The organism is Rickettsia sibirica 246, assembly GCF_000166935.1.
GTDB classification, from domain to species: domain Bacteria; phylum Pseudomonadota; class Alphaproteobacteria; order Rickettsiales; family Rickettsiaceae; genus Rickettsia; species Rickettsia rickettsii.
The window spans coordinates 288,357-345,763 of the sequence record NZ_AABW01000001.1; the positions used below are offsets into that span (position 1 = coordinate 288,357).

The window sequence follows — 57,407 nt, forward strand, 5'->3', positions numbered from 1 at the left end:
AACACGGCTTCAGTTATTTTAGTATATTTAGCAGGGATTTCTACTATAATAGGAATATATATAATATATAAATTTACTTATATTATTATAGGCTATGAGACAATTAAAACGGCTATTACAAATTTTATAAAACCTATCGCTTTAGCTACTCTTATTATAGCCCCATATTTTGCTTACCAAACAAAAGATTTCAAGAATATTATAATTTATTCATGTTGTACTCAAATAGGTTACGTATTTTTATTATACGTAACCGAAAACGGTATAATAGTTTTACCAAGTTTATTACTTGCAGATAGTATAAATAAAATAGCTCTTTTCTTGATAGATGCTTATAATGGAAGCTATAAAAGAGAGCCTAACAAAGTTTTAATAATAATTGCTATTATGTGCAGCTGTGGCTTACCTCTCAGTCCATTATTTTTTATCAAAGTAAATATTCTTGAATTATTATTAACACACAATCTACTATTAGATTTTATTATAATTTTACTTAGCTCTGTAGGATCGTTATTTTACCATTATAAAATGGTACTATTGTCATTCCCGCGAAAGCGGGAATCCAGTAATTAAAAAATATAAACACAGTAAGTTTTTAAAACTAAAAGCACGATTTATCTCGCTTTTTCTGGATTCCCCCACTTTTAGCTAGGCATGATATAGAAAGCCATACAGGTAATGCTCTAACCATACTATCAAAAAAAGTATAACAGCTTATCATGATTACACAATTTACTACTCCGAATCTTTTGATTCTATCAACTTTGCTAGTTGGTGCATTAAACTTAACTAGCCCGTATGCCACTCAAAAAGATAGCTTTATACGTAATTTTTTACTTATTACTATTGCTATTTTTTTCTTCGGTAATATTTTAATTATAGACTGGTTGTTTTTAAAAGGTATTAGAGCAGGATTTGAATTTAATATATTCGGTAATTACTCTATAGGATTCCATCTTGAACCTTTAGGGCTTATTTTCTTAAGTTTAATAGGCTTTTTATGGATTTGTGCTTTACTTTACACTCCTAAATATCTTGCTATTAATAATATAGACTATTCTTCTAGATTCTTATTTTTCTTTAACTTCACTATTCTAATCGGTGTTTTAATTGCTTTATCTAGCAACTTATTCACGATGTTTATTTGCTATGAGCTTTTAACTATTTCTACAGCTTTTTTAATAGGACATACCAAAAATAATATAGTACTTAGCGGGTTATATAAATATCTAAAAATTCTGATGATTTCTGCCACAATATTATTTTTACCGGCAGTGATAATTATTTATACTAAAACCGGTAACGGAGATTTTGCAAGTGGAAGTTTAGTAGAAAATTATTTTTCCAAAAACCAGTCAATTATTTTATTGTTAATGTTTATTTGCGGTATTGCTAAAACTGCCATTTTTCCGGTGCATTCATGGCTTCCTGCTGCAATGGTTGCACATTACCCCATTAGCAGTTTGCTGCATGCCGTAATAGTGGTTAAAACCGGATTATTTTGTATTTACAAAATCCTATTATATATATTTGGTTTATCGTATTTACAAATGATATTTGCCGAGTTTAACTGGTTAATTTTTATACCGATAGTAAGCATATTTTATAGCTCAATCAAAGCCCTAGACACGGATAATATCAAAAAAATACTCGCCTACTCCACTATGAACCAATTAAGCCTTGCATTGCTTAGTGCTTTCATGTTAACACCTAAGGCACTTGGAGCCGCAATACTCCATTTAGTTTCACATTCTTTTACAAAAATCTGCTTATTTTATAGTATGGGAAGTATTTACAGTTTAAAGAAAACCAATCAAGTACAGAATTTACATGGTACATCCAAAGAATTTCCTTTAATTTCTTTTATTATATCTATCTCTTCATTATCATTAATCGGTATACCTATCTTTAGCGGATTTATTAGCAAATTCTCAATATTACTTGCCGCAAGCGAACAGAATCAAATCATTGTTATGATTGTCGTAATAGCTAGTAGTATATTCTCAAGCCTTTACCTGCTCAAAATATTAAGCTCTATTTATAAACCTTCTTTAGTAGAATCTAGCGTAACAAAACCACTCCCCTACTCTATGCAAATCAGTATAATAATGTGCTGCTGTGCCGTAACTCTTTTCTATTTTATTCAAATCTTAATCAGAGAATTTTTAGCTTATATTACATAAACATATTTACATAATCTACACATAATCATATAATATTTATACCGTAGATACTTCAAAAGTTGGAAGTCAAATAAGCAGTGCACCTACACAGCGTACAATAGTGAGCACAGGCGAATCCCGAAATTTGACGTACCAAATCTTGAAGTATCTACGGTATAAATATGGTAATTATTTTTGAGGATAAATATGGCACAAATTATTAGAGCAACAGAATTTGTACGATCTTTTTCAGATATTATGAATAGAGTTTACTATAAAGGCGAAAGCTTTGACGTTCAAAAAGGTAATCATATCGTAGCAAGGATTACGCCTGCAGAAATCAAGCCTTCTGTAGCAGTAAGAGACTTAGAGGAAGCTTTTAAAAATGATCCACATCTTGATCCTGAAGATGCTGATCAATTCATGAAAAATCGCAAAGAAATAAGACACAATACTAAACAAGATATTAAAAAATTGGTTGAAAGATGGGATTAATTATTGATACTGCTATAATCATAGCTTTAGAAAGAGAAAAGGTCAGTACTAAGCAATGGTCACATTACGGTCAGACTTATATTAGCCCTATTGTGTTAACTGAACTATTAATAGGAGTAGATAGAGTCAAGAATGAGAATAAACGTATAAAATGTTTAACTTTTATAGAATACGTAAAAAGTCTGTTTACTATATTACCTTTCGATATTGAAGAAGTATATACATATACACGTATTACTCATGATTTATACACACAACGTATAACTATAGGAACTCATGATATGCTTATTGCAGCAACAGCTATTACAAAAGGTTTTCTGATATTAACTCTAAATGTAAAAGACTTTAAAAGCATCCAGGGACTAGAGGTTTTAACAGTTTCTTCTAAGGATTAAAATGTTTATTCAAAATACCAAGTGTACATTTCCGCTTACTAATTTTGAGCTTATGTTTGATTTTCACCCACAAAATCAGCTAATAGCTCTAGCATTTCTAATTGTTACTGCTATCTTAAATCTTTATACAATTTCCCAAAATAGAAAATTAGAATGCTTAATCGGTAGTTTATACTGTTTATCCTCTATTATATGCGTATTTGCAGCTGATTTTATTTCCATGATAATCTCGCTTGAATTCATGACGATTTTTGCCTGCATAATTATTTTTTGTGACCAATTAAAGATAAAACCGGCACGTCAATATTTCCTCACTCATTTATTCAGCAGCGGGCTAATCTTAATCGGTATGACTCTTCTAATCCAAACAACAAGTAATACGACTTTTACTTCTTTAACAGAATCAGTAAATAATTTTGAGTTACCAGCAATATTCATACTTGCAGGTTGTTTAATTAATGCCTCGGCTATTTTTGTAAACGGCTGGGTGGTTCATTGCTATCCTATAGCTTCAAGTAGCGGTATTGTATATTTAATTAGTTTTACTACTAAAGTTATTTTAATTATCATTTTAAAATTATTTAGCGGTCTTGAGATATTAAAGTTTTTTGGGATATCAATGATCATTTACGGATTAGTATTGTCTCTAATTGAAAAAAAACTTAAACGATTAATATGTTATCTTACCGTATCACAGCTTGGTTTTATATTAACGGCTATTAGCATAAACTCTCCAAATATAGCTTATCTTATTACAAGCTTTATATTCATACATATATTATATAACGGATTATTTGCTTTATATTTCGCTTATATAGAAGATGAGTATGATATTAAAAATTACCAAGATCTTCAGAATACTCAAATTAATTTTATTTTATTAAGCGGATTTGTTATTAGTATATTGATCTATACATCTATACTGCCTATTCGTTCTTCTTATATTAAAGATGAAATAGCTAATATTTTAAACGAGAATAGTGTAATGCTATTTTCCAAGATAGCGACTTGTACCGTATTATTTGGGTTGTTGATGGAGAGTTCTACGTCATTCCTGCGAAAGCAGGAATCCAGTAAAAACCTTACAAATAAAAGCTTTATAATATTTCTGGATTCCCGATTTCGCAGGAATGACATAAGAACTATAACCTACCTCTCTTTCTGCATCATAACTTTATGCATATGTTTATTCTACCCTATTCAAATATCACATACTGCTAACTTTAAGCTAGTGATCCTTGCAATCTCACTGTTATTGGCTTTAATATTTAGAAAAATACCACGCATTTCGACAGAAAACATAAACCTTGACCTATACCAATATATTGAAAAATTTATATATTTCAGTATCGATAAATATAAAGAAACGGCAGACAATAACGAAGATGCGGCAGAATATCTTAATTTTAAGGTTATTTGGGATAATATTTTAAGTAAAATATCTGCTTGGCATAATCAGCAAACTGCTATATTGATTGTATTATTCCTATTAATTAGTTTGATTTTAACACTACAATAATTCGATGTTGTATAGATACCAAAATCGTCACTGCGAGAAGAAACTGTAAGTTTCAACGAAGCAATCTAGTAAACAATTCTGATTACAGAATTTTTTTATTATTTTACTAAATTGCCGCGTCGCCTACGGCTCCTCGCAATGACGACTTTAGGCATAACAACACAAAAAAATAAAAAACATGAAACCACCAATAACAGACAAACAAAATTACAGCTTTGAAGTTCACGAAACAACAATAAACGATGATTATCACTGGCTGCGTGATCCTAAGTGGCCAAATGTAGAAGACTCTAAAATTTTAGATTATTTAAAAGCTGAGAATCAATATACCGAAAATTTCTTTGCCGATCTGCAAAATGATAAGGAAAAGATTTTTAAAGAATTAAAAGGACGGGTTAAATTAGACGATGAATCGGTTTATGTTAAGAACAAAGATTATTACTATTACCATAGAGTAGAGGAGAATAAAAATTATCCGATATATTGCAGAAAGCATCATAATATGGAGTCAGCAGAAGAAGTAATATTAGATGTCAACCTTCTTGCTCCAAATAGCAGTTTTACTGATGTTGCTACAGTTGCAATGTCACCTGATCACAATTTAATGGCTTATAGTGTTAATTTTACAGGTAATGAACAATACAATATCAAAATATACAACCTTAAAGAACAAAAATACTTACCTGATGAATTAGGCAATGTACAGCTAAATCTCGATCGCTTCAGACAAGATGAATTTCAGGATAAGCCTGCGGAACGTACAAATGTACGTGAGCATAGGCGAATGCCGCAAAATTCGCTTGTATCAAGCGATCGAGATTTAGCTGTAGCTCCTACTATAATTTGGCATGAACACTTAAACGGCTTTTTCTATATTACTATTAATGAGAATCAACGCTGGGATAAGGTAATGTTTCACCTTCTAGGTGAAGAGGTCACTCAGGATAAATTAATATTCGAGGTAAAAAACCCTCTTCATTTTATCAGCTGCAAGAAATCAGCAAGTCATAAATATATTTTTATAAATTCAGGCGATCATAATGAAAATGAAATTTACGTAATTTCTATGCAGGATGATAGTTTTACGCCTAAATTAGTACGAGCTGCAGAAAACAAAATATTCTATGAAATAGAATATAATGGCGATTATTTTTATATTAAAACTAATTATAAAGCTAAAAATTTCCATGTTATAAAACTGCCGGTAAATAATTTTGAAAATACTAGCTGGGATGATTGGGATGATATTTATATTAAGGAAGAACAAGACAAATATTTAAAAAGCTTTAATGTTACAAATAATTATTTAATCTTAAACTATCGTGACCAAGGTTTACCGCTAATTAAAATAAAGCGATTTAAAGATTTACAAGAAAATACAATTTATTTTCCCGACGAAAGTTTCCAAGCAAGTAGTTTTTCTACAAACTTTGAGGAAGACGATATCAGAATAGATTACTCTTCTCTAGCAAGACCCAATACCACTTATAGTTACGATTTTAATAGCGATAAATTAACGATATTAAAGAGCCACGAAATACCTTCAGGCTTTAACCCGGAGGAGTATAAAGTAGAGAGAATATTTGCAGATAATGAAGATGTAAAAGTACCTATAACCTTGTTTTATAAAAAATCTTTATTTAAAAAAGACGGTTCAAATCCTTTATATCTAATGGGTTACGGTGCTTATGGCATCGCTATGCCCGTCAATTTTAGAAATACAGCAGTGACACTTGCCGATCGCGGTTTTATTTACGCAGTTGCTCATATTAGAGGTGGCGATGATCTAGGTCATGATTGGTATGAAGCTGCTAAGTTTTTAACCAAAAAAAGAACATTTGAAGACTTCATAGCCTGTAGTAGAGCTTTAATTAACGAGCAATATACAAGTAACAACAATATAGTAATAATGGGCGGTAGTGCCGGCGGTATGTTAATCGGTTACATACTCAACGAAAAACCGGAAATCTATAGAGCAGCAATCGCGCATGTACCGTTTGTTGATGTTTTGAATACCATGCTTGACGAAAGCTTACCGTTAACTCTCTTGGAATATAATGAGTGGGGTAATCCGAAAGAGAAAGAATATTTTGAATATATTAAATCATATTCCCCTTATGATAACGTAAAAGCACAAAACTACCCTGCTCTATTCGTTACTTGCGGTATATCCGACCCACGTGTAGGTTACTGGGAACCTGCTAAATGGGTAGCAAAATTACGAGCACTAAAAATGGACAATAATCCCTTATTATTAAAAACAAATATGGATACGGGACATAAAGGTTCTGCCGGTCGTTTTGATTATCTGAAAGAGATAGCTGACGAATTAGTATTTATTTTTAAGGTGTTTGATGTTGAGGTTTAGTTAGCAGATTTGTGGCTGGAATCCTGTTATGTCATTCCTGCGCAAGCAGGAATCCAGTACTTTAAAGCTTTTTAAAAGCTCAATTTATTGCGCTTGTTCCTGGCTTCCTGCTTGCGCAGGAATGACATACAATACCTCTACTGAATACAAAAATAATGCATAAAAATTATCTAGAACAATTACAAAAATTACCGATTACTTTAATTTTACTAATTAGCTTAATTTGCTGTATTGGTTTCATTGTGCTTTATTCTGCAGCAAATAGTAATTTGCAGCCCTGGGCTTATAAACAAATTATAAATTTTTGTATATTCTTGCCTTTAGCTATTATTATTGCATTAATTGATTTACGCATAATATTTAGGTTATCGTATATCTTTTATTTGTGCGTACTCGCTTTACTAGTAGCCGTGGAGCTTTTCGGCTCAACTGCCATGGGCGGTAAAAGATGGATTGATATCGGTATAGTTAAGCTTCAACCTTCCGAACCGATAAAAATCGCCGTTGTACTAATGCTTGCTAGATATTTCCATTCACTAACAATTGATGATCTTACAAAATTTCATAAAGTTATTATACCGATTATAGGAGTTTTAATACCGGCTTTTCTAATAATTAGAGAACCAGATTTAGGTACGGGAATGATTGTTTTAATTGTTTCGGCAATTATATTTTTTGCGGCAGGTCTTAGAATAAAATATTTTATAATACTAGGTCTTGCTGCTCTTATTAGCCTACCTATTGCTTGGAATATGATGTATGATTATCAAAAAAAACGGGTAATGGTTTTTTTAGATCCCGAACATGATCCGCTCGGTGCTAGTTATAATATTATTCAGTCTAAAATCGCTATAGGTTCAGGTAGCCTATTTGGACGCGGTTTAAATCAAGGTAGCCAAAGCCATTTGGATTTTCTTCCCGAACATCAAACTGACTTTATCTTTGCTACCTTCGCTGAAGAGTTCGGCTTTATAGGAGGAATGTTTTTACTAATATTATATTTTGCACTGATAACTATTTCTTTATTAATTGCCGCAAATTGCCGAGAGATTTTTAGTAAATTAATGGTAATAGGTATTACTTCAATCTTATTTATTCACGTATTTATTAATATAGCTATGGTTATGGGCTTGCTTCCCGTAGTAGGCGTACCACTACCGTTTATTTCTTACGGCGGAACAATGATCGCATCCATGTTAATCGGCTTTGGGCTTGTGATGAATGCTCAGGTACACAGACATACCACTTTACACTAGTGCAATTATATTGACAAAATGGATAACATAAATTAATAATAAGTTGCACTTCACTTTCTGATTTTCGTATAAATCGAAATTTCCTATTGACTTTTATATAAAACAGTATAGATTTCTTTACAATTTAATTTTTTATAAAGAATTTATGCTCGGCTATGAGAAAGCACAAACAAGTTTAAATAGAGAACCAAAACAAGCATGAGGTATTTTGTCTATTGGCACTTTTCTTGAATATTTTGATTTATATTTATATGTACATATGGCAGCAGTGCTTCTCAACGAGCTTTTCCTCAAGCTGATCCTCAAACTGCTCTAATCTATGAAGCAGCTGCATTATGTTCAACATATGTATTTAGACCTATAGGAGCATTAATCTTTGGTTGGCTTGGTGATAATATAGGAAGAAAATCAACTATAATAATAACTACTTTGCTTATGACTATAGCTTGTTTTATTATGGCAAATCTTCAGCTTATGATGAAATAGGAATTGTAGCTACATGGGTTATGATAGCATGCCGTATGGCACAAGGCATATCCTCAATGGGGCAAGTAATAGGAGCAGATGTATATTTAACTGAATTTATTAAACCACCTGTACAATATCCAACTGTAGCAACTTTAGATAGTTTTTGTATATTAGGTGGTTTTGGAGCATTATGCTTAGCTTCTTTAGTTACTTCATTTGGTTTTAGTTGGCGTATAGCTTTTTTAATCGGTGCTGGAATCACTATAGTAGGAGTCATCGGGAGAACTTCGCTTAGAGAGACACCGGAGTTTGTGGATGCTAAACGATATTTAAGAAAAACTTTAGAACAAGCTAATATTGATCCTAAGAAGATAAAAGTAATATTAAAACTATTATAGCGTTTTTTTATTAGATTATACAGGTCCTGTAGCATTTTATGTATCATATATTTATTGTGCTAATATATTAAAAATACTGTGAATTATAGCCCTGCAGAAATTATTCATCAAAATTTATTTGTAGCACAGTTTAATTAATTGTTGTTTTATTTCATGTGCCTCTATATACACAACAATTTTTACAACACTAATTAAACTTTCCTCATTTTTTCAGGTGATTTAGCACCTAAAGTTTGTAAATTATACATTCTGTCAAAGAACTTTATTAATACTGTATCATATCTTTTTTGTCTAACTAGCAAATTCAGACCTTTCTCACTACTTATTTTTCCGTAAGGTTTTATTCTAGTTAAACCCTCTATGTGCTTTGCTACTTCCGGTCCAATAGTTATTACTTCTTCAGTCAGTGCTATATCTTCAATAGTATCATGCAGTAAAACAGCTTGCAGCATAATAGCATTATAAAGCTTAGGAGCTTCTTCGGCTACAAACTCTGCGAGCATAATCGCTACTTCAATCGGGTGAGAATAATAAGGATCGCCTAATTGACGTATTTGTAAGTCGTGATACTTGCGAGCGTAGTAGATACCTTTTTTAACTTCTTCTATATCAACAGGATTTTTTACTTTAGCATTTAAATATTCGATGTTGTCTAATAGTTTTTGAGCGTAAACGCAAGTTTCAAACTTTTCTTTCCAAGAGCTTAAATCTTCCATAAAAGTCATTTCTTATTTTTATTAATAATAGTTGATTACAATTAAAACAAAAATTAAAATTGTAATAATAAATGGCTTTTTAATCCTAAAGAAGCATAGTAATTTTAACCTTTTGGTATTTAAGCAACTTCATTATGTTTTATTAGTGCTGTTATTACTTATCCCGTATAAAGCTTATCTGCCAAAAACTTTCTTCTTTATATTATCTTCTTCTAAAAAATATATCACTTTTTTCATTCAATATATCATCACGGTTTGTATATAAAGATTCAATAAATAAAATAGAATCCTTTAAAGCTAGTTGCACAGCTATATTATCCTGATCATGTCTTTCTATAGTTTTAGAAAGCCTAAATTCTTTAACTACATTACCTAATTCTTTTATATTAGCTTGAAATCTAGTAGAATCAGAATTTGATATAGGTGTTTTTGAGAGATTTATTATTTCGTTTCTACGTTCTTGTGTTTTAATAATAACTATTTTCTTTAAGTTATAGTCTAAATCTTCCATTCCAATTTTATTGCGAATAATATCGTTTATACTAATTACTTTATTTCCATGCTTTCTCTCATGCCTTGCTGCTACTATACTGCAAGCCACATCTGTTAATATATCTATTAAGAAACTTTGCGTTATTAAATCTATACCTTTTACTAATATTTTTATTATACCCTCTTGCTCATTAATATTATTTTAAAATATTTTAGTTTCAGCAATACAGCAAACATTTATGATATTTTTATATTCCAATAAAATGCATTACAGTAATCGTATAATAATGGGCTTTCTTGTACTAAACTTTCAATTTCTCTAAAAATTTCTGCTTTTTGCATTGTTCCACTATAGTGTTTTATTGTGGCTATCTATCTTAATTTCATAGGCATCTAATCTTTTATTTGCCCCGGCATCTAGTAATTTAAAATTACTGGTTTTCAACCTTATTTTTGCATCTTGAATTATTTCACTTGCAAACTTCATCTTACTACTATATTTAAATATCTGTTTTTCTTCTTCAGGCTTAAGCTTTTCATTCTTAATAAAGCAATCACATTGTTCTTGGGCTGCTAATTCGTTAAATAGTTGCCCTCTTAGTTCTGTGTTAATTTCTGCTGGATAAATAGTGGCTATTTTCTTTAAATTATCCTCACCAAATTTATATATTAGATGATCACTGAAAATACTTCACTTATCTTTATTATCACCTGCATAAGATAAAATATATTTTCAGTTGTAATACTACTTATGTAATTAATATCACTTGCTGCTATTTTAAGAGCTAATCCTTTGTTTAGGAATAGAGGTTTTTATATTGTTCTGCTAACGGATCGTCTGTTTCTGCAAGTAATTTAGTTATAAACTCCTCTAAACTTACTATTTTGCTTGCTGAATTATCGGTTGTAAATATTTCATAGTTTCTATCTTCAAATATTATCTTGCCTTCTATTCCTGGTGCTTTACTAACCGATACCGTAAAAGTAAAATTATATTTCTTTATACCATTTAAAATAAACTTACGCTCAACTCATTTATCACACCGCTTTTTAATATGCTGTTATATATTTCTTTTAAAAAGATTTGCGTTTCGCTTATATTCGGTAATTCGTTAAAACTCGCAATAAACCATTCTATTACTTCAGGATTTTTACTTTTTTCATATTCTTGAGTGATGTAATCGGTTATTGTGTGTAGAGTAGTTTTGGCGTCTATTTCTAAATATAAATCCTTATCAAAATTTTGAGTTCTATGTAGATCAATTATTTTTATTAACCTATTAACTTGTTTATAACTAGCTTTATCAAATGATCTTACATTTATTATATTAATTAAACTTACAGCAACTGCATACTTAGCATATCTGTCAACATAAGGGTCACTGAGTATATCTTTGAACACTTTAAATGCTTCTTCTACCGGTTTTACCTTTCCTAATTTAACTAAACTTAAAGAGCAGACTCGGATTTGTCAGAATTACTAAATAAATTTTTCAGTATTTTAGATGCGTCATGTGATATATTGGGGTTTATTTGTATTATCCAACCTAGGATTTTGACGATTGTGAATTCAATATAATTACTAGGGTTATTAAGTAGTGTATTCAATATTTTTAATGTCTCTTGGGCTAAACTAGGATTTATACGTACTGTTTCAGTTAAGCTCCAAATAACTACAATTTTGACTTCGTTTCCGGAATCGTTTAATACTTCTTTCAATATACTTATTGCTAATGTTAAACTTGGTACAATATATATTAACTATAAGCTTACAACAGCCGTAGCCTTAATATAAATATTAGAATCATTTAGTAGATCTTGCAGTATATTTAAAGCTTATTGTTCATACATTACACTTAGCATTTCAGTTAAGCTTCTCGAGTAGCTTGATATAAAATTTCATTATTAGGGTTACCAAATAGTTATTCTGATTTTAAACATTGCACAGTATCAAATTTGACATAATTAGGCATTACGGATTAGTGTTTTCAATATGTTCAATGCTTCTTTTACTAAACTAGGCTTTGCCTTTACTATTTCAACTAAAACTGAAACTGCCTCGAACTTGAAATTTTCTATAGGATCATTAAATAATTCTTGCAGTGCATTAAATGCCTTGGGTGCTATATTAGGTGTTGTATTTACTATCTTAACTAAGCTTTTAGTAACTAAGTATTTGTTGTATAATTTTTTTTACCTGATTTAATATTTTTATATCTAAATTAGGCATAATATTAATTATTTCAATCAATATTATATTTACATATTCATTTAATACCTTTTTATTTAATAACGGTATTATTTTTTTTTAACTTTCCTGTAATACTGTCTTATCTATCGTCTCATCTAATATTTGGGCTAATTTTTGTAATTGTTCATATTTAATTTCTAATAGGCTTGTTAACTTCTTATAAATTTTTGTTTTACTGCCCCATTCATTTCTTATTTGCTAATCCTGTGATGATTCCTATAACTTTTTTAAATTCTTGAGGGTCAGTTTTTTTATTTTGTAATTTTTCATTTACTGTTTTAACAATCGCTTCCGATAAATAACCACTGTCTATTATATGTTGTTCCCAACCTGTAATATCTTTTAGCACAACTTCATCTATTAAATTTTGTATTTGTTTTAAATTCGGTATTCTACTATCAAATTTCCCGTTAATGTTGCTTTGAGCTAATAAATGCATTAAGAGTATAATCTTTCTTTCAATCCCTAACTCTAATATCCTATCCACATTACATGTTACAGCTTTCCAAAATATTTCTATTAACTCTTGATTATTTTCATTACTTACCATCCCTGCTAGAAACTTCAGAGTCATTAGATATTTCGGATCGTTTCGATGCGCACCTATAAAATTTGCTGCTTTATATTTTGTGTTGTTATCTGCTAACTGATTTTTTAAATAACATGCAGCTAGATATTCTTGAAATGTTAAATGAATAAATTGAAAATTTTGCCCTTCTATTCTTAATATCCCTTGTTCTATAACTTCGTCTATATCTAATATATCTTTCTTGCTTTCTACTACTTTGTTCTCTACTCACTTCCCTGTTGCAACAAACGACTCATAAGCTATTTGCTCTAAAAAACTCATTTTGTTTTTTAAGTGATTATTAGCTTCAGTTTTATTTTTATATTTAAGTCGTTTATATAGTGAAATAATAAACTGGCTTAATAATAGGCATCTAGAAAAAAAACAAATTATTATTTCACTATATAAACGACTTATATTAAAATCTTGATTACTGTTTTTTTTGAAATTTATCCCTTATTTCTTGATCGCTCTAAATCAAACATATTAATGCAGTATTGATAGGAACTGCACATATTTCTTTTATTTGGCCATGAGTATCCAAAAAGATTTTTAATGGTGTTCCAAGCTCTTTATCATACTCAAAATTTTTATGTACATATTGCTCTATTCCCTCACTATCCCAGCCTGTATTGTCTACTTTCTGCTCAAATCTGTTGCTCATTTCTTCTATAACCGCATTAGGCCTAGAACTCATTACGATATTTTTATACTGAAATACCGAATCCATAATATCTCGGTCATCACGATTACTCTGTGATAAAAACGCTACCTCATCATAACCATCCAGTAGTAATAATATCCTATCTTTATCTTGTATGCTTTTTATATCTTCAAGTTTTATATCGTTAGAATCTAAACAATAATGGACAAAACAACTTAGTATATCGTCATCTATATTAGTACCATAACGTACTGTCCAGCTTAACAATTCCTTTAACCTGATTCTAAATACATAATCAAATTTGTTGTTCCATAGTTTTTCTTTTCCCCATTTATAAGATAGATAATGCATTAACGTGGTTTTACCTATTCCTGCACTACCGAGTAACAATACTTTACCTATATCAACTTGCATTCTGTTTATTTTCTCAACTATATTTTTTACTGCTGAGGTACTTTTATTAGTTAGATTTCTGCGAAGTATCGCAAACTTATTTTCTTCATTTAGTGACTTAGCTATATTATCAATTTTTTTCTTGAACTTGATAATTTTTATCAAACAACTCCCTTATCTTTTCTTCCGTATCTATGGCTTTAAAAATATTCTCTATTTCTGCCGGTGATGAGACAGAAGTAGATTTCGGTACGTGGGCTAGTCCTTTTGTCGGCAATAGTCCTCAAAAGGCACAAAATAATCTAAGCGGTTATAAATATAACTCAACCAGCAGTACTGTCGGTTTTGATAGTTGAATAGGCGATGATTTCTTACTTGGCGTTGCTAGTGTATGGCAAACGAACTCTTACGACTGATATGGCACTGAGATTAGGTAAATATTTTCACACTTCAGCCCAGTTATGGATTAATTTACAAGCAAGATATGATTTAAAATTAGCCTAGCGTAATGAATGGCCTCATATTAAAATCGTATTCGTACTATGGAAGCAGCAAGAAAAGCTAGTTGATCATTTCCTAGCAACGGCAAAAGATTCAGGATGTCTTATGGCAATATCGATATCCTGCATAAATCTTATTCTTATACTGTCGCTTGTACCAAGTGCATAAGGGTTAACTAACACATCTAATACTCCCCATTGCCCGACATAAAATATTAAATAATACTTTTTATCACGGAGTAATACATTATAAAAAAGACAACAAATACTACCCTCATATTTACAAGCCTATTGTTACTAAAGAATTATAGAACAAATAGAAAAAGTTTTTGCATCAATGTATATTGAGCCTGATTTATTGAGCAAAATAATTAAAAGTGTTAAAGAATCGGCAAAATATGAAAAAGATTATTATAACACAAGAATAACAGAATGAAATAAAGAGCTTATCAGTGTAAAAAATAGCCTTGATAAGCTTAGAAGTAAACTTTTAGAAGGTATATTTACAAATGAAGAATACGCAGAAGATAAATATAAATTAACAACACGTCGTGATAAAGTAATGTTAGAGATAGTAGAGCATAATAAAGGTGATGATTGTTTTACGGACAAAATGATAGATGTACTAAATTTAGTTGCCAATGCACATCAATATTTTGTTTTGTCGAATGCTGAGGGAAAAAGACACCTAATAAAAACTGTGTTTTCAATATAAATTAACAGGCAAAAAGCTTGACTTTATGCTGCATTCGCCGTTTGATTCATTCGTAAAGTTGTCAAAAATTGAGGAATGGCTCCTCGGGCCGGACTCGAACCAGCGACCGAACGGTTAACAGCCGTTTGCTCTACCACTAAGCTACCGAGGAACATTAGAAGCATCTGGAAGATTCAGATACTTCCTTATAACAAATCTTTATTATAACGTCTAGCGTTTTCTTTATATAAAATAAAAAAGTTTTATTCATCACCTATTTTTAAAGCTGCAATAAACGCAGATTGCGGAATTTCGATATTACCGTACTGTCTCATTCTCTTTTTACCTGCTTTTTGTTTCTCAAGTAATTTACGTTTACGACTTATATCACCGCCGTAACATTTAGATAAAACATCTTTACGTAGGGCTTTAATAGTCTCACGAGCGATAATACGACTACCTATACTTGCTTGAATTGCTATATCAATCTGCTGTCTCGGTATTAAATCCTTTAACCTTACACATAATGCCCTCCCCCTTTGCTCTGCACGTGAGCGGTGTACGATTGTGGATAGTGCATCAACCACCTCTGCGTTAACCAAAATCCCAAGCTTAACAAGTTCGGAAGGTTCATAAACATCCATTTGCCATTCAAAACTTGCATAACCTTTAGAACAGCTTTTTAAACGATCGTAGAAATCGTAAACTATCTCATTTAGCGGTAATTTATAAATTATTTTAGCCCTATTTGCTATATAGCTATGATCAAGCTGCATCCCTCTCTTTTCCGTACAAAGCGATAGTACCGCACCTAAAAACTCATCAGGTACCATTATAGTTGCCTTAATCCAAGGCTCTTCCATTGATTCGATTTTTTGTAAATCAGGCAAATCTGCTGGGCTATGTATCTCTAAGTTCTCACCGTCCCGCATATGAATTTTATACACCACGCTTGGAGCGGTAGTGATTAAATCTAAATCGAATTCCCTACTTAAACGTTCTTGGATTATCTCTAAATGTAACAGCCCTAAAAAGCCGCATCTAAAACCTACTCCGAGTGCCGAAGAGCTTTCCATTTCATACTCAAAACTAGCATCATTAAGGCGTAATTTAGCCAGTGAATCCTTTAGATGCTCAAATTCCGAGCTATCCGTTGGATAAAGACCACAAAACACTACGGGTAAGTTTGGTTTAAAACCCGGTAGAGCTTGCTCACAAGGCTTTTTTTCATCAGTGATAGTATCCCCAACTTTACAATCCGCTACTTGCTTTATAGCCGCAGTAAAGAAGCCGATTTCGCCTGCATGCAGAACATCCGCAATATGTTTTTTCGGAGTAAAATAGCCAACATTCTCAACGGTATAAACTGAGTTAGTAGCCATCATTTTAATACGCATATTCTTACGTAAGTAGCCATCAATAACACGTACTAAAATAACCACGCCAAGATATGGGTCATACCAACTATCAACAAGCAAAGCTTTCAAAATATCAGAACTACTTTCTTTTGGCGGAGGTAATTTATTTACTATAGCCTCTAAAACTAAATCAATCCCTATACCGCTTTTAGCAGAGATTAGCACAGCCTCACTTGTATCGATTCCGATTATATCCTCTATTTGCTGCTTAACCTGTTCAGGTTCTGACGCCGGTAGGTCAAGCTTGTTAAGCACCAGTACAATCTCATGATCATTCTCGATTGCTTGGTAAACATTGGCAAGCGTTTGTGCTTCTACTCCTTGCGTACTATCAACTACCAATAACGAGCCTTCACAAGCAGCAAGTGACCTACTAACTTCATAAGCAAAATCGACATGCCCGGGAGTGTCCATTAGATTCAAATAGTAGGTGTTACCGTCTTTAGCTTTATATACAAGCCGCACGGTTTGTGCCTTAATAGTTATACCTCTCTCTTTTTCAATATCCATCGAATCTAGCACTTGCTGGCTCATTTCCCTAGCCTGCAAGCCGCCGCAATGTTCAATTAACCTATCGGCTAACGTAGATTTACCGTGATCAATATGGGCGATTATTGAGAAGTTCCTTATATATTTTTGATGATTCATAATTATTGTGATATAATTTGCATTTGTTTATTGTCTGTTATCCCGCGATCAAGTCGCAGAATGACACTAAACCACGATAATATATAACAAAATCGAAATTTATAACAGGAAAAAATAATGCGAGCTGAAATAGAAAATTATGTAAAAAAAATTGAGCAGTCTTTAGAACTACTTTGGAGGTCACTTTGACGTTGAAGCATCAACTGAAAGACTGAACGCGTTAGAAGAGTTAACAGCCGATCCTAGTTTATGGAATGATCAGGCTAATGCTCAAAAATTACTGCGAGAAAAAAGTAATCTAGAAGAAAAACTAAACGCTTTTAATAAACTCAAATCCAATTTAAAAGATGCTTTAGAACTTGAAGAAATGGCTGAAGCCGAAAACGATTTAGAAACACTTTCACAAATTGAACAGGACTTAAAAAATTTAAGCATCATTGCTGCCAAATTTGAAACGGAATGTTTGTTTTCAGGTGAAGCAGACGGTAATAATTGCTTTTTAGAGATTAATGCTGGAGCCGGGGGAACTGAAAGCCATGACTGGGCGTCTATTATGATGCGTATGTATTTGCGTTTTGCCGAAAGACTCGGCTTTAAAACCGAAATAATCAATATGATTAACGGCGAAGAGGCAGGCATTAAATCATGCACGATTAGGATAATAGGAAAGCGTGCTTACGGCTGGTTTAAGACCGAAACTGGCGTTCACAGATTAGTGCGTATTTCTCCGTTTAATGCAGCCGGTAAAAGAATGACTAGCTTTGCAAGTAGCTGGGTATATCCCGAAATTGATGATAATATAGCAATTACTATTGAGGATAAAGATTTAAGAATCGATACTTTTAGAGCATCGGGAGCCGGCGGGCAGCACGTTAATACTACCGATTCAGCTGTACGTATCACTCATATACCGACCGGTACGGTAACACAATGCCAAAGCGATAGATCGCAGCATAAAAATAAAGCTCAAGCTATGAAAATGCTTCAAGCCAAACTCTATGAGCTTGAAATGCAAAAACGTACCGATAGCGTTAACGAGCAGAATGCCGCTAAAACCGATAATAGCTGGGGACATCAAATTAGATCATATGTTTTGCAACCTTATCACATGGTAAAAGATTTACGTACTGATTATGAAACTTCCGATACTAAAGGAGTGCTTGACGGTGACCTTGAAGAATTTGTTTCCGCAAACCTTGCTATGAATGTGGGTGGTAAGAAGTAGTGAAAATCAATGAGCAATACTTTAAGTAATGAATCATATACTAATTTAATTAGAAATTTAAAACAAGAAATTAGCAAAGCTCGTATTAGAGCCCATTTAGCAGCAAATAAAGAATTGATAGTTCTTTATTAGCATATAGGAAAATTAATTTTAGAACGTCAGAATAAAGAAAAATGGGGATCAAAAGTGATTCAAAATATTTCTGATGATTTGCGTAAAGAATTTCCTAAAATGAAAGGATTATCATATAAAAACCTTTCTTATATGCGTCAGTTTTTTGCAGAATATAATAATGACCAAATTCTCCAACAGGCGGTTGGAGAAATCCCATGGAGTCATAATATTATTATTTTTTCAAAACTAAAAAATATAAATCAAAGAATTTGGTATGCACAACAAACCATCGAAAATGGTTGGTCAAGAAATGTATTATCTTTGCAAATTAAAAGTAATTTACATGAAAGGTCAGCGAAAAAGGTATAAATAACTTTTCCAATACTTTTACCTGAGCTACAGTCCGATTTAGCCAGGTCGATTATAAAAGAACCGTATAACTTAGAATTTTTAGATATTCAAGGTAAAATAATAGAACGAGATTTAGAAAATAAATTGATAGATAATATTAAAAACTTTTTATTAGAGTTAGGACAAGGTTGTGCATTTGTTGGCAATCAGTATCATATAGAACTTGAGGGAGAAGATTATTATTTGGATTTAGTTTTTTATCACATAAAACTCAAATGCTATGTATGTTGTTATTGAATTAAAAACCGGCAAGTTTAAGCCGGAATATGCCGGTAAACTAAATTTTTATCTTAATTTAATGGAGCGCACAATTAAAGATAATTCGGACAATCCTACAATTGGATTAATTTTGTGCGAAGAAAAACAAGGTATTACTGTAGAATACGCTATAGAAGGCATCCAAAAACCAATAGGAGTATCACAATTTAAGCTTACAGCAACATTACCTAAAAAGCTTGAAAAATTCCTGCCTACCCCTCAAGATCTAGCAAAGCTAAAAAGCGAATAAATTACTAAAAGTTACTTTTCTTGATACTATGGTCAATCCTTGGTATAACCTCTTCATATTTCAACCTTATTATTTTTATCGCAACATGAAAAACTAGAAAAACTTTACTACTGCTATTTCTATATTTATTATAGCTATAGCCTCGGTTCTAGGATTTCAGAGTTATCAAAAATTTACTCAAGATAAACATTTTGAACAGGTAATAACCGTAAATAATCTAGAGTTTGATCCTGCTAATGAAAAAATCCGCAAGACATGCTTATATCAAAATACCTATCAATTCCGATACTCAAAATATAGAGACTGCAGATAAAGAGGACGGATATAATAGGATGAGGCTTGGCATAGATAGAGATTGCAAGAGAAGTAGCAAATAAAAAACTTGATAAGCAAATATCTAGCCTAACATATGAAGAATTGCAAAAATACGGACCGATGATTTTGTTTAACGGCGGAGCGTATGATAATAAATTACTACAAGAAGCGCTTGATAAAAATATTATTACCGATTATCCAAAAGAAAATTTTTATATTTTTACGCTGCCGGAATACCAAACCAATACCGGCGCGGACAATTTAACACTCTATATAAAGAGCATGAAAACGGTAATATTGCCTTAAGTAATGCCGAAATTGCTATTGTTACTCATGCTTATCATTTTCCGCGTGTTAATCGATATTTTGATAACAAACCGAATTTTGACTTCTTCTTTATTCATAACACTAAACCTATAATTTTCTTAGTCGATCGAAAATTTGAAACCATAGGAGTAGATAATGAACTAAAGCATGAGCTAATAAAACTACCTAACTATATATAGAGAAAGGTTTTGTTTCAGAAAAATTAGCAATGCTTGATTAATCAATGACTATCTCTCTTGCTTCTTGTTCTTTAATCTCAATACGAGGTAGAATAATAGTAAGTATTCCATTCTTAAGGCTTGAAGAGATATTTGCCTGATCTACATCTTCATATAATGATATTACATAATTAAAATTTTTATTCATATAATTATCTGAATAATCAGCTTTATTTTTTTCTTCTATATTCCCTGTAATAAATAATTTATTACCGTTTACTTTAACCTTAATTTGACTTTTATCAAAGCCAGGTACTTCCATAACAATAATATACTGCTTATCTTTAGTAATAAAATTGCTTTTTATGCTATTAGATTCATAAAGCGGCAATCTATTTTTAAATAAATTATCAATATTTGTAATTTGATTATCTATTAAATCTGCTACCTGACGCAGTGGCGTTGCATTACCGGCATCATAATTCTTATTAGCTATTGCAATATTACTAGATAAAATCATAGCTGCTATAGACGGAATATATAATCTTACGCTCTTTAACATAAAACCACCATTATTTTGTTAGTTATATACTTAAATATATAAAATTATCTATTTAAAATTCAAGTCTTATATTTCCATAATTTGCTGAAAGTACGCTGCCCAAAATAAAAACTAATAATCTCCGCAAAAATAGTTTGATCTTCTATGCTCCATAATATATCTAGATATTCAACTAGCAGAGCAGAACTTTTTAATGATTTATATTGAACATATTTAACTCCTCCATACATTGCAAAAAAGCTATAGGCAAGCACGGGTCTTACCGAGCCATTTAAAGCATCAACCCAACTAACACCTGATTTATAAGTGGAGTAAAGAGAGACTATTACTCCGCCATTTCTTGTGATATGGTAAGCTCTGTAAAAGTTTTAGACTGATTAAGTTGTTGTTATTAGCAATTTGACGGTCTAAAATATTTATCTCGTGTTTTTTGTCGTTAATATCTTTATATATTTTCAAAATTTCAGGAATTATTGAACTCATAAATCCTGTTATCGCCACAAGTAAAGTAATCATAAATACCTATCTATATAAATTTTAGGATAAGTATAGCAAAGATAAGTCATTATACTAAGAAAGAGGCAAAAAGGGGCAGCATGGACTGATTATTTATGTCATTTCTGCGAGAGCAGGAATCCGTACTGGATTCCTGCTTTCGCAGAAATGACATTGAACATGTTTAATGATCCATGCAACAACGCCAATAATAGGAAAACTGCTCCACTCAACAATTACTTTAAATTAGACCAAATGCGGTTTTTTGCAATATAGAAAAAGATAGTAAATACCGCTAAAAACATCATAACTTTAAGACCCATAGATTTACGATGTTCCATTTCCGGCTCAGCTGCCCATTGTAGAAATACCACAATGTCTTGCGACATCTGCTCTACACTTGCGTTAGTACCGTCCATATAGGTTACCTGCCCGTCTGTAAGCGGCGGCGGCATTGCTATTTGCTCGCCAGGGAAATAGGGATTATAATGAGTTCCCTGCATCAACTTAAAATCTGCCGGCGGTTCGGTATAGCCGGTAAGTAGAGAATATATATAATTAGCTCCGTCATGACGTGCTTTTATTATCAACGATAAATCAGGAGGATGGGCACCGTTATTAGCTGCTCTTGCTGCTTGCTCATTAGGGTAAGGAGGTATAAAACGATCAGAGGGAAGAGCGGGGCGGTCAAACATCTCACCATCATCATTAGGTCCGTCTTGTATCGTATAGCCTTTGGCAATCTCTTTTATCTCGTCATCCGAAAAGCCGATATCTTTAAGATTACGGTAATATAAATTGTTTAAACCGTGGCAGACACTACAAACTTCTTTATAGACCTGAAAACCTCTTTGTGCTGCTTCACGATTAACTGTACCAAATACGCCGTCAAACGACCATTTCATCTTTTTTGGATGTAATACTTCTTCGTTGGCTAAACTTAAGCACGAAGTTAGTAGTATGATGATAGAGATAAGTAGTTTAGTTTTCATAAATTTTTTTGAGTCGTCATTGCAAGGAAAAATTGAAAATGTTGACGAAGCAATCTCAGGAGTTTATATATTATTTTATAAGATTGTTGTGTTGAGATTTTGTCTTTCCTTCCAATTTATTCTATTAATTTAATTTTTTTGTTTCTTAAACCGGCTTTAATTTGTTTTTCTCTATTTATTGCTGAATTCATAGTTGATGAATCTCATAAAATAGCAATTTTTACTAAACTCCTTAATTGTATCATTTTTGTGTTGATATATTCTTTTTATTAAATTAAAAGTAACACCAGTATAGAGTACACCATGTTTCTTATTAGTTACTATAATATACTATTGGTTACTTCATAAATTTGTATAATACAAAAAACGTCATTGCAAGCAGCCATAGGCTGCACGGCAATCTCATGAAATAATAACAAACTCCTGAGATTGCTTCGTCAATTGCTATGCAATTTCCTCGCAATGACATCTCTTCGCAATGACTTAACTCTTACAACTCCTCCGGCAATGGCAGCGGTTTTTCATATTTACCTATCAGCGGCAGAGCTACTAAGACATGCAAAAAGTAATAACAAGCAGCAAAACGGCTAATGGTAATATACGGCTCTTCTGCCGGCTGCCCACCTAAATAACCAAGCAATAAACAATCTGCCATAAATATCCAAAAAGCCATTCGGTATATCGGTCTATAATTGCTACTTCTAACTTTTGAAGTATCAAGCCAAGGTAGTAAAAATAACACAAATATACTTCCGAACATTAATAGCACCCCACCGAGCTTAGACGGCATGGCTCTAAGTATTGCATAAAACGGCAGAAAATACCATTCAGGGACAATGTGGGCAGGCGTAACTAACGGATTTGCTGGAATGTAATTATCAGGATGTCCTAAATAATTAGGTTCGTAAAAAATAAAATAGGCAAATATTATGAAATAAACTCCGAAACCGACAAAATCCTTTACGGTATAATAAGGGTGGAACGGAATAGTATCTTTAGGGCTTTTAACATCTATACCTTTTGGGTTATTTGAACCATGCTGATGCAAGGCCACTAAATGCAGCATCACTAAAGCAACAATAATAAACGGCAATAAATAATGCAGTGAGAAGAACCTATTTAATGTCGGGTTATCAACAGAAAAACCACCCCATAACCACGTAACTATGAATTCCCCTATTAACGGAATAGCGGAAAATAAATTAGTAATAACCGTTGCTCCCCAGTAGCTCATCTGCCCCCAAGGAAGCACGTAACCCATGAACGCAGTAGCCATCATGGTTAGAAAAATGATTATACCGATATGCCAAAGCAGTTCTCTAGGTGCTTTATAAGAGCCGTAATACAAACCTCTTGCTATGTGTAAGTATACGGCGGCAAAAAACATCGATGCACCTACCGCATGAGTATAACGCAGTAACCAACCGTAATTCACATTACGCATGATTCGCTCAACACTATCGAAAGCATGATCAACATGCGGAGTATAGTGCATAGCAAGTATGACGCCGGTGATTATCTGAATCACTAACGCAATACCGGCAATAGAGCCTAAATTCCACAAATAGCTAAGATTTTTCGGAGTTTGATAATGACTAAAATGCTTTAGGAATGCAAAAATAGGAAGACGATAATCTATCCATTCTATAATAACATTAGGCTTTTTAGGGATAATATCTTCATTCATAAATAATTACCCGATTCTAATTTTTTTGTCGCTAATAAAAGTGTAAGGCGGCACAGCTAAATTTAAAGGAGCAGGACCTCTTCTAACTCTACCTGAAGAATCATATTGTGAACCATGGCACGGACAGAACCATCCATCATATTCACCTTGATTAGCAAGCGGTACACAACCTAAATGCGTGCAGATCCCGATCGTCACCAGCCAATTATCATGCCCTGCTTTCACACGTGCTTCATCTGCTTCAGGATCAATCAGCTCTGACATTTTAACGGCTCTTGCTTCAGCTATTTTGTCAGGCGTACGGTTAGTGATAAAAACCGGTTTACCTTGCCATTTAACCGTAACTGTTTGACCTACCGCAATATTTGATAAATCAACCTCAATTGATGATAAAGCTAGCACGTCCGCAGAAGGGTTCAAAGAATCAACGAGAGGCCAAAGAGTACATGCTGCCCCAATTGCTGCAACACTACTAGCCGTTAGAACCATAAAATCACGACGTGTTGTTTGTTTGTTTTTATTATCTTCAGTATCCGACATATAATATTAAAGTGACATAAATTAACGATTATTATTACTACCGCTTGGGGTATTATTAAGATTATTTGGATTTTCTAGTGCTTCATAAGGATTTATTATAGGACGTTCAGCGTCTGCAGCACTATCTGCTTGTTTTGGCGTAAGTTTATTGATTTCATCTTCTAACACTTTTGCTCCTGTCCCTTCTTCATGCTTATATTCGCCAGGATCACTTAAGCAATTCCAAAAACTAACTAAATGATTCCAATTAGGACCGAGTTTTGTAGTACAATTTTGAGCAACTGCTTTAGTTGTATCTAATATCTCGACTGTAGTTTCAGTAAAATAATCTATAAACCCAATTTTTTTTAAGCCCAATACTGTATAATATAAAGTAATTAAGGAAGCAACTGCTATAATTAAATACCATTTAGTGATAATAGACCACAGAAAAAATCCCATAGGATTTGCTGCCATTAACCTTCGTAAAGCCTGCCACATATATTTTGCTCAAAAAATTTATTAATAATATTCATCTTATTTTATATCACTACATTAGTAAAAATAAAGCAAAATCACGTAATATTATAAATATTTTTAATTAAACAGGAACTCAAGAAGAATGAAATCGGTAAAAATACTAAATTAATTCCTATCATAATAAAAATTAATTGTAAGTTATTATCTTGTAATATTAAACCTGTCATTATAATATTCGGAATTAATAACGGCATGATAAACGTACCGACAAAGTTAGCATTCTTCTTAAAATAACATTGCACGCTACCGGATAACACTACTAAACTACTTGATAACACTAATATCATCCATACACTAATAAAGAAAAATATTATCTCAAGCAAAGTTTTATCAAACAAGACATAAATAATGGGTAAAACAAAAACCAGCCCTATCGTACTACTGACAAATATAGCAAAAAATTTAGCCAATATAATTTTTTCATGACTAACAATTGATAATAATAACTCTAAGCTTCCGTCTTCCAAATCAGATTTAAATATAACCGAAGAAAAACCGATTAATGAAATTAATAAACAAATGACCGAAAAAATTAAACCGAATTTGTTAATATCCCTTTCACTGTTAATTAAAACAGTACTAATTATGCAAAATAAAAAAAATATAACTAGATATTTAATTATATTATTAATGCGATTCTGCACTATCAATTCACGCTTAATTAGTACAAATAGACTATTCATAATTATTAAATACGTTGTAAATTAAGTACATAATAGCTGCAACAGTTAAACCTATACCAATTTCAACAATAACTATCGCAATATGCTGAGCAAGTAGCTTATCATTGATAAAATTTGTTAGTGCATAATAATTTAAATAATTATCGTTAAAAAAGAGTGATATTGTTCCTACAATTGCATATATTGCTACACCTAAAACCGCAATACAAACTAGCACGTTAGGAGGAAAATATCGGCTTAATTTTCGATTACCGTAAACTAAATCATAAGCAATAAGGCTAGATGCAAATATAACACCTGCTTGAAACCCACCACCCGGCGAAGACTCACCGTTAAGCTGAATATATATACTATATAAAATTATATAAGGTATTATAAAACTAGTAATATATTTTATTATTGGATTTGTCATCCCGTGGCTTGACCACGGGATCTTGTATCGCCTGCTGTGTCCTGAGATACCGAGATCAAGTCGCGGTATGGCATCATCAGACTTTCTTGAAAATATCAACAGCACGGCAATTCCTGCAATTAAAATTACGCTAGTTTCACCTAAAGTATCATATCCACGATAACTTGCAAGAATAGCTGCAACAAAAGAAGGTATACCTATATCTCTAGAGGTATTTTCGATATAATATTTACTTGAATGCATATGAATAGGAGCATTATCATCACCGTAATTCGGTAATTCTAGCCCCATATAAGCAAGCGTTACTACAAACAATAAACATATTAAACTTGCTGGAATAATATTAGTTCTCTCAATATTCTTTAAATCCAAAGGTAATTTACGCAACAAATTCAAATATACGCATGTTGATAAGCAAGCTCCAAGTGCTGCCTCGGTCATTGCAACATCAGGAGCATCCATAATAAGATAGGATACACCAATTAATAAGCTAAATACAGAAGCAGCAATCACTGCATTTAGTAAATCTTTAGCAAAAATTATTTTTATCGAGATTAAGATCAATAAAAAAGCAATTAAGTTAAGTAGGTAATTGCCGAGATCAAAATTTAAAGCTGTCTTTACTGTCATATGGTTATTAAAATTTAACGTCATTGCGAGGAGAAACGTAATTTCGACGTGGCAATCTTATCAAGCATCCTGAGATTGCTTCGTCAATTACTTCGTAATTTTCCTCGCAATGACGGTACTATCAGCTCTAATTTTCATAAATAAAGATGCTTTACCAAGTGCATGAGTTGCTACCGGATTTAGTATAAAAATCAATAAAGCCGCTAAAATTAATTTAACAGAGTTCACAATATCTGCTTCAATGCACGCAAAACCTATTAAGCAAATAGGCACGCCGAAACTCTCAATAACACTTGCTGCATGTAATTTAGTATAAAAATCAGGAAATCTAAAAAAACCGATTATTCCTGAAAATATAGCAAATAATCCAATAATTACTAATAAAATTCCTATATAGTATAGTGTCATTGTGTTTATCCTTTTTTCATCATTGCGAGGAAATTATGAAATAATTGACGAAGCAATCTCATGCACAAGTCCTGAGATTGCCTCACGAACTAAAGTGCACTTGCAATGACGTTTTTACTCACCTTGAGCCAAGCTATAACCTGCAACCCCGTCAAATTCAAACAGATTCTCTACTTTGATAAAATCGATATTTGCTGTGCTTAAAGCTTCAAGCAATCTTGTTATATCTAAATGCTTTATTTCTGTGCCGTCTTTATTCATAAAACGACAACACCAATGATCGGAAACAGTTTCAAACCTTGTATCACGAGGCCACAGCTTTAATCCTTTTGACGAGATTGTTTTTAACTCAAAATTACCAAGATCAAGTTTATTAATTTTATCTGCTATATCATGAGCGGCAGATACATTCATATTCACAAATATATCCGTACCAACCAATTTCTTAACTTCTTTAGTATCAATTTTATAATCTATATTGCTTTCTTGCTTCTCAGCAATTAAGGGATAATCTGCTTTAGGTAGCTTTGTCGGTAACTGTCCTAATCTTTTCGTTACTTCTGCGGCAAATTCTTTTGTACCGACTTTTTTACTAGAACTCTGCTCGTTATATATATCGGCTGTATGAACGCCATCCTCTATAGTTTTTTTCCAAGCATTTTCGATTAATGTAGCGATATCACCCTGCCCTATATGTACTAGCATCATTATTGCAGCATTTAAAAGCCCTGAAGGATTTGCGATATCTTTACCGGCAATATCGGGAGCACTTCCATGTACCGCTTCAAACATCGCATAATGCTGCCCAATATTTGCAGAACCTGCAAGACCTACCGAGCCTGAAATTTCAGCAGCTAGGTCAGATATGATATCACCGTATAAATTAGAAGTTACGATAACGTCAAATATTTCCGGTTTGGTAGCAAGCCTTGCCGTCCCAATATCGATAATATAATGCGCATTATTAATTTGCGGGTATTCTTTTGCAATCTCATTAAATACTTTATGCAAAATCCCATCGGAAAATTTCATAATATTATCTTTGCTTAAACACATGACTTTTTTACGGTTATTTTTTACTGCATATTCAAAAGCATATCTAATAATCTTCTCACATCCTGTATGACTTATCAACTTCATTGACTCATACATATTATGCGTTTGACGGTATTCTATACCTGCGTATAAATCTTCCTCATTCTCACGTATAATAGTTAGGTTCAAATTTGGATGTAATGTTCTAGTAAAAGGATGAAACGAAACGGCAGGACGAATATTAGCAAAAAGCTGTAATGTTTTACGAATCGTGACATTTAAACTTTTATATCCTCCACCTTGCGGAGTAGTAATCGGGGCTTTAAGTATAATACCGGTGCGTTGTATTGATTCCCAGCTTTCCTCGCTTATGCCTGAAGTATAATGCTTCTTGTAAAGCTTTTCACCTACTTCAATGGTTTCTAAACGAATACGAGCCTCGGCTTTACGTAATATATAAAGCACTGCCTCCATTATTTCAGGACCTATACCGTCCCCGTATGCAATTGTAATCGGTGTAAATTCTGCCATATTAAATACTCTCTTGTTTATATCATTCCCGCGTAGGCGGGAATCCAGTAAAATCTATAAAAACTAGTTTTTATAGATTTATTTTATCAAATATGTAACTTCTGTATCAATATTGAAGTTATTTTTCTGGATTACCACCTACGCGGGAATGACACACAAAAATCCATAAAACACTATCAATAGTTTATCGTTACTTCTTTTAATCTCTCATTCAACATAAAAGTCACTTCGGAAGTTATATTCAAATTATTTTTGGCATATAAGACTTGAGCACTTGGAATTACCAAATTAAGGTTATATTTCTCGGCAAGTTCACTAATTATTGTAATAGTTGTTTCATGGACTCTACTCATAGCCTCAGCGTGGGCTTGTTCAAGCTTTGTTTTCTTAATCTGAATTTCTTTTCTAACGTGGCTAACTTTTGCATTAAATTCGTTTACTTTATGCTCAAATTCAGTTTCACTTAAATGAGAACGCTCATTTAGCAGCTTCTCTTCCAGCGGTTTAAATTCTGCTTCTTTTGCAGCAATATTCTCTTGAATTTTATGATTAAGCTTTTCGATTTTATTACGCAAATCTTTTATAGCGATCGAACCTTCCAATATAGATTGCACATCAGCAACAGCTACTCTAACTTTAAAATTATCTTCTTTAATTGGCACATTTTGTGCCTCCGTAATCGTTGAGAAATTTATTATGAATATGCATAAACATAATATTCGGTATATCATCCTTTGATCCTTTTAGGTTAAACGGTATCGGCTAGAATTGTCATCCCGTGGCTTGTCCACGGGATCTTGTATCACAGGCAGTATCCTGAAATTCCGCGATCAAGTCGCGGGATGACATTCAAGATGACTGGATTCCCGCCTACGTGGGAATGACACTGGAGCAACACCCTTATTAATCTAAGAATAAATAATATCAAGCAATTTGTCTATAATTAAAAACTTAACCTTTACCTAACATTGGCACATTCCCACCTCCCCATGGTATATATTCGCCATCCGAATAATAATCACTAGAAATAGGTTCAAACGAAATAGCTTTTATTGCTTCAGGACTTAAATAGGTACTCTCTCCATCACTAAGCAAAGGTTCAGTAGCCGGTTCTTCTAGCTCAACATAAATTTCATGCTGTTCATTTCATTAAATTCATATAAAAAAAAGCTTCATGAATATGCTCTGTTCCTTTGTTCTTAACCAAAACTACTGTAATACCATAATCTTTTGCAGCATTGACAGTTATTTCGGTATTATTAATTATTTCTCTTATATATTCTTTTTTAGTACAATTTTGTATTTCTTCAAAATTATTAGAAGGTAAAGCTGATTTTATATAAATTTTTGCTGCATCTTCCTTTCCTAGTAACCTTGCTAATGCATATTTTACAGCATGAGGATAGTCATTAAATGATGCTATAACTATTGATAATATAATATTCTTAAAAAGGCGTGCTATTTGCTCTTCATTTTCCAACCTAAATTTTCATTATCTAGGAATTTCTCCATCACCTCTATAGAAAATTTTTGCTCAAGCCTAACTTTTTCTTGCTCTCGTTCTTCATAGGAGCTAAAAAAGCGATGTTGTATATTACGTGCTATTAAACCTCCTAACCTCTCTCCGATATAATTATGCGAATGTCCAACTAAAGTATTGTCACAATCAAATATAAATAAAACTGTATTATCGTTCATTAATTTCTCTTATTTTAAAGTTTAAAAATTCTTAGTAATTTTTATTCTACAGTTAAATCAATTTCTTTTTCAAGAACTTATATTCCAATTTTTGGTATTTTAGTGTATAATACGAAAAACTATTGTAAACTTGTGAGAATTTTTAAAGATGACATCTATTCGTAATATAGCAATTATTGCCCACGTTGATCATGGAAAAACTACGCTTGTTGATCACATGCTTAAACAAAGCGGAACATTTAGAGCTAACCAAGCAGTTGCTGAGCGTGCTATGGACTCTAACGATCTTGAGCGTGAGCGTGGAATCACGATACTTGCCAAATGCACTGCTCTTATGTGGAACGATATCCGTATCAATATAGTTGATACGCCAGGACACGCCGATTTTGGCGGTGAAGTAGAACGCATCCTTAGCATGGTTGACGGTGTAGTGCTACTTGTCGATGCATCGGAAGGACCAATGCCGCAAACAAAATTCGTGCTTTCTAAAGCGTTAAATCTCGGCTTAAAACCTATTGTCGTTATTAATAAAATCGATAGAGATGACCAAAGAATTAAAGAAGTTATCGATGAAGTATTTGAGCTATTTGTGGCACTTGAAGCAAACAACGATCAGCTTGACTTCCCTATAGTTTATGCATCAGGTAGAGCAGGTAGAGCATCTTTAACCTTTGATGATAAAATTAATCCTTTAGACAATTTAGCAGATGATTTAGCACCGCTTTTCGACCTTATAGTACAGCATGTACCAAAACCCTTAGCCGATGACAAAGCACCGTTTTCTATGCTTGTTACTACTAGAGAATATAACTCTTTCTTCGGTAGGGTTTTAACAGGTCGTGTACAAAGCGGCACTGTCAAAATTAACCAAAACGTAAAAGTATTAAATCGTGAGAATAAAGTACTTGAAACCGGACGTATCACTAAAATATTAGCCTTTAGAGGCTTAGAGCGAATCGCTATAAATGATGCTACAGCCGGCGATATTATTGCCGTAGCAGGCGTTGAAAACGCCAACGTTGCCGATACTATCTGCTCCCCTGAAGTAACCGAGGCCGTACCGTCTCTACCTATCGATCCGCCGACTTTATCCATGACTTTTAGCGTCAATGACTCACCGCTTGCAGGAAGCGAAGGGACAAAAGTTACGTCGAGCTTAATTGGAGCTAGGTTAATGCGTGAGCTTGAAAGTAACGTTGCCTTAAAAGTTACTGAAGCTGCCGAGAAAAATGCTTTCCAAGTTGCAGGGCGTGGTGAGTTACAACTTGGTATCTTAATTGAAACTATGCGTCGTGAAGGATTTGAGCTATCTATTAGCAGACCCGAAGTATTATTCCAAACTGATGAGAAAGGTAATAAGCAAGAACCGATGGAAGAAATCCAAGTTGACGTTGATGATGATTATGTTGGAGTAGTCGTAAAATCTTTAGCACTGAGAAAAGCCGAAATGACTGATATGAGGCCGTCAGGCGGCGGTAAAAGCCGTGTTACGTTTATCGGACCGTCTAGAGGGTTAATCGGCTATCACAGCCAGTTTTTAACCGAAACACGAGGCACAGGGATTATGAATCGTATTTTCCATGGATATGCTGATTATAAAGGAAATATCGAGGGAAGACGTAACGGTGTGCTTATCTCTAACGGTGACGGGGCAGCAGTCGCATATGCTCTATGGAATCTAGAAGAAAGGGGAAAAATGTTTATAAACCCTAGTGACAAAGTATATAGAGGCATGATTATCGGCGAACATAATCGTGATAATGATTTAGAGGTAAACCCACTAAAAGCGAAACAACTGAGCAACGTTAGAGCAACAGGTAAAGACGAAGCCATAAGGCTAACCCCGCCAATGCTTTTAACGTTAGAGCAGGCAATCAGCTATATACAAGATGATGAGCGAGTTGAAGTCACACCGAAATCTATTCGTTTACGTAAAGCTCTACTTGACCCTAACGACCGCAAAAGAGCTGCAAAGTAGATATGCCTAAAAAAGTTGACATCGTCATTGCGAGGAAGTTACGAAGTAATTGACGAAGCAATCTCTGGAATCTTGCTTTATGAGGTTGCCACGCTCCTTTCAGTTGCTCGCAATGACGAAAAAACTAAGCTAATACATTAAATACTATAATAACAAACCTTTTTAACGGCTTCTATTACATCGCTCTCACTCGGCAGAGCTAGTGTTTCTAAATTAACAGCATAAGGAAGGGGAAGATCTTTGCCGCTTACAATCTCTATCGGAGCATCTAAATAATCAAATGCTTCTTTCATAACAATAGAAGCTATACTTGCACCAACACCTGCAAAAAACCACCCTTCTTCCACTACAACTAAACGATTAGTTTTTTTCACTGATTCTATTATTGTCTCAGTATCAAGCGGTTTAATAGTGCGAAGATCAATAACCTCACAATCAATATTATCATTCTGCACAACATTTACAGCATCTAAGGCAAGTTTTACTTGAATCGAGAAAGTTACTATAGTGACACTACTACCCTCTCTTAAAATTTTTGCCTGACCAAAGGGTATAGGCTCGATTGTTTTCGGCACGTCAAAACTATGACCGTATAAAATTTCATTTTCTAAAAAAACAACGGGATTATCGTCCCTAATAGCTGTAAGCATAAGTCCTTTATGATCTTCTGCACTATAAGGAGCTACTACTTTTAATCCCGGAATGTGGGAATAGCAAGCTGTATAATTTTGGCTATGTTGTGCAGCTACTCTACTTGCTGCTCCGTTTGGTCCTCTAAATACTATCGGACATTTGACCTGCCCGCCTGACATGTAATGCGTTTTTGCAGCTGAATTAACTATGTGATCGAATGCTTGCATAGCAAAGTTAAAGGTCATAAACTCTACGATCGGTCGAAGTCCTGCAAAAGCTGCTCCGACTGCAAGCCCTGCAAAACCATATTCCGTTATCGGTGTATCAATTACCCTCTTAGGACCAAATTGCTCTAGTAATCCTTGAGTTACCTTATAAGCTCCTTGATATTCTGCCACTTCCTCGCCTATGACGAAAACCTTGTCGTCTCTTATCATCTCTTCTTGCATGGCATCACGCAATGCTTCACGTACCGTTATTTGCATTTTTCTTTTTTATTTGATTAAATTAAACGTTATTGCAAGGAGGCTTGCCTATGTGAACGTCATTGCGAGCAGCCGTAGGCTGCGTGACAATCTCATGAAATAATAACAAATTCCTGAGATTGCTTCGTCAAAACTTACAGTTTTTCCTCGCAATAACGCCTTAACAGTACACCTGTGTATACAACTCCCCTTCATCAGGTAGCGGTGAATTTTCTGAGAATTCTACTGCTTCTTTCACAATTTCTTTTACCGACTGTTCTATTGCTTTTAAATCCGCTTCGGTTACATATTTATTGTCGAGTATCGTTTTTCTTATTATTACCAACGGATCACGCTCTTTATATTGCTCAACTTCTTCTTTACTACGATATTTTGCCGGGTCGGACATCGAATGCCCACGATAACGATAAGTTTTTACCTCTAATATCAGAGGAAAGCTATTTTCTCTAACATACTCGGCTGCTTGCTTAGAGCCGTCATACATTTCTTCAAAATCCATACCGTCTAGCTGAAATCCTTTAATCCCAAACGATGCCCCTTTCTTATATAAATCACGCATAAAGGTAGAACGTGCTACAGACGTCCCCATCGAATATTCGTTATTTTCAATAATATAAACTACCGGCAAACCCCATAAAGCAGCCATATTAAAAGCTTCATATACCTGACCTTGATTAACGGCACCGTCACCTAAAAAAGTAAAACAGATATTATGCGTATCGTTATATTTTTCAGCAAACGCAAGCCCTGTGCCTATCGGTACTTGAGCCCCTACTATACCGTGTCCACCGTAAAATTTGTTTGGTACATTAAATAAATGCATCGAGCCACCCTTACCTTTCGAGCAACCTGTAGCACGCCCCATAAGCTCGGCAAGAACATACTTAGGCTCAGTGCCTGCTAAAATAATATGAGCATGGTCACGATAACTAGTAATAGTGCTATCACCTTTTTGTTTAACCATATCTACCGCAGAAATTACTGCTTCTTGCCCTATATATAAATGACAAAAACCACCGATTTCTCCCATTCCGTATAACTGACCGCATTTTTCTTCAAAACGACGCAGTAGGAGCATATCTTTAAAGCTTTTTATATATTCTTCCTTTGTCGGCTTATATTTTCCTAACTTAATATCCACTAATTACTCCTTAAGACTATTGTCATCCCGTGGCTTGACCACGGGATGACATCTGTAAATTAAAAGTCACAAAATATGGTACATGATCCGAAGGTGAAGACCAATCACGTGCTTCTGATAGTAAATGCATAGAAACTAATGCACCTTTTAAATTATCGCTAACCCAAATATGATCAAGTCTTCTACCTCTGTTAGATTTTTTCCAATCTATATTTCTATAACTCCACCAAGTATAAAATTTTTCGTCAAGCGATACGAAATGTCTGCTACTATCAATAAAACCTAACGCATTTTGTAGCTCTACCAATAACGAGCGTTCAATATCGGTATGGCTGATAACATTTCGCAACTGCTTACTAGACCATACATCATGTTCATGCGGAGCAATGTTCAAGTCCCCAACAATAATCATTTTATCGTTTTTAGTACGGTTAGTCGTTAACCATTCCTGCATTAACCTTACATATTCGAGCTTATGCTTAAATTTTGTATTTACCTCGATATCAGGTATATCACCGCCGGCAGGAACATAAAAATTATGTATTTCTATATCATTAACTATAGCTGCTATATGCCTTTTATCACTATTATACAACTCCAATGAAAAAACATCATTCAAAGGAAATTTTGAAATAATAGCAACACCATTATATGATTTCTGCCCTGAATATATTACATGTTCATAGCCTATATTTTTAATAACTTCAAGAGGAAATAATGAATCAGCTACCTTTGTTTCTTGAAGTAAAATAATATCCGGCTGATGTTCATATGCTAATTTTCTTAATAAATCGATCCGTAGACGCAATGAATTAATATTCCAAGTAACTATCTTCATTAGACTTGTTGTATAACCTCCTTCTAAAGGTAATTTGTATGTCAATCCGGTACTCGCATCCTCACGTACTAAGTGTACGCTGCGGTGCTGTGTTCCTTGTTTCTTTCAAATTCCTCTTTATAAGATAGGGTACACAACAAGTCTATTTAATTTTTTATAGCTGCCCCTATTATTGCATCTCTAAAATAAATTATTCCAAGTTGATTTAAAGGATTTTTCATGTCAATTTTATCTTTGTCTTCTTCAGGAATTTTTATCATAGTATTACTGAGTATAGCAAAATAAAGATTATCAGGCAAAACATATCCTGCTTCACTTTGTATTCCAAGGGCCTTTCCCGTATAATGAATCATTAAACGCTTAGAATCAAGATCAGTAAGAAAAATACCGTAACCCATATAAGACTTACGCCCTTCTATATCTTGTGCTAAAAAATATTTAGTAGTCATAAGTTTATACGACTTCTTAGAAAGAATTTTCTCCTCATTTAATGCCCTATACCATCTAATAAGATCAACCGGTGTTGATATTATACCACCGTCAGCACAAGGAACTGCTAAAAAATCAGCAGTTACAGGAGTAAATATAGGTTTATTACTATTATTAGGCGTTAAAAAATATCTTACCGGATAATTAGAACTAATAACGTTTTTTTGGATTCTAGCGGCCTCACTATATGAAACAAAACTAGTAGATTTCATATTAAGCGGTTTAAAAAATTCATCATAAAAAAAGTTAGCTAAATCTTTTTTAGCCACCTTTTCTATAATCATACCGAGTATAACAAAATTAGTATTACTATATTTAAATTTTTTCCCTATAGATATTTCTAAAGGCTTAGAAGAAACAAATTGTAATATTTTCTTGTGAATCTCTTTCTTAGGCATATTTAAATCAAGTTTAACAAAACTAAAATATTCAGCAATACCGCTACTATGCGTTAATAAATTATGGATAGATATTTTATATGCCCAATCCGGCACTTTTCCACCCCACATTTCCGGATCAAGATATTTATAAATTTTATCGTTAATATTTAATAATGCCTGTTCTTGTAATTTTAAGATTCCCGCTGCTGTAAAAGGCTTTGTAGCAGAAGCAATAGGCATCATTTCATTTGCTTTTAATTGCTCACCATTTAAAGCAAAAATTCCTTTAGCACCGGTTAATAAAGGTTTATAATCATCGGCAAACATAAAAACGGCATTTAAAAATCTATTACTGATATATTCTTTTTCTGCTTCATTGATCCTTTGCTGTATATCTGCAAAACAATCAATACAATTAGTAATAAAAAAAAGCAACAATAAAAAATATCTACGCATCATAACTGCAACACTCCACAAACTTATCAATAGACGTCTAACGCAGCTAATAAAAAGAAATTTGAAGGAGACACGGAACGCAGAACCACAGCGTACACTTGACATGAGGATTCGAGTACCGGATCGACGTACAAATTACCTTTAGAAGCAAGTTATGTAAGAAGTCTTATACTAACAGACGAAGATCAACTTCAAAAAGAGCAAGGAATCCACAAGGTGAGGAGCGGCGTGTATACTTAATACGTGAGTATCGCAACTCTTGTAGGATGACACAGCCAATTTTTGAAGTTCATCGAGTATATGTGTAATATTCTGTAACATACTATAACTTGTATAATTTGGCATTAAATATTAATATCTAAATATATTTTTACAATGCCTAAAATGCAGCAAAGTACATTATTAAAACCGGTTAGTTGTTACGGAATCGGGGTCCACTCAGGAAAACGTACCCAGTTAACTATAGAGCCCGCTAAAGAAAATACCGGAATTATATTCATTAGAACCGATATATCTTCTGACAATAACTATATTGAAGCTAGCTATTTCAATGTTTCCGATACCTTGTTATCTACCACTATCAGTAATGATCATAAAGTTCAAATTTCAACAATTGAACATTTAATGGCAGCACTTTGGGGATGCAGCATTGATAATGCAATTATTAAAATTGACGGTCCTGAAGTACCAATTATGGACGGCAGTAGTAAACCTTTTGTGTTTATGATTGAGTGTGCAGGAAAAAAATTACAAAATGCTCCTAAAAAATATCTAAAAATTTTAAAAGATATAAAAGTAGTTCATAAAGATTGTGAATTATATTGTACTCCTTCCGATCACATGACTGTAGATTTAACCATTGATTTTAGTAGTAAAGCTATAGGCAGACAAAATCTAAGTTTTAGGGATCAAGAATCTTTTACTAAAAATATTGCGGATGCTAGAACTTTTGGCTTTATAAGAGATGTTGATTATTTGAAAAGCAAAGGGCTTGCCCAAGGTGCCTCATTTGAGAATGCTATAGGAATAGATGAGCAGGATAAAATCTTAAACCCAAACGGCTTACGTTATGAAGATGAATTTGTTCGCCATAAACTATTAGATTTATTCGGTGATTTATATACCAACGGCACTAGCATTGTAAGTGCAATTAAAGGCTACAAAACTAGCCATGCTCTTAATAATGAACTATTGCATAGAATATTTAGCGATACTACCTCTTACAAATTTGTAACTAGCAGTGAGTTATAATAATCATTTCATATTGTTAAATTTCGCTTTCTTTTTTGCATCCTTTTTAAATTTTCACTTTTTGTCCTTTTTATTTCAGCATTATTAACTTTATCTTTATCCATAGCTTCAGTTAAAGGATTATATCCTTCGGCTTTACTAGGATTTTCATAAAATGGATTCATTACATTTTTAATATCTTTAACATAGCTCTCTTTGCTATTATCCATTGTTATTTTATTTTCTCTAAAAAATTCTTCTAAACTGTTTCTTTTTATTTCAGAATTAAAACTGCCTATTATTTCTCGAAATTTTTGTATTGTTTGGTCTTTATTCATACTCCAATAATTCTTATCCGTTATTAATTTTTTTAAAGCTAATGTTTGCAATACTTGATTCTTAGTATAATTCTCTAATTGTTCTAAATTTTTATATATAGGAGTATCTTGTTTTTTATATTCTTCATTTATATTTAATTTAAATATTGCTTTTATTTCTATTTTTTCCTTTTCAGTAAGACCGTCGATAATTAATGATGCGGTCGTAACTACACCGTAACCCGTAGCTTTTAATATATCAAGCACATTACCGCTCGCACCTTTAATAATAGAAGCGGCCCAATTTGCGGCTCCACCTAAATTATTGCCAAATATTCGTCCTGTACTTTTCAATTTATTTACATTTAACTCATACTTATCTTGAGTAGCATCCTTACCTGCCGTTTGCGGCGTATATAATTCATTTTTCAAAATATCTTTTAAGCTCGGTTCTAATGATAATATATAATCTTGCTGACTTTTAGCATTTCTGTTATGTACTAATAAATTATTCTCTTTATGAAGTTTACGCAAATCATGCACTTTCAAAGTCTCATTTACAGCTTGAATTCCTACGCTAACTCCTGAAACAACAGCTACAGCTATAATTATCGGTGATATAGGAGTAAAAAGTCCAGAAACTGTAATTGCTATAGAAGCTATGGAAACTGCATAACTTAAACTATTGCTAAATAATATTTTACCGATTTTACTTTGTCTAAAACTAGTCCAATAAGATTTTAACTTATTAAATATTTTTCTAACCCTTGATTTTTTTGACATTTATTTTTCTCTCCAAAGAACAAATATTTTTATAAATTTTTCTTTTATTTATTTAATTAACTTCTCTTACAACTGAAATTATAGTATAAATTCTAATAAAAAAAACAAAATAAATGTCTGGAAAAGAATTAAATAAAATTGTTGCAGCCATCTTATTTGCTAGTTTAATTACTATGATGGTTGGATTTGTTGCAAATATATTATACAAGCCCACTCTAGAGTTACAACATCGCGGCTACAGCGTTGCGGTTCAAGAATCATCAGAAAATCAAAATACTACCGCACTAGAGCAAGCACCGGTAAATATACCGGAATTAATGAAGACTGCTAACGCCGATAACGGTCGTGCAATAGCCAAGAAATGTTTAATGTGTCATTCTCTTGATAAAGACGGTCCAAATAAACTAGGACCGCATCTTTGGGATGTCGCAGGCAGACCAAAAGCAAGCATAGCAGACTATAAATATTCCCCTGCTCTATCAAAACTTGGCGGCGTATGGGATGATGATAGTTTATTTGCTTTCTTACATAAACCAAGTAGCTATGCACCAGGAACTAAAATGTCCTTTGCCGGTATCTCAAAACCACAAGACATAACTGACGTAATATTATTTTTAAAAACTTATGTTCATGATAAATAATTATCTCACCGAAATATGGTTAATAATAGGTATAATTTGCATAGTTGTTGAATTCTTTACAGTTCCAAGTATTGGATTCTTATTCTTTGGGCTTGGAGCGTTATCAAACACTCTTGTGGTATATAACTACCCTCTAGTTAGCTTAACAAATCAAATAACATTTTTTGGTATATTATCACTTATTTGGTTTTGCATATTATATTATCCTCTTAAAAAATATGTTTATAATAAAACTGATAAAACAAAAAATTACTCGGATATGATAGGCAAAACGGTAGAGGTTTATAGTGCTACAGTTTCTTCTGATACTATAGGACAAGTAAGATGGTCCGGTGCTATTATGAATGCTTACCTTGTTCCAAATGAAATCGATGCAAAAACAGGCGACCGACTTTTTATTATCGAAGTTAAAGGGAATGTACTAATTTGTTCTAGAGAAAAACCTAATAATAATTCTTAGCAAAATATTTCTAAATGACATTGCCCGCGTAAATACAATTCCTCATTGCAAGTAGGTATTGTTGCGTGGATCATTTTATGTCATTCCCACGGAAGCGGGAATGACACTAAATGCATTTTCCAGTCCAACACGGACAGCCTCTCTAAATATTCTCTTTAAACCAATCAAAAGCTTTTTTAAAGAAGCTACTATTTGCATCAAGTCTAATATGAGCAAATTCTTTTTGCTGTTTTAGAGCATGAATTTTTAGCATTCCTATAGTTGCTGAATACATAGCCGGATTATAGTCTTCTATAAAACCGGCAATAATCTCCGGTTTACCGATTCTACTCTGTTTTTCAAAAATTTTATTTGACAGCTCTTTAAGCCCTCTAAGCTGAGACCCGCCGCCGGTAATTACAACTCTAAAAACTTCAACCTGCCCTTTTGTTGCTTTATCATATTCGGCTTTTACCATTGATAATATTTCTTCGGCTCTTGCTCTTATTACCTCAGCCAATTTATAAATTGTTACGGAAGTATTTAAAGTATGATGAGTATCAACCTGAAAATCCTCCATATTTACAATACTATCTTTCTCAAATAAAGGTATCATTGCATTACCGTATAAAATTTTTAATTTCTCTGCCGTAACAAGATCAATACCAAAGACTTTAGCAATATCCGAGCTAATATGAAAACTACCTATATTTACATGCCCCGTATATATTAATTTACCGGCAAAAAAAATGCCGAAAGAGGTAGTTTTATCCCCCATGTCGATGATAAGCGAACCTAGATTTTTTTCATCATTCGTAAGACAGCTAATAGCAGAAGCATAAATTGCTAGAGTAATATTTGTGACTTCAACATGACATTTAGCGAAGCATTGTACAATATTTGATAACATATTTGAACTAGCAGCAATAATATGTAATTCACAACTAAGTTCTCTACCGTACATACCTATAGGATTCTCGACTGAATTATTATCAAGGATAAATTCAAGAGGAAAATAATGAATAATTTCCTGGTTTTTAACTTTAAATTCAAGTAATGCTTTTTGTAGTAACTTTTTAATATCCTGCTGCGTTACGGTTTGCCCGTTAACTTTAATGGTATAATTAATATAATAAGATTTAGTGTCGGCACCTGATAACGATAATATAACTTTTTTTATATTTTTACCGCAATCTTTTTCAAGTGCGTAAATTGCTGAAACAATGCTAGTTTCAGCATTTTTTAAATCTGATATAACTCCTGATTTAATACCTTTAGAATGATGCAAATTTTGGCTAGCTACTTTAATTTCACCTTTTTTACTAATATAGGCAGCAATTACAGCAATCTTACTACTACCGCAATCAAGTGTAACAAAATTTGATATTTTCTCTTTCATTTTTTTATGCTTGTTATTCCAAAAACGTCATTGCGCGAAGAATTACAAAATAATGAGACGAAGCAAGCTCAGGATGCTTGACCAGAGTACCACATCGAAACTACGTTTCTCTTCGCAATGACAATTCTCAGTACTTCTCTATATAATACTTATTCTTATCCCTTAAATCCAAAACCTTATAATTTTGGTTAAATAGCTTATTAGCTTTATTTAGTGCAGCGACATATTTTAATGCTTCTTCAAACTCTTTTTCAGGTAACTTAATACTTATATTACCTTTAAGATTTAAATCCCACCTTCTATCTCCGAGTCTTACAGCAGCTGAAGTTTTATTCATTAATGCCGGATATTTCTGCAGCTCTAATACTAATGTACCTGCATAGATATTCGCCCCTTCCCCTACAACATGTAATAAATGAGGAAAAGGTTGAATATTTTTACTAATTTCGTAACCTTCTTCATCGACTAAGAAAAGCTGATTATTAATTTGCCAAATAGCAATAGGTTCTCTTTCAAATAATTTTATATATACCGTATTTGGTAATCTTCTACTGACATATACTTCCTTGATCCATTTATTTTTCTTTAAATTATTTCTAATTTCGTCTAATTTAAGAGCAAAAATAGGACTGCCCTTATTCGCATTTAAAACCTTTAATATTGTAGGCTCATCGACATTTTGCTGTCCTTCAATGATAACATTCTCAAGTTTAAACCCAAGTTTTGTTGTTGTTTGGTATATATTTGTTGTTAAGTAGGTTTTTATGCCGGCAAAATATTTTGTAAAAACAAATAGACATACAAAGATAATTAAAGCAATCTTAAGCCCTAATATTGCTTTTTTGTAAATTAGTCCTAATTTTCGGCGTAATGAGATATTATTAGTTTTTTTTGTTTGTTTTTTTTTATTGGAGCTTGTTTTTTTTCTCATGATTCAAAGCTTGCCGTCTTTATAATTTCTGCAATTAAGTTAGTAAAATTTATCCCTGCATAAGCTGCAATTTCCGGCACTATTGATAAAGGCATCATACCTGGGTGAGTATTTATCTCCAAAGCATATAACTTGTTTGTCTGCTCTTCTAAAATAAACTCTGCTCTAGCAGGACCTTTACAATTCATTGTTTTATAAAGTTTTTCTGACTCTATAAGTAATTTCTCATATAAATTAGCAGGTAGCGGAGCAGGACAAAGATGATCAGCAAATCCTTCGGTATATTTAGTTTCATAATCATAGAAACGATTCTTTAGTAATTTAATCTCTAAAGCTCCAAGAGCTTTGCCGTTTAATACCGCTACTTGCAATTCTCGCCCTTTTATATATTGTTCTATTATTACCTGATCACCGTAAGGAAAATCATAATCGGCAAAGTTAAAATCGTCTTCTGCAAATATCACCTCAACACCAATACTTGAACCTTGCGTAAGAGGCTTAATAACGTACGGTCGTTTCATAGGATCATTTTTTATATTATCGCTTTTATTTACAACAATGCTTTCTGCCATATTAATATTATTCGTTAAAAACCAGATCCTAGAATGTATTTTATCGAATGCTAAAGCTGAAGATAACACGCCGCTATGAGTATAAGGAATCCGCATTATATTAAGTAATCCTGGTAAACAACCGTCTTCACCATATGTACCGTGCAGGCAATTAAAAACGATATCAGGTTTTATTTCTTGTAATCTAACTGCAATATCCGCTCCCATATCAATAAAGGTAACTCTATATCCTAATTCAATTAAAGCTTTACTAACTCCTTCACTTGACACTAACGATACTTCACGCTCAGCAGACATACCGCCTGCCATTAATGCTATATGCTTTTTACCGGTACTACTTAATATTTTGACTATAGAGTGTTCTACCCAATGTGTTTGATATTTATGCACGTTTTTTCCTTTCTTATTAAATCCATTGTAATTCCTAACTAAAAGCGGCCTTGTTGCATAGCTCGAAAAACCTACTCGATGTCATCCCCGCGTAGGCGGGGATCCAGAAAAATAACTTCAATATTGATATAGAAGTTACATATTATAAAATAAACATATAAAAAACTTGTTTTTTATATGTTTTACTGGATTCCCGCCTTCGCGGGAATGACATAAAACTAGCTGCAACAACGCCATTTTTAATTAGGGATGACGTCCGATTCTCTTAATCTCCCACTCTAACTTAACCCCGCTATCTTCACATACTTTCTGCCGGACAAAATCACCTAAATCTTCTAAATCCTTAGCGGTAGCATCACCATTATTTATCATAAAATTACAATGAAGTTCTGACATCGAAGCACCGCCTATTCTATAGCCTCTAAGCCCCGCTTTGTCAATAAGTTCCCAAGATTTACGCCCTTCAGGATTTGCAAAAGTACTACCGCCTGTACGCTCTTTAATAGGCTGTGTAGATGATCTTGCGTTATTTATTTCATTCATCCGTAATAATATATTTTCACTATCGCCTTTATTTATTTTAAAAACAACTTTGAGAATAATTAAATTCTTTGGTAAATCATTACTGCGATATTTAAAACCGATTTCTTCATTTGTGAATGTTAAAAAGTTTCCTGCAAAGTCAATCGCTTCAATCTGCACTACAATATCTTTAAATTCAGAGCCGTAAGCACCGGCATTCATAGCAACACCGCCACCGATAGTCCCTGGAATACCTACTAAAAACTCAAAACCGGAAATAGCATTTGCTTGACAAAATTTTGCTAAATTATAATTAAGGCAGCTGCTACCTACTATTAAATGATTATCTATAAACTCAATATTGCTAAAATTCTGACCAAGTTTTATAACGACCCCTTCTATGCCGCCGTCTCTTATAATAACATTTGAGCCTGCTCCAAAAGTCTTTATAGGTAATTTTTGCTTATTTTGTATTAAGAAACTTTTTAAATCTTCGCTATCTAAAGGTTTAAAGAAAATTTCAGCATTACCGCCTACTTTAAACCATGTTAAGTGTTTTAAATTATAATCTTTTTTATACTCGCCTTTTACTATCGGTAAAATTAACATATTTAGTCCTGCTATTCGCTTTACTGTTATCTTCACTCTTTTGTCCCTTAGTTCGCTTGACCCTATGTTATACGAACAGATGTCACTCCCGCGAAAGCGGGAATCCAGAAAAAAATGATAAAAACAAAGAAAATTATATACTAAATTTTTATATAATTTATTTAAAAAACTGGATTCCCGCTTTCGCGGGAATGACATAAGAGCTATGCAACAATACCAGTCAAACCACGGTATGACAGCTAAAGCCACGGGATGACAATCTCCCCTCTAATTCATTAGCAAAACTTGAAATATTACCTGCTCCCATCATAATTATCATATCACCAGAAGCTGCATTATCTATAATAACTCCAACCGCATCATCTAGCTCTGCTAGAAAATTTGCTTTATCGTGATGTTTACGCTTAGTAATCTTATCAACTAAACTTCGTCCTGTAATTCCTTCTATAGGGTTTTCACCTGCAGCATATATATCAGTAATATAGAGTATATCGGCATCAGCAAAGCAAAACATAAAATCATCAAATAAATACTGCATTCTTGAATATCTGTGAGGCTGAAAAATAGCAATAACTTTACCGTTTTGTTTATTTGCTATATTTTTAGCCGTCGCAAGCGTTGCTTTGATTTCCTCAGGGTGATGAGCGTAATCATCGATAATTGAAGCGTTATTATATTCAGCTACTTTAGTAAATCTCCTCTTCACTCCTTTAAAATTATTAAAACCGTTTTTAATAGCTTTAATACCGAAATCTAATTCTATCCCAACGGCAATTGCAGCAAGACTATTTAAAATATTATGTCTTCCGGGCGTTGGAATAGTAATTTTTTCAATAATCGTTGTACCTAGTACATTTGGTAGACTAATTTTTACGTCAAAAGTAGAGGAGGCAATATCAGTGTTAATATTAAACGCTATAATATGAGCATCTTCCGAATCGATGCCATAAGTAACAATCTTCCTTTCAGTAATATCGTCTACTAACTTACGAACTATTTTATGATCGATACAACAAACGGCAAAACCGTAAAACGGCAAATTAGTAATAAAGCTTCTAAAAGCACCAATTAATGTTTCAAAATCTCTATAATAATCTAAATGTTCAGGATCAATGTTAGTTATTATCGCAATAGTTGATGGAATATGAATAAACGTTGCATCCGATTCATCGGCCTCCGCAATTAAATAATTACTTGAACCAAGATATGCATTAGTCGATTTATTATTGATAATCCCACCGTTAATAACCGTAGGACATAAACCAGCTGCCTCAAATAAACAAGCAACTAAAGAAGTAGTAGTGGTTTTACCGTGCGATCCTGAAACTGCTACTGAACATTTTAATCTCATAAGTTCAGCAAGCATGTCCGCACGTCTAATAATTGGAATTTTACGCTCCAAAGCTTCTTTTATTTCAGGATTCTTTGGATTAATTGCCGATGAAATAACAACATACGACACATTGGTAATATTCTGCTCGGCGTGTCCTAAAAATATTTTAATACCGTATGACTCAAGCCTTTTAGTATTATAATTTTCTACTAAATCGGAACCTTGTACTTTATAACCTAGATTATATAATATCTCGGCAATACCGCTCATGCCAACGCCGCCGATACCTATAAAATGTATAGTTTCTAAGGTTTGATTAGTTTTTTTTAATTCAAGTAACAGCATTTAAGTTTAATCATTTAAAATTGAGTTCTGCATATAGGTTTTAAGTAACATTGTCAAGCACTAACTGTGTCATACCGCGACTTGATCGCGGTATCCAGTTTAAAATATTAAAATCATTGATATTATAAAGTTATTTTTATGGATACCGTGGTCAAATCACGGCATGACATCGGAGTCTTTTTCAAGAGCCATACAACAAAACCGGTTCAGTATGACAATCATTAAACCTCATCCACCCTATCAAATTTTGCTTCGGAATAGAAGTTTCCTTGTAGCCCACCGACTTTTAGATCAATTAAAAATTTAGCTATTTCTCCGTTTTCTACGAATTCAGCTACCGTTTTAATACCTAAATCTTCTGAAATTTTAATTAATCTTTCTACGAAATACCTACTTTGTACATCACTTGTAATACTACGCACATATTTACCGTCAATTTTGATAATATCAATTGGTAAGCTTTGAAGTTGTTTAAAAGAAGTAAAACCCGCACCAAAATCGTCTAATGCAAATTTACATCCATACTTATGTAGTTTATTAATAAATAAAGTTATTTTATCGTAATGCTGATTGAAAGAAGTTTCCGTAATTTCAATAATTAAACGATCCCCAACATTATGAGCTTTTAATAAGTTTTCTGCTATTTCCCATAAAGCTTCATCGCCTGCTCCTATATTTGAAATATTAACGGCTAACATTAAGTTTGGGTTGCGGGCAAGTTCATTAACAGTCATTTCTAAAACAATTTGATCAATTATAAAAATTAATCCTTTATTTTCAGCAATAGGGATTATAGGACCTACGGAAATATAAACACCGTTCTCGTCAGGTATACGAAGCAGACATTCATAATAATGAATCTTCATAGTATTACGATCTATTATAGGCTGATAAGCAAATCGCATAGTCTTTTTTGCTAAGGCTTGTCGTAGTAAGTTAAGCTGAAGATTAGATTTTCTTATATTTTCCAAATCATGTTCTGTACTGCTATATTCACGGTAATAATAATAATTATTATTATCTTGTGAAAGTAACATATTTAATGTTTTTTCAATTTCTTTAGCATTATTACTTACTTTTTTTGGAAATTTAATACTAGCAATATAACAATTCATATAAATTGCCGGCTTCTGTTCATTAATATAAAGCTGCGAAAATAAATATAATTTTCTAGCAAAATTTTTAATTAAGTCAGAATCAGTAGTATTTAGGATAAATAATATTCTATCTTTCTTTATTTTCTTAAACTTTGAAAAAATATTAAGTTCTTTGCTTACATCTTCAATGATTTGATCTAAATCTTCAATTATAAAATGCTTACCCTGCTCTATAAATTCTATTTCATCATAATTAACTAATCTACAAGCAAAACATACGCCTTTTTCCAATTTATCTATCGCATCTTGTAAATCTTTATAATTCGTTCTTAATTCCGACATTGCCATGTGTATCATAAAATTATATACTTAAGAATATTAGGGCATTTTTACTGTAAATGAAATAAAAATATGAACCGCATAGAAATGATACAAGAAAAATTAAGTGTGTTAAAACCACATTTTCAAGAAATAATAGATGAAAGCTATAAACATGCTAGTCATTATAACGGAATTCACAGCCATATAAAAATAAGAATTTCTGCAGAAACATTACAGGGGAAAAGCCTAATTGCCAATCATCGCACTATTAATAACTTACTTGCCGATGAATTTAATAGCGGCTTGCATGCTTTATCGATAGAGGTACTATGAAAACAAATAATATTTTAAAAGTAGCCGTTGGAGCTAGCAGCGTAGCACAAAAAGCCTTAAATAGTATAACGGATAAAAGCTGTGGCATAATTGAGGATAAAATACTTAAAGGTAATTACGTCACTCGCGAAGAATTTGAAAAATTACAAACTTTAGTAATAAAACTCAAGAAAGAATTAGCAGAGTTAAAGAGCAAATAATTAATCAACTAGTTTCAGAATTTTCTATTTTTGCTTTTAACTCTTCTATTTCTTCTATAGTTAGCCCTGTTGAATCTGCTATTATATTGTGACATCTATATCTTTAAGTCACAAGTTCTTTGCTACTTCTATGCTTCTTTCTTTCCCTTTTTCACACTGTTCTTCCTAAAGCTATTTCCTCGGCATCTTCCATTAATTGCGCTCTTATATAGGCATCATATTCTTCGGCGGTAAGGTTATGCATTTCTATTATATTGTATGCATCTAATACCTTCTCGCTCTTTATATTTGCAGGTGGGCTGTTTTCTGTTTCTGCACACTTAAATAAATGTAGCCACTCATCTATAGTAGTTTCAAGCTTATCTTTATCAAAATTTTAAGCTCTATAAATACATAGGAAAAATCAAATAAATATTGCTTATTTGTTTCGGTAATAACTCTTTATGCTTTATTCCTTGTGTAAGTTGTAAGCTCGATTATATACCAGCTACCGGCTTCATCTTTAACCTTTAAATCAAATATGCTTTTTGTTCCCTTTATCGAGCATAGGTACTTGCTCTACAGGTATAAATTCTATTGCTTTAATTCTAAGCCCCTCAGGTAGTTCAAGAACTGCATTGATAAATTCCTTGAACCTCTCTAAATCACGAAAGATTTTTTTAAATACACTATCAATTAGTGGGATCTAAATATCTTTGCATATTAATTATTACTTTTGGTATTACTCATATTATATAGCTTTTTAAGTAATCAGTAAATAATACTAGAATATGTACTTTTAATAGAATAATTATTGCTATTTTTTAACAAAAATTACGTACTTTGATCCGTTCTAATGGATACGATTGCTGACATGCCGGGAACTAGATTAGCATTTGGGGATTCAAAATCTATTAAAACAGGTACACGTTGTACGCTTTTAGTAAAATTACCGGTAGCATGATCTGGTGGGATTAAGCTAAATTTAGAGCCGGTCGCAGGAGCAATATTACGAATCTTCCCGTAAATTACCTTTTTAGGCAAAGCATCAAATTCAATTTTGACTTTCATGCCGGACTTAAATTTCTGAATTTGTGTTTCTTTAAAATTAGCCTGAATATACATAGTATTATCTTGAACTATAGAAAACAACACCCTACCCGGTACTATGTAATTTCCGACTTCTAAACTACTATTACCGAATATACCGGGTACCATAGCAATAAGTTTAGTATTTTGTAAGCTCCTTAAGGTTACTTTTTTATTTTCTGTTAGCTCTTTAAGTTTTTCCTGTTCTGCTGCTTTTTCAAGCTCAAGAAGTTGTAAATGTTGCTTAGATATATCTAAATCTAACTGTGCTTGTTTATAATCCGTTTTGGCTTTTTGATATGCGTTTTTAGAATCATCTAACGTTTTAGAGCTAGCAAATTTTGCCTTATTTAACTCCTGCACTCTCATAAAATCTGTTGCAACAATATCAAAGCTTATTTTATTAAGCTTTAATTTTTCAGCTGCTTGCTCTAGGCTAATCTGCCCTATTGAGATTTTTTGCTCTATAATTTCTATATTTTTTATGCAAGCTTCAATAGATGCTTCAAGTGCTGCAAGCTTTGCCTTATAATCTCTATCGTCAATTTCACCTATCAGATCGCCTTTATTAACTTTAGTATTATCGGTAACAAATAACTTTGTTAAAACACCGCTAACTTCAGCACTAACATTTGAAATATCTGCATCTATGTAAGCATTATCCGTAGATTGTGTATTTGCCCAAACATAAATTCTATATCCCAAATAAATAAATATGATTAAGGCTATAATAATTACATATTTAGTAAATGGATGATGTTTATATTTGTCGATAGCTTGTTGTAATACACTCGGCATAATTAACTTTACCAATACCCTCTATGTTTAAAAAAATAACAAATTGGTATAGAAAGAATATATATAACTGCAATTAACGGCAGTGCATACCATGGATATATGATAAGATTTATAATAACAATAGCAACTAAAATCATTGCAAGCGATAAATATTCAGGTTTAATACTCAAATTTTTTGTTGAGATTGTAGGAAGCCTACTAGCAAGTAGAAAAGCTATAATAGCCAAATATATATTAATTGTTATAGTATGAGTACGGGTATTGATATTTAATAACGTACCGATTTCAAAATCTATCATTACAGGCATTAAAGCAAGTAAAGCACCGCATGGGGCAGGTACACCGGTAAAAAAATATTCAGTTTTATCTTGTTTCGGTTGATAAATACCAACGTTAAAGCGAGCTAAACGTAGTGCCATACACACTATAAATAATAACATTACCGCTGATGAAAATACCTTATACTCATATTGTTGAAAAGACCATAAATATATCAGATAGGCAGGAGCTATACCGAAATTAGCAAAATCGCATAATGAATCAAGCTCTGCACCAAATGGACTAACTGAATTTAGCATCCTTGCTATTCTACCGTCGATACTGTCAATAATTGCCGCTACTATAATGCAATATACCGCAAGTTCCCATCTGCTATCCAAAGCAAATTTTATAGAACTCATACCGGTTACTAAACCAAGCAACGTAATAAAGTTGGGAATTAATTTTATTAGAGGTACAGGCTTAGTTATTATAGATTTACGAATTTTTAACAATTTTTATACTCAAAATGTATTTATCACGTCATTGCAAGGAAAAAACAGTGTGGTTGCATGGCTGTCAATGTCTCATTCCTGCAAAAGCAGGAATCCAGAAAAAAATAATCTTAATTGGTACAAAATTATATATTTGATAAAATAAACAGATAAAAAACTTGTTTTTTATACGTTTCACTGGATTCCCTCCCGCCTACGCGGGAATGACATAAACAAACCATGCATACAGCTGCTCGCAATGACGGTTTTAAAGTGATGAGGCTATTTCCTCTCAAACTTAAATTCTGTTGTCTTTTTACGTCCAAAATCAGCAATGATAGTTTCACCGCCTATAGCAGTCTGCCCTTTACTCACTAATAAAGCTGTTTTCAACGGTAAATAAACATCTACTCTGCTACCGAAACGAATTATACCGTATCGCTCGCCCGTTTTAACTTCATTACCCTCTTCTAAATCACAAACTATACGCCTTGCTATAAGTCCGGCTATTTGAACAAAAACAATTTTCTGACCTTGAGCAGTTTCCATTAATACTGATTGACGCTCATTATAAATACTAGCTTTATCGAGTGAAGCATTAAAAAATTTTCCTGGATTATAATGAAGTGCTAAAATTTTTCCGTTTGCCGGGATTCTATTAACATGGACATTAAAAATATTTAGAAAAATACTAACTCTAATCATTTCCACATCACCAAGTCCTAATTCCGGAGGCGGCAATGCTTCCTTAATTTCTTGAATTATTCCATCTGCAGGACTTATTACCAGATCATCACTTATAGGCACAAAGCGATCAGGATTACGGAAAAAATAAATACACCAAGCAGTAGCAATACATCCAATACAGCCAAGTTTTTCATTAAATGATGCTAATAAAAAACTTACTAATGCAAAGCTAGCAATAAATATATATCCTTCGCGGTGAATAATTTTAAATAAATCATTATATTGTTTCATTTTAATCTCTATGAATCTCCTTATTATTTTTAACTATGCCTGCTCTGCTTTATCCTCTTGGTTCTCACTCTCGTTTTTATCTTCGTCTTGAGGGGTAGCTTGGACTTCTTGCGCAGCACCAAGAGCATATACGCATAAATCCGGGAGTGGAACACCGTTTTTTTTGGCAAGATCATTTAGCTGTGATATTGCTTTCATAACATCATCAGGAATAGTACCGCCTCTTTCGTCAGATAACCATTTTGCTTGAAATTGTAGCGGATGATGCCCTTCTTGAGGCGTACCTATATAAAACTTAAACTTGGCTCTTTGTCCACTAAAATCGCAGTCAAATTCAAACTCTTTATAATGTGCCATAACTTTATGAATTAATAATTATATTAATATTATTATAACAATAAAAATGCAAATCTAAAATAATTTCTTGTCTAATATTTTTTAAGTTTTTTAGCAATATAACGATTTGAATATAGAAATTTATCGCTAGAATCTATAATTATCCCGCCTGCTTCCTTAATAAAAAGCTCAAATGCATAATATAATGTAAAATTTAATAATGATAAACATATTAAATCCGCTTTACCTGACGCTACAAGCATAGCCCCATAGCAAAGAGAACCAAAAGATCTAATATTATCTACCTCTATCTCCTCCAAATCATTATGATTTACACCTTCAATAATTGCTAAACAGTTTTTTAAATCGGCATTATCGGAAACTCTCAGTCTTAATCCTTGATAATTAGAGTTTAAATTATTTTTTTCTATCCAAGCTCCCTTACCTTTTTCAGCATAATAAATTTCATTAAGAGCAGGAAAATATATTACTGTAGAAGTAGGAATTAAAACTTCTTGATTCTTTTTTAAATAAGTTACGGATATCGCAAAAAAAGGTATGCTTCTGGCGAAATTATTTGGGCTATCTATAGGATTAATTAAAAAAACACTCTCATAATTATTATTTAAATCGAATTTATCCTCCGGAAAAAATAAATATTGTGTATATTTTTGTAATTCTTCACATAATAAAGTTTTTAATTTTAAATAAGATCGCTTACAAAATGCTTCATTTCTTACAGAGTTTTTTTGTAGCATTTCGAGTTCTAAAAAATCTCTATGCAAAAACTTAACAGCTTTACGCAGGGCATTAATTAATAAATTAGTTATAGGTTGCATTTGATATTTTTAATTATTAGTTTTAGAAATTATGTCGTATGGCTTAAAAAAATTGATACCATTCCTAGCTAAAAGCATTGCCTGAGTAGATGCTGAAAGTCGTCATTGCGAGGAAAAACTGTAAGTTTTGACTAAGCAATCTCAGGATATTTGACGAGATTGCCACGCAGCCTACGGCTGCTCGCAATGACGGGGTGGTATCCATAGTTCAATAAAACAGCTTACTTCGCTCGCTCGACATATGTCATATCATCAGTTTTAACCACAATTTTTTCTCCTATTTCTAAATATTGCGGGACCTTAACTTTAATACCGTTTTCTAAAATTGCTGGTTTATAAGAAGCGGTAGCGGTTGCTCCTTTTATTACCGGATCAGTTTCACTAATTTCAAGTATAACATTTGGAGGAAGCTCAATATTTAAAGGCTTGTCATTATAAAATTCGACTTTAACAATCATATTTTCAGTTAAGAAAGATAATTTTTCTTCTAACATTTCCTTGGAAATATTTATTTGATCAAAATGTTTGGTATCCATTAATACCAAATCATCACCTTCAAAATATAAAAATTGATAATCTTTTTGTTCAAGTTCAGCTTTTTCTAAATAATTGGCAGAACTGAATCTTTCGTTACGCTTTGTCCCTGTTTTTAAATTTTTCATCTCAACTTGTACATAAGCTCCACCTTTCCCGGGTTGAGTATGTTCCGGTGTTTTGCTGACAACCCATAAATCATTATTATACACTAATATGTTACCTGTTCTAATTGAATTTGCTGAAATTTTCATATATCTTACATTTAAGACTTAAAATTAAAGTATAAATATACAAATTATTTCCTTTAAAAACAAGAATTTAATCTTATGACCACAATACTAGTAGTAGATGATATAGAACTCAATATTAAGTTACTAACAGCCAAACTTTTAAAAGAGTATTATACGGTTCTTACTGCAAATAGCGGTAAAGAAGCACTAGCAATTCTTAAAAAAGAAAAAATTGATATTATACTACTTGATGTTATGATGCCGGAAATGGATGGATGTGAGGTATGTAAAACGATAAAAACCGATCCGGAAACTACTCATATACCGGTTGTCATGGTAACTGCACTTTCCGATATTGATGATCGAGTTAAAGGTCTTGAGGCAGGAGCTGATGAGTTTTTAACAAAACCGATTAACGATACTGCTCTATTTGTAAGACTTAAATCGCTATCTAGAATGAAAAGCTTAATTGATGAGTTAAAGCTTCGTAATAGCACTAATGCATTATTAGGCGTAACAAATATCGAAATGCATGACACTTTTGCAGATAAAAAAATATTACTAATTAATGATGATGTGGTACAAGCTAAAAATATAAAAAAAATGTTACTTAAGCTTACCCAAAACGTAAAGGTAATAAGTAATTCCGATGAATTAGATATTATAAATGAATATACCCCCGATTTAGTAATTATCAGTAGTACGCTCGAAAATGACGATCCTTTGAGGATCAGTGTTATTTTAAGAGGTAAAGCAGAAATAAGCGGCGTAGTAATAATTTTACAAATTGATGAAGACGGTATGCCTTTGGTTGTGAAAGGTATTGAACTCGGTATTAATGATTATTTCGTTTATCCTATAGAGGAAAGCGAATTGCTTGCTAGAATTAGAACACAATTAAGACGTAAGCAATATCAAGATAATTTACGTAATGATCTTGAACAAAGTGTCAATTTAGCAGTTAAAGACGGTCTAACCGGCTTATTTAATCGTCGCTATTTCGATATACATCTCAAACAAATTATTGAGAAAACTAATAAAGAAAGTATTAAATTATATTTACTTATGTGCGATATCGACAATTTTAAACATGTAAACGATACTTACGGTCATCAAGCAGGCGATAAGGTTTTAACAATTGTATCCCGTATTTTGAAGAATACTCTCAGAGTAACAGACTTAATAGCAAGATTCGGCGGTGAAGAATTTACTATACTCTTAACGGATATAGATATTTCTAAAGCAATTGAAACTGCGGAGAGAGTTAGAGTTAAAATAGAATATATGAATTTTCACATTGAAGATCAAATTGAACCTTTAAAAACAACTATTTCAATCGGAGTTACGAAATATAAAAAAGCAGAATCAATAGAATCTTTCATTGAACGTGCTGACAAAGCTATGTATGAAGCTAAAACAACGGGTAAAAATAAAGTAGTAAAATTATAATTGATTTTTTAAAGTAAAAAAATAATGAGCAATTCTTCCAAAAAACATCTTGATTTACCATATAGACCAGGGGTCGGCATGATGATATTAAATGCCGATAACCATATATTCGTCGGTAAAAGAATAGATACAAAAATATCTGCATGGCAAATGCCGCAAGGTGGGATAGTTCCCGGCGAAACACCAAGTATTGCAGCAATGCGTGAGATGTTAGAAGAAATAGGCAGCGATAAAGGATATATTATTGCCGAAAGCAAATTCTGGTATAGTTATGATGTACCAAGCTTTTTAATACCTAAACTGTGGAACGGTAATTTTCGTGGACAAAAACAACGCTGGTTTTTAATTAGGTTTACCGGAAATAACGAAGATATTAATATAAATACCTCTAATCCGGAATTTGACCAATGGCGTTGGGCATCACTTGATGAACTCTTATCTATTATAATACCGTTTAAACGTAAACTTTACCAAGCCGTCGTAAAAGAATTTGAATCATTAATTCAGTAAAAATTTTATATATATAGTACTTGTAGAACAGCACTATTTACCTCTTTATCACCTTCAATTCATTTATAGCACTAAATAATGAAATATCCGTATTATTGCCTAAAGTAAATACAGCACACTCATTTGTTCCTCTAGACAATAAACTAATCTTTATCGCAACTAGATTCAATCATATAATATGTACGTACTATCATTCTTTATTAGGTTATAATTATTATCACCGATTATATGTGCAGTAAATGCATTTGCTAGATTAGATATAGTTATATTAGCAATAAAATCTTTTACTTCTCTTATATGAAATAAGTTTATAATGAAATTACTTAGACAGTAATTTGTTGTTGTTTCAGTTTCCCAATTAACCGTATCAATTTGAGTTTCCGGCATTAAAAATCATGAATTTATATCTTCAAACGCAAATTTTAGCTCTCTAACCAATCCATATAAAATATATTTTTTATCAGCAATATGTACAAAGGTATGATCAGGATGCTCATCTAAAAAATATGTAGAGGTATTAGAAAAAGGTTTTAAATGTACAGAATATACCTTATTTCTATCAAGGCTTTGGTCATCACTATTTTCACTAGAATCAGCTGGTATTAAATTTGGTAATAAAATAAGTCTACAAAAATAACCGATTAACTTAACTCTATTTGGTAAAAATTTAATATGATAATTTGGCATAACGTTACTTTATGTTTATTATAACATGTCTTATTATTAAATTTTCTCACTTAATACTGTCATAGTTTTTTTTCTATATCAAAGTTAAAATATTGATCTTTATAAGGCTCATCTGCAAGTTATATAATGCCACCACTCAATTTTACATGCTTTAAAATTATGGTTTTGCATCTTAGAACATAAATAATTACGTTTTGCTAAATATTGCTTATCAATTAATTTACTATCATGAGGTAAAGCTTCATCAAATAAGTCAAAAGAAGTATACATGTCTACCGTATTGTCATCTAAAGAGGATTATAACACGCGCGTCTTTCAGCTTTCTCTGAATAATGACTTCAGAATTATTATTAACTTCCTTCTGAAGCTTTATTATTGATCAATCTACAGTACTCCTACTATGACTAGATCTTTCAGCTATATAACCTAATATAAAACATTTAGACTTATCTGTATATGGGTAAAAGCTTTCCTTATTTTTTTGATCAATATTATCTTTGCTCCATCTTAAAAATGTTGTACAGCTTTTTGTGGTCTATATGCATATAATCAGTGAATAACCATCTTTTTGTACCTCAGCTTGTACTACTTTAAGAGCCTTAACAGCTTATATGGTTAAAATTGCTTCCGGTGCTTTATAACCATCTACCTTTTTACCAACAAAATTTTCATCTGAATAATAATGCATATTTTGAATAATTGTAGG

The 57,407-nt window shown here is 32.6% G+C and carries 67 protein-coding genes, 1 tRNA gene and 4 pseudogenes (2 of these 72 cut by a window edge); 28 read left to right on the plus strand and 44 right to left on the minus strand.

Features of this window, described 5'->3' with window-relative positions; genetic code table 11:
* From RSIB_RS04245 to RSIB_RS04210, 10 genes and pseudogenes are all read left to right on the plus strand, one after another.
* Nucleotides 1-573 carry the 3' end of a proton-conducting transporter transmembrane domain-containing protein gene (locus RSIB_RS04245; protein WP_016728115.1) on the plus strand. The gene continues 729 nt to the left of window position 1, outside the view, so 573 of the gene's 1,302 nt are visible here — the last part of the coding sequence; the start codon falls outside the window, past its left edge; its stop codon occupies nucleotides 571-573.
* Nucleotides 574-719: 146 nt separating this feature from the next.
* Nucleotides 720-2,183: a proton-conducting transporter transmembrane domain-containing protein gene (locus tag RSIB_RS04240; protein WP_004996209.1), complete on the plus strand. Its 1,464-nt coding sequence runs from the start codon at nucleotides 720-722 to the stop codon at nucleotides 2,181-2,183.
* A 37-nt stretch (nucleotides 2,184-2,220) separates the two neighbouring features.
* Nucleotides 2,221-2,339: pseudogene (locus RSIB_RS08605) on the plus strand (palindromic element RPE5 domain-containing protein); the annotation flags it as partial.
* Nucleotides 2,340-2,369: 30 nt separating this feature from the next.
* Nucleotides 2,370-2,657: a type II toxin-antitoxin system antitoxin VapB gene (gene vapB, locus RSIB_RS04235; protein ID WP_004996211.1), complete on the plus strand. Its 288-nt coding sequence runs from the start codon at nucleotides 2,370-2,372 to the stop codon at nucleotides 2,655-2,657.
* On the plus strand, nucleotides 2,648-3,052 hold the full coding sequence (gene vapC, locus RSIB_RS04230; protein ID WP_004996214.1) for a ribonuclease VapC: 405 nt from the start codon (nucleotides 2,648-2,650) through the stop codon (nucleotides 3,050-3,052). Before vapB ends, vapC begins: the two co-directional genes overlap by 10 nt.
* 1 nt (nucleotide 3,053) lies before the next feature.
* Nucleotides 3,054-4,571, plus strand: a complete 1,518-nt coding sequence (locus RSIB_RS04225; protein ID WP_004996217.1) for a proton-conducting transporter transmembrane domain-containing protein — start codon at nucleotides 3,054-3,056, stop codon at nucleotides 4,569-4,571.
* Nucleotides 4,572-4,749: 178 nt separating this feature from the next.
* Entirely contained in the window at nucleotides 4,750-6,939 is a 2,190-nt protein-coding gene (locus RSIB_RS04220) for a prolyl oligopeptidase family serine peptidase (protein WP_004996218.1), read from the plus strand.
* Between the two features lie 155 nt (nucleotides 6,940-7,094).
* A complete protein-coding gene (gene rodA, locus RSIB_RS04215; RefSeq protein ID WP_004996220.1) occupies nucleotides 7,095-8,195 on the plus strand; it encodes a rod shape-determining protein RodA in 1,101 nt (366 codons plus the stop codon).
* A gap of 372 nt (nucleotides 8,196-8,567) precedes the next feature.
* On the plus strand, nucleotides 8,568-8,681 hold the full coding sequence (locus RSIB_RS10160; protein WP_231282996.1) for a hypothetical protein: 114 nt from the start codon (nucleotides 8,568-8,570) through the stop codon (nucleotides 8,679-8,681).
* Nucleotides 8,642-9,061 (plus strand): MFS transporter, encoded by a 420-nt coding sequence (locus tag RSIB_RS04210; protein ID WP_004996221.1) that lies wholly within the window; start codon nucleotides 8,642-8,644, stop codon nucleotides 9,059-9,061. Before RSIB_RS10160 ends, RSIB_RS04210 begins: the two co-directional genes overlap by 40 nt.
* A 191-nt stretch (nucleotides 9,062-9,252) precedes the next feature.
* On the opposite strand, the gene RSIB_RS04205 is transcribed toward RSIB_RS04210, so the two are convergent.
* The 5 genes from RSIB_RS04205 to RSIB_RS04190 all read right to left on the minus strand — a co-directional run bounded on the left by RSIB_RS04205 (nucleotide 9,253) and on the right by RSIB_RS04190 (nucleotide 14,310).
* Nucleotides 9,253-9,777, minus strand: coding sequence for an HD domain-containing protein (locus RSIB_RS04205; RefSeq protein WP_004996222.1), 525 nt, complete (start codon nucleotides 9,775-9,777; stop codon nucleotides 9,253-9,255).
* A gap of 202 nt (nucleotides 9,778-9,979) precedes the next feature.
* Entirely contained in the window at nucleotides 9,980-10,378 is a 399-nt protein-coding gene (locus tag RSIB_RS04200) for a hypothetical protein (RefSeq protein ID WP_004996227.1), read from the minus strand.
* Between the two features lie 900 nt (nucleotides 10,379-11,278).
* The gene (locus RSIB_RS09640) at nucleotides 11,279-11,671 is read right to left on the minus strand and encodes a hypothetical protein (RefSeq protein ID WP_004996228.1); all 393 of its coding nucleotides are present in this window, start codon (nucleotides 11,669-11,671) and stop codon (nucleotides 11,279-11,281) included.
* 1,033 nt (nucleotides 11,672-12,704) lie between these two features.
* A complete protein-coding gene (locus tag RSIB_RS04195) occupies nucleotides 12,705-13,094 on the minus strand; it encodes a hypothetical protein (RefSeq protein ID WP_004996233.1) in 390 nt (129 codons plus the stop codon).
* A 466-nt stretch (nucleotides 13,095-13,560) separates the two neighbouring features.
* Nucleotides 13,561-14,310 (minus strand): NACHT domain-containing protein, encoded by a 750-nt coding sequence (locus tag RSIB_RS04190; RefSeq protein WP_004996235.1) that lies wholly within the window; start codon nucleotides 14,308-14,310, stop codon nucleotides 13,561-13,563.
* Between the two features lie 29 nt (nucleotides 14,311-14,339).
* Between RSIB_RS04190 and RSIB_RS08610 the strand changes: the two genes are divergently transcribed.
* The 3 genes from RSIB_RS08610 to RSIB_RS09650 all read left to right on the plus strand — a co-directional run bounded on the left by RSIB_RS08610 (nucleotide 14,340) and on the right by RSIB_RS09650 (nucleotide 15,360).
* Entirely contained in the window at nucleotides 14,340-14,501 is a 162-nt protein-coding gene (locus tag RSIB_RS08610) for an autotransporter outer membrane beta-barrel domain-containing protein (protein WP_014410511.1), read from the plus strand.
* 61 nt (nucleotides 14,502-14,562) lie between these two features.
* Nucleotides 14,563-14,649 carry a helix-turn-helix transcriptional regulator gene (locus tag RSIB_RS09645; protein WP_231567160.1) on the plus strand — a complete coding sequence of 29 codons (87 nt, stop codon included), beginning with the start codon at nucleotides 14,563-14,565 and terminating at the stop codon, nucleotides 14,647-14,649.
* A gap of 558 nt (nucleotides 14,650-15,207) precedes the next feature.
* Complete coding sequence (locus RSIB_RS09650; protein ID WP_016728121.1) at nucleotides 15,208-15,360, plus strand: hypothetical protein; 153 nt, start codon at nucleotides 15,208-15,210, stop codon at nucleotides 15,358-15,360.
* 76 nt (nucleotides 15,361-15,436) lie between these two features.
* On the opposite strand, the gene RSIB_RS05820 is transcribed toward RSIB_RS09650, so the two are convergent.
* Nucleotides 15,437-15,511, minus strand: a tRNA-Asn gene (locus RSIB_RS05820).
* Between the two features lie 91 nt (nucleotides 15,512-15,602).
* On the minus strand, nucleotides 15,603-17,405 hold the full coding sequence (gene lepA, locus RSIB_RS04185) for a translation elongation factor 4 (RefSeq protein WP_004996241.1): 1,803 nt from the start codon (nucleotides 17,403-17,405) through the stop codon (nucleotides 15,603-15,605).
* 117 nt (nucleotides 17,406-17,522) lie between these two features.
* On the opposite strand from lepA, the gene prfB reads away from it, so the two are divergent.
* The 7 genes and pseudogenes from prfB to RSIB_RS04165 all read left to right on the plus strand — a co-directional run bounded on the left by prfB (nucleotide 17,523) and on the right by RSIB_RS04165 (nucleotide 20,284).
* A protein-coding gene (gene prfB / locus RSIB_RS04180; protein WP_100217516.1) for a peptide chain release factor 2 occupies nucleotides 17,523-18,630 on the plus strand; the annotation gives its coding sequence in 2 pieces (ribosomal slippage) (nucleotides 17,523-17,591 and nucleotides 17,593-18,630; 1,107 coding nt in all).
* 9 nt (nucleotides 18,631-18,639) lie between these two features.
* Complete coding sequence (locus RSIB_RS09335) at nucleotides 18,640-18,762, plus strand: YhcG family protein (RefSeq protein ID WP_004996246.1); 123 nt, start codon at nucleotides 18,640-18,642, stop codon at nucleotides 18,760-18,762.
* A 54-nt stretch (nucleotides 18,763-18,816) separates the two neighbouring features.
* Entirely contained in the window at nucleotides 18,817-19,113 is a 297-nt protein-coding gene (locus RSIB_RS04175; RefSeq protein WP_004996248.1) for a DUF1016 N-terminal domain-containing protein, read from the plus strand.
* 102 nt (nucleotides 19,114-19,215) lie between these two features.
* Nucleotides 19,216-19,311: pseudogene (locus RSIB_RS10390) on the plus strand (PDDEXK nuclease domain-containing protein); the annotation flags it as partial.
* Nucleotides 19,312-19,338: 27 nt separating this feature from the next.
* A pseudogene (locus RSIB_RS10170) lies at nucleotides 19,339-19,663 on the plus strand (PDDEXK nuclease domain-containing protein).
* Between the two features lie 236 nt (nucleotides 19,664-19,899).
* Nucleotides 19,900-20,040 (plus strand): hypothetical protein, encoded by a 141-nt coding sequence (locus tag RSIB_RS09075; RefSeq protein WP_016728123.1) that lies wholly within the window; start codon nucleotides 19,900-19,902, stop codon nucleotides 20,038-20,040.
* Nucleotides 20,041-20,098: 58 nt separating this feature from the next.
* Nucleotides 20,099-20,284 (plus strand): hypothetical protein, encoded by a 186-nt coding sequence (locus RSIB_RS04165; RefSeq protein ID WP_004996253.1) that lies wholly within the window; start codon nucleotides 20,099-20,101, stop codon nucleotides 20,282-20,284.
* A 237-nt stretch (nucleotides 20,285-20,521) separates the two neighbouring features.
* Here the strand turns inward: RSIB_RS04165 and RSIB_RS04160 are convergent, their stop codons facing one another.
* From RSIB_RS04160 to RSIB_RS04105, 15 genes are all read right to left on the minus strand, one after another.
* Nucleotides 20,522-21,025: an Hsp20/alpha crystallin family protein gene (locus RSIB_RS04160; RefSeq protein WP_004996254.1), complete on the minus strand. Its 504-nt coding sequence runs from the start codon at nucleotides 21,023-21,025 to the stop codon at nucleotides 20,522-20,524.
* 59 nt (nucleotides 21,026-21,084) lie between these two features.
* Nucleotides 21,085-21,279, minus strand: a complete 195-nt coding sequence (locus RSIB_RS08965) for a hypothetical protein (RefSeq protein ID WP_010977017.1) — start codon at nucleotides 21,277-21,279, stop codon at nucleotides 21,085-21,087.
* A gap of 477 nt (nucleotides 21,280-21,756) precedes the next feature.
* On the minus strand, nucleotides 21,757-22,512 hold the full coding sequence (locus RSIB_RS04155) for a cytochrome c1 (RefSeq protein ID WP_004996255.1): 756 nt from the start codon (nucleotides 22,510-22,512) through the stop codon (nucleotides 21,757-21,759).
* A 171-nt stretch (nucleotides 22,513-22,683) separates the two neighbouring features.
* Nucleotides 22,684-22,839, minus strand: a complete 156-nt coding sequence (locus tag RSIB_RS10395) for a GIY-YIG nuclease family protein (RefSeq protein WP_337459658.1) — start codon at nucleotides 22,837-22,839, stop codon at nucleotides 22,684-22,686.
* Between the two features lie 163 nt (nucleotides 22,840-23,002).
* Complete coding sequence (locus RSIB_RS04150; RefSeq protein WP_004996257.1) at nucleotides 23,003-24,199, minus strand: cytochrome b; 1,197 nt, start codon at nucleotides 24,197-24,199, stop codon at nucleotides 23,003-23,005.
* 6 nt (nucleotides 24,200-24,205) lie between these two features.
* The gene (gene petA / locus RSIB_RS04145) at nucleotides 24,206-24,739 is read right to left on the minus strand and encodes a ubiquinol-cytochrome c reductase iron-sulfur subunit (protein ID WP_004996261.1); all 534 of its coding nucleotides are present in this window, start codon (nucleotides 24,737-24,739) and stop codon (nucleotides 24,206-24,208) included.
* Nucleotides 24,740-24,760: 21 nt separating this feature from the next.
* Entirely contained in the window at nucleotides 24,761-25,219 is a 459-nt protein-coding gene (locus RSIB_RS04140; protein ID WP_004996263.1) for a DUF2670 domain-containing protein, read from the minus strand.
* Between the two features lie 74 nt (nucleotides 25,220-25,293).
* Nucleotides 25,294-25,941 (minus strand): heme exporter protein CcmB, encoded by a 648-nt coding sequence (locus RSIB_RS04135; RefSeq protein ID WP_004996266.1) that lies wholly within the window; start codon nucleotides 25,939-25,941, stop codon nucleotides 25,294-25,296.
* Nucleotides 25,934-27,007, minus strand: a complete 1,074-nt coding sequence (locus RSIB_RS04130) for a DUF4040 domain-containing protein (protein WP_004996268.1) — start codon at nucleotides 27,005-27,007, stop codon at nucleotides 25,934-25,936. Before RSIB_RS04130 ends, RSIB_RS04135 begins: the two co-directional genes overlap by 8 nt.
* A gap of 63 nt (nucleotides 27,008-27,070) precedes the next feature.
* Nucleotides 27,071-27,391 (minus strand): Na+/H+ antiporter subunit G, encoded by a 321-nt coding sequence (locus RSIB_RS04125; protein WP_004996272.1) that lies wholly within the window; start codon nucleotides 27,389-27,391, stop codon nucleotides 27,071-27,073.
* 114 nt (nucleotides 27,392-27,505) lie between these two features.
* A complete protein-coding gene (locus RSIB_RS04120) occupies nucleotides 27,506-28,957 on the minus strand; it encodes an NADP-dependent isocitrate dehydrogenase (RefSeq protein ID WP_004996275.1) in 1,452 nt (483 codons plus the stop codon).
* 176 nt (nucleotides 28,958-29,133) lie between these two features.
* Nucleotides 29,134-29,688: an OmpH family outer membrane protein gene (locus RSIB_RS04115; protein ID WP_010977007.1), complete on the minus strand. Its 555-nt coding sequence runs from the start codon at nucleotides 29,686-29,688 to the stop codon at nucleotides 29,134-29,136.
* A gap of 220 nt (nucleotides 29,689-29,908) precedes the next feature.
* Nucleotides 29,909-30,052, minus strand: coding sequence for a hypothetical protein (locus RSIB_RS09080; protein WP_014410497.1), 144 nt, complete (start codon nucleotides 30,050-30,052; stop codon nucleotides 29,909-29,911).
* 46 nt (nucleotides 30,053-30,098) lie between these two features.
* A complete protein-coding gene (locus RSIB_RS04110; RefSeq protein ID WP_004996279.1) occupies nucleotides 30,099-30,437 on the minus strand; it encodes a hypothetical protein in 339 nt (112 codons plus the stop codon).
* A complete protein-coding gene (locus tag RSIB_RS04105) occupies nucleotides 30,416-30,655 on the minus strand; it encodes a hypothetical protein (protein WP_004996281.1) in 240 nt (79 codons plus the stop codon). The genes RSIB_RS04110 and RSIB_RS04105 overlap by 22 nt, the downstream gene beginning before the upstream one ends.
* A 148-nt stretch (nucleotides 30,656-30,803) precedes the next feature.
* Here RSIB_RS04105 and typA point away from each other — a divergent pair, with 148 nt between their 5' ends.
* Nucleotides 30,804-32,633, plus strand: coding sequence for a translational GTPase TypA (gene typA / locus RSIB_RS04100; protein ID WP_004996283.1), 1,830 nt, complete (start codon nucleotides 30,804-30,806; stop codon nucleotides 32,631-32,633).
* Between the two features lie 137 nt (nucleotides 32,634-32,770).
* Here typA and RSIB_RS04095 read toward each other — a convergent pair whose 3' ends face one another.
* The 4 genes from RSIB_RS04095 to RSIB_RS04080 all read right to left on the minus strand — a co-directional run bounded on the left by RSIB_RS04095 (nucleotide 32,771) and on the right by RSIB_RS04080 (nucleotide 37,058).
* Entirely contained in the window at nucleotides 32,771-33,751 is a 981-nt protein-coding gene (locus RSIB_RS04095) for a pyruvate dehydrogenase complex E1 component subunit beta (protein WP_004996285.1), read from the minus strand.
* Between the two features lie 160 nt (nucleotides 33,752-33,911).
* Nucleotides 33,912-34,892: a pyruvate dehydrogenase (acetyl-transferring) E1 component subunit alpha gene (gene pdhA, locus RSIB_RS04090; RefSeq protein WP_004996289.1), complete on the minus strand. Its 981-nt coding sequence runs from the start codon at nucleotides 34,890-34,892 to the stop codon at nucleotides 33,912-33,914.
* 22 nt (nucleotides 34,893-34,914) lie between these two features.
* The gene (xth, locus tag RSIB_RS04085) at nucleotides 34,915-35,730 is read right to left on the minus strand and encodes an exodeoxyribonuclease III (RefSeq protein WP_004996290.1); all 816 of its coding nucleotides are present in this window, start codon (nucleotides 35,728-35,730) and stop codon (nucleotides 34,915-34,917) included.
* A 146-nt stretch (nucleotides 35,731-35,876) separates the two neighbouring features.
* Nucleotides 35,877-37,058, minus strand: a complete 1,182-nt coding sequence (locus tag RSIB_RS04080) for a serine hydrolase domain-containing protein (protein ID WP_004996292.1) — start codon at nucleotides 37,056-37,058, stop codon at nucleotides 35,877-35,879.
* 381 nt (nucleotides 37,059-37,439) lie between these two features.
* On the opposite strand from RSIB_RS04080, the gene lpxC reads away from it, so the two are divergent.
* Complete coding sequence (gene lpxC, locus RSIB_RS04075) at nucleotides 37,440-38,306, plus strand: UDP-3-O-acyl-N-acetylglucosamine deacetylase (protein ID WP_026053084.1); 867 nt, start codon at nucleotides 37,440-37,442, stop codon at nucleotides 38,304-38,306.
* A gap of 8 nt (nucleotides 38,307-38,314) precedes the next feature.
* Here lpxC and RSIB_RS04070 read toward each other — a convergent pair whose 3' ends face one another.
* Nucleotides 38,315-39,385 (minus strand): hypothetical protein, encoded by a 1,071-nt coding sequence (locus tag RSIB_RS04070; protein ID WP_004996297.1) that lies wholly within the window; start codon nucleotides 39,383-39,385, stop codon nucleotides 38,315-38,317.
* Between the two features lie 113 nt (nucleotides 39,386-39,498).
* On the opposite strand from RSIB_RS04070, the gene RSIB_RS04065 reads away from it, so the two are divergent.
* Both RSIB_RS04065 and RSIB_RS04060 read left to right on the plus strand, forming a co-directional pair.
* Nucleotides 39,499-40,026, plus strand: a complete 528-nt coding sequence (locus RSIB_RS04065; protein ID WP_004996299.1) for a c-type cytochrome — start codon at nucleotides 39,499-39,501, stop codon at nucleotides 40,024-40,026.
* Nucleotides 40,010-40,486 (plus strand): NfeD family protein, encoded by a 477-nt coding sequence (locus tag RSIB_RS04060; RefSeq protein ID WP_012719513.1) that lies wholly within the window; start codon nucleotides 40,010-40,012, stop codon nucleotides 40,484-40,486. Before RSIB_RS04065 ends, RSIB_RS04060 begins: the two co-directional genes overlap by 17 nt.
* A gap of 142 nt (nucleotides 40,487-40,628) precedes the next feature.
* Here the strand turns inward: RSIB_RS04060 and ftsA are convergent, their stop codons facing one another.
* From ftsA to RSIB_RS04030, 6 genes are all read right to left on the minus strand, one after another.
* Nucleotides 40,629-41,864 (minus strand): cell division protein FtsA, encoded by a 1,236-nt coding sequence (gene ftsA, locus RSIB_RS04055; RefSeq protein WP_004996316.1) that lies wholly within the window; start codon nucleotides 41,862-41,864, stop codon nucleotides 40,629-40,631.
* A gap of 127 nt (nucleotides 41,865-41,991) precedes the next feature.
* Nucleotides 41,992-42,795 carry a cell division protein FtsQ/DivIB gene (locus RSIB_RS04050; protein WP_004996318.1) on the minus strand — a complete coding sequence of 268 codons (804 nt, stop codon included), beginning with the start codon at nucleotides 42,793-42,795 and terminating at the stop codon, nucleotides 41,992-41,994.
* Nucleotides 42,792-43,757 carry a D-alanine--D-alanine ligase gene (locus tag RSIB_RS04045; RefSeq protein ID WP_004996323.1) on the minus strand — a complete coding sequence of 322 codons (966 nt, stop codon included), beginning with the start codon at nucleotides 43,755-43,757 and terminating at the stop codon, nucleotides 42,792-42,794. The genes RSIB_RS04050 and RSIB_RS04045 overlap by 4 nt, the downstream gene beginning before the upstream one ends.
* 243 nt (nucleotides 43,758-44,000) lie before the next feature.
* A complete protein-coding gene (gene murB, locus RSIB_RS04040) occupies nucleotides 44,001-44,888 on the minus strand; it encodes a UDP-N-acetylmuramate dehydrogenase (protein WP_004996325.1) in 888 nt (295 codons plus the stop codon).
* Between the two features lie 220 nt (nucleotides 44,889-45,108).
* Complete coding sequence (gene murC / locus RSIB_RS04035; RefSeq protein WP_004996331.1) at nucleotides 45,109-46,566, minus strand: UDP-N-acetylmuramate--L-alanine ligase; 1,458 nt, start codon at nucleotides 46,564-46,566, stop codon at nucleotides 45,109-45,111.
* A 221-nt stretch (nucleotides 46,567-46,787) separates the two neighbouring features.
* On the minus strand, nucleotides 46,788-48,020 hold the full coding sequence (locus RSIB_RS04030) for an EAL domain-containing protein (RefSeq protein ID WP_032850862.1): 1,233 nt from the start codon (nucleotides 48,018-48,020) through the stop codon (nucleotides 46,788-46,790).
* A gap of 54 nt (nucleotides 48,021-48,074) precedes the next feature.
* On the opposite strand from RSIB_RS04030, the gene RSIB_RS04025 reads away from it, so the two are divergent.
* Nucleotides 48,075-48,317, plus strand: coding sequence for a BolA family protein (locus RSIB_RS04025; protein WP_004996335.1), 243 nt, complete (start codon nucleotides 48,075-48,077; stop codon nucleotides 48,315-48,317).
* Nucleotides 48,314-48,517 (plus strand): hypothetical protein, encoded by a 204-nt coding sequence (locus RSIB_RS04020; protein ID WP_004996338.1) that lies wholly within the window; start codon nucleotides 48,314-48,316, stop codon nucleotides 48,515-48,517. The genes RSIB_RS04025 and RSIB_RS04020 overlap by 4 nt, the downstream gene beginning before the upstream one ends.
* A gap of 514 nt (nucleotides 48,518-49,031) precedes the next feature.
* On the opposite strand, the pseudogene RSIB_RS10405 reads toward RSIB_RS04020, so the two are convergent.
* The 7 genes and pseudogenes from RSIB_RS10405 to efp all read right to left on the minus strand — a co-directional run bounded on the left by RSIB_RS10405 (nucleotide 49,032) and on the right by efp (nucleotide 54,076).
* Nucleotides 49,032-49,218, minus strand: a pseudogene (locus tag RSIB_RS10405) (hypothetical protein).
* Nucleotides 49,219-49,330: 112 nt separating this feature from the next.
* Nucleotides 49,331-50,383 (minus strand): HlyD family secretion protein, encoded by a 1,053-nt coding sequence (locus tag RSIB_RS04015; protein ID WP_016728134.1) that lies wholly within the window; start codon nucleotides 50,381-50,383, stop codon nucleotides 49,331-49,333.
* An 8-nt stretch (nucleotides 50,384-50,391) separates the two neighbouring features.
* On the minus strand, nucleotides 50,392-51,156 hold the full coding sequence (pssA, locus tag RSIB_RS04010; protein WP_004996347.1) for a CDP-diacylglycerol--serine O-phosphatidyltransferase: 765 nt from the start codon (nucleotides 51,154-51,156) through the stop codon (nucleotides 50,392-50,394).
* A gap of 261 nt (nucleotides 51,157-51,417) precedes the next feature.
* Nucleotides 51,418-52,113, minus strand: coding sequence for a phosphatidylserine decarboxylase (locus RSIB_RS04005; protein ID WP_004996349.1), 696 nt, complete (start codon nucleotides 52,111-52,113; stop codon nucleotides 51,418-51,420).
* Between the two features lie 33 nt (nucleotides 52,114-52,146).
* Nucleotides 52,147-52,470, minus strand: coding sequence for a DUF2610 domain-containing protein (locus RSIB_RS04000; protein ID WP_004996351.1), 324 nt, complete (start codon nucleotides 52,468-52,470; stop codon nucleotides 52,147-52,149).
* Between the two features lie 71 nt (nucleotides 52,471-52,541).
* Nucleotides 52,542-53,288 carry an inositol monophosphatase family protein gene (locus tag RSIB_RS03995; protein WP_004996352.1) on the minus strand — a complete coding sequence of 249 codons (747 nt, stop codon included), beginning with the start codon at nucleotides 53,286-53,288 and terminating at the stop codon, nucleotides 52,542-52,544.
* A 221-nt stretch (nucleotides 53,289-53,509) separates the two neighbouring features.
* Nucleotides 53,510-54,076: an elongation factor P gene (gene efp / locus RSIB_RS03990; RefSeq protein ID WP_004996356.1), complete on the minus strand. Its 567-nt coding sequence runs from the start codon at nucleotides 54,074-54,076 to the stop codon at nucleotides 53,510-53,512.
* 75 nt (nucleotides 54,077-54,151) lie between these two features.
* Here efp and RSIB_RS03985 point away from each other — a divergent pair, with 75 nt between their 5' ends.
* The gene (locus tag RSIB_RS03985; protein WP_004996357.1) at nucleotides 54,152-55,504 is read left to right on the plus strand and encodes a PleD family two-component system response regulator; all 1,353 of its coding nucleotides are present in this window, start codon (nucleotides 54,152-54,154) and stop codon (nucleotides 55,502-55,504) included.
* Between the two features lie 24 nt (nucleotides 55,505-55,528).
* Entirely contained in the window at nucleotides 55,529-56,014 is a 486-nt protein-coding gene (locus tag RSIB_RS03980; RefSeq protein WP_004996360.1) for an RNA pyrophosphohydrolase, read from the plus strand.
* 165 nt (nucleotides 56,015-56,179) lie between these two features.
* Here the strand turns inward: RSIB_RS03980 and RSIB_RS05830 are convergent, their stop codons facing one another.
* From RSIB_RS05830 to RSIB_RS05835, 4 genes are all read right to left on the minus strand, one after another.
* Nucleotides 56,180-56,401 carry a hypothetical protein gene (locus RSIB_RS05830; protein WP_014273277.1) on the minus strand — a complete coding sequence of 74 codons (222 nt, stop codon included), beginning with the start codon at nucleotides 56,399-56,401 and terminating at the stop codon, nucleotides 56,180-56,182.
* A gap of 6 nt (nucleotides 56,402-56,407) precedes the next feature.
* A complete protein-coding gene (locus RSIB_RS03975; RefSeq protein WP_004996362.1) occupies nucleotides 56,408-56,701 on the minus strand; it encodes a hypothetical protein in 294 nt (97 codons plus the stop codon).
* A 108-nt stretch (nucleotides 56,702-56,809) separates the two neighbouring features.
* Entirely contained in the window at nucleotides 56,810-56,971 is a 162-nt protein-coding gene (locus RSIB_RS03970; protein WP_004996367.1) for a M15 family metallopeptidase domain-containing protein, read from the minus strand.
* A gap of 337 nt (nucleotides 56,972-57,308) precedes the next feature.
* Nucleotides 57,309-57,407: the 3' portion of a M15 family metallopeptidase domain-containing protein gene (locus RSIB_RS05835; RefSeq protein ID WP_010976975.1), read on the minus strand. It continues 102 nt past the right edge of the window; only the last 99 of its 201 coding nucleotides appear in the window; its start codon lies beyond the right edge, outside the window — the gene reads right to left on this strand; the stop codon is at nucleotides 57,309-57,311.

Bases quoted from the DNA above. Each gene is read 5' to 3' on its own strand.
- typA (WP_004996283.1), top strand. From the start codon at position 30,804: ATGACATCTATTCGTAATATAGCAATTATTGCCCACGTTGATCATGGA.
- murB (WP_004996325.1), bottom strand. From the start codon at position 44,888: ATGTTAATTTTACCGATAGTAAAAGGCGAGTATAAAAAAGATTATAAT.
- RSIB_RS04140 (WP_004996263.1), bottom strand. From the start codon at position 25,219: ATGTGGCAGGCTTTACGAAGGTTAATGGCAGCAAATCCTATGGGATTT.
- RSIB_RS03980 (WP_004996360.1), top strand. From the start codon at position 55,529: ATGAGCAATTCTTCCAAAAAACATCTTGATTTACCATATAGACCAGGG.
- RSIB_RS04015 (WP_016728134.1), bottom strand. From the start codon at position 50,383: ATGCCGAGTGTATTACAACAAGCTATCGACAAATATAAACATCATCCA.
- rodA (WP_004996220.1), top strand. From the start codon at position 7,095: ATGCATAAAAATTATCTAGAACAATTACAAAAATTACCGATTACTTTA.
- RSIB_RS04220 (WP_004996218.1), top strand. From the start codon at position 4,750: ATGAAACCACCAATAACAGACAAACAAAATTACAGCTTTGAAGTTCAC.
- vapC (WP_004996214.1), top strand. From the start codon at position 2,648: ATGGGATTAATTATTGATACTGCTATAATCATAGCTTTAGAAAGAGAA.
- RSIB_RS04065 (WP_004996299.1), top strand. From the start codon at position 39,499: ATGTCTGGAAAAGAATTAAATAAAATTGTTGCAGCCATCTTATTTGCT.
- RSIB_RS04135 (WP_004996266.1), bottom strand. From the start codon at position 25,941: ATGAATAGTCTATTTGTACTAATTAAGCGTGAATTGATAGTGCAGAAT.
- RSIB_RS04125 (WP_004996272.1), bottom strand. From the start codon at position 27,391: ATGACACTATACTATATAGGAATTTTATTAGTAATTATTGGATTATTT.
- xth (WP_004996290.1), bottom strand. From the start codon at position 35,730: ATGAAGATAGTTACTTGGAATATTAATTCATTGCGTCTACGGATCGAT.
- RSIB_RS08610 (WP_014410511.1), top strand. From the start codon at position 14,340: ATGGCTTTAAAAATATTCTCTATTTCTGCCGGTGATGAGACAGAAGTA.
- RSIB_RS04160 (WP_004996254.1), bottom strand. From the start codon at position 21,025: ATGTTAAAGAGCGTAAGATTATATATTCCGTCTATAGCAGCTATGATT.
- RSIB_RS04150 (WP_004996257.1), bottom strand. From the start codon at position 24,199: ATGAATGAAGATATTATCCCTAAAAAGCCTAATGTTATTATAGAATGG.
- RSIB_RS04095 (WP_004996285.1), bottom strand. From the start codon at position 33,751: ATGCAAATAACGGTACGTGAAGCATTGCGTGATGCCATGCAAGAAGAG.
- RSIB_RS04165 (WP_004996253.1), top strand. From the start codon at position 20,099: ATGATTTTGTTTAACGGCGGAGCGTATGATAATAAATTACTACAAGAA.
- RSIB_RS04225 (WP_004996217.1), top strand. From the start codon at position 3,054: ATGTTTATTCAAAATACCAAGTGTACATTTCCGCTTACTAATTTTGAG.
- RSIB_RS09075 (WP_016728123.1), top strand. From the start codon at position 19,900: ATGAAAAAATCCGCAAGACATGCTTATATCAAAATACCTATCAATTCC.
- RSIB_RS04070 (WP_004996297.1), bottom strand. From the start codon at position 39,385: ATGTCAAAAAAATCAAGGGTTAGAAAAATATTTAATAAGTTAAAATCT.
- RSIB_RS04115 (WP_010977007.1), bottom strand. From the start codon at position 29,688: ATGATATACCGAATATTATGTTTATGCATATTCATAATAAATTTCTCA.
- ftsA (WP_004996316.1), bottom strand. From the start codon at position 41,864: ATGAAAGAGAAAATATCAAATTTTGTTACACTTGATTGCGGTAGTAGT.
- RSIB_RS03995 (WP_004996352.1), bottom strand. From the start codon at position 53,288: ATGCAACCTATAACTAATTTATTAATTAATGCCCTGCGTAAAGCTGTT.
- RSIB_RS03975 (WP_004996362.1), bottom strand. From the start codon at position 56,701: ATGCCAAATTATCATATTAAATTTTTACCAAATAGAGTTAAGTTAATC.
- RSIB_RS04130 (WP_004996268.1), bottom strand. From the start codon at position 27,007: ATGACGTTAAATTTTAATAACCATATGACAGTAAAGACAGCTTTAAAT.
- RSIB_RS04000 (WP_004996351.1), bottom strand. From the start codon at position 52,470: ATGGCACATTATAAAGAGTTTGAATTTGACTGCGATTTTAGTGGACAA.
- vapB (WP_004996211.1), top strand. From the start codon at position 2,370: ATGGCACAAATTATTAGAGCAACAGAATTTGTACGATCTTTTTCAGAT.
- RSIB_RS04050 (WP_004996318.1), bottom strand. From the start codon at position 42,795: ATGAGAAAAAAAACAAGCTCCAATAAAAAAAAACAAACAAAAAAAACT.
- RSIB_RS04020 (WP_004996338.1), top strand. From the start codon at position 48,314: ATGAAAACAAATAATATTTTAAAAGTAGCCGTTGGAGCTAGCAGCGTA.
- RSIB_RS09650 (WP_016728121.1), top strand. From the start codon at position 15,208: ATGTTAGAGATAGTAGAGCATAATAAAGGTGATGATTGTTTTACGGAC.
- lepA (WP_004996241.1), bottom strand. From the start codon at position 17,405: ATGAATCATCAAAAATATATAAGGAACTTCTCAATAATCGCCCATATT.
- RSIB_RS09335 (WP_004996246.1), top strand. From the start codon at position 18,640: ATGAGCAATACTTTAAGTAATGAATCATATACTAATTTAATTAGAAAT.
- RSIB_RS09645 (WP_231567160.1), top strand. From the start codon at position 14,563: ATGGCACTGAGATTAGGTAAATATTTTCACACTTCAGCCCAGTTATGG.
- RSIB_RS04005 (WP_004996349.1), bottom strand. From the start codon at position 52,113: ATGAAACAATATAATGATTTATTTAAAATTATTCACCGCGAAGGATAT.
- RSIB_RS04240 (WP_004996209.1), top strand. From the start codon at position 720: ATGATTACACAATTTACTACTCCGAATCTTTTGATTCTATCAACTTTG.
- RSIB_RS04205 (WP_004996222.1), bottom strand. From the start codon at position 9,777: ATGGAAGATTTAAGCTCTTGGAAAGAAAAGTTTGAAACTTGCGTTTAC.
- lpxC (WP_026053084.1), top strand. From the start codon at position 37,440: ATGCAGCAAAGTACATTATTAAAACCGGTTAGTTGTTACGGAATCGGG.
- RSIB_RS04105 (WP_004996281.1), bottom strand. From the start codon at position 30,655: ATGAACGATAATACAGTTTTATTTATATTTGATTGTGACAATACTTTA.
- RSIB_RS04155 (WP_004996255.1), bottom strand. From the start codon at position 22,512: ATGAAAACTAAACTACTTATCTCTATCATCATACTACTAACTTCGTGC.
- murC (WP_004996331.1), bottom strand. From the start codon at position 46,566: ATGCTGTTACTTGAATTAAAAAAAACTAATCAAACCTTAGAAACTATA.
- RSIB_RS04080 (WP_004996292.1), bottom strand. From the start codon at position 37,058: ATGATGCGTAGATATTTTTTATTGTTGCTTTTTTTTATTACTAATTGT.
- RSIB_RS05830 (WP_014273277.1), bottom strand. From the start codon at position 56,401: ATGCCGGAAACTCAAATTGATACGGTTAATTGGGAAACTGAAACAACA.
- RSIB_RS03985 (WP_004996357.1), top strand. From the start codon at position 54,152: ATGACCACAATACTAGTAGTAGATGATATAGAACTCAATATTAAGTTA.
- RSIB_RS03970 (WP_004996367.1), bottom strand. From the start codon at position 56,971: ATGTATACTTCTTTTGACTTATTTGATGAAGCTTTACCTCATGATAGT.
- RSIB_RS04030 (WP_032850862.1), bottom strand. From the start codon at position 48,020: ATGATACACATGGCAATGTCGGAATTAAGAACGAATTATAAAGATTTA.
- RSIB_RS04120 (WP_004996275.1), bottom strand. From the start codon at position 28,957: ATGGCAGAATTTACACCGATTACAATTGCATACGGGGACGGTATAGGT.
- RSIB_RS04195 (WP_004996233.1), bottom strand. From the start codon at position 13,094: ATGACTCTGAAGTTTCTAGCAGGGATGGTAAGTAATGAAAATAATCAA.
- RSIB_RS04025 (WP_004996335.1), top strand. From the start codon at position 48,075: ATGAACCGCATAGAAATGATACAAGAAAAATTAAGTGTGTTAAAACCA.
- RSIB_RS04060 (WP_012719513.1), top strand. From the start codon at position 40,010: ATGTTCATGATAAATAATTATCTCACCGAAATATGGTTAATAATAGGT.
- efp (WP_004996356.1), bottom strand. From the start codon at position 54,076: ATGAAAATTTCAGCAAATTCAATTAGAACAGGTAACATATTAGTGTAT.
- petA (WP_004996261.1), bottom strand. From the start codon at position 24,739: ATGTCGGATACTGAAGATAATAAAAACAAACAAACAACACGTCGTGAT.